Source organism: Rhizobium sp. R634 (genome assembly GCF_002211305.1).
Lineage (GTDB): Bacteria > Pseudomonadota > Alphaproteobacteria > Rhizobiales > Rhizobiaceae > Rhizobium.
Genome location: NZ_LOKW01000025.1, coordinates 113574 through 171244 on the forward strand (window position 1 = coordinate 113574; position 57671 = coordinate 171244).

The following is a 57671-nucleotide window of genomic DNA, read 5'->3' on the forward strand; positions in this document are numbered from 1 at the left end:
GGAGCAATAAGACTTCATTCCGGGATTGAGCGCCTAACGCTCGGCGGCTTCCTCGGCGCTTGCCTCGATCCGCTCCATATCCTCGTCGCTCAGCCCGAAATGGTGGCCGATCTCGTGGATCAGGACATGAGTGATGATATCGCCGAGCGTTTCGTCGTTTTCCGCCCAATAATCGAGGATGGGACGCCGGTAGAGGCGGATGCGGTTCGGCATCTCGCCGGTTTCCACCGTGAAGCGTTCGGAAATGCCTCTGCCCTCGAAAAGACCGAGCAGGTCGAAAGGGGTTTCCAGCGCCATGTCCTCGAAAACGTCGTCATCGGGGAAGTCCTCGATCTCGATCGTGAGGTTGGTGGTCAGCTGGCGGAATTCGTTCGGCAAGTGGCTATAGGCCTCCATGGCCAGCGACTCGAAAGTGCTGATCGTCGGCGCATGGCGGTCCCGCCAATCATCGCTCAGGTCTATGCGGGCCATGAATCTTCCTTCCTTTGCGGGCCCATATAGAACCTTTATCGCGGTTTTTCGAGTGTGGAATCAAAGGCAGGAATAAATTCATAGAAAATGGTTGTTGACTCTTCTCCGGCTCTCTGGAATCCATAAGAACATAACAGGAACAAGACGGACGGAGTGAACGCCATGGCGCAGAACGCCCTGGCGCGCGAGCGGCTTTTTGCGCTCCGCGAAACCATCGCTAAGCTGGAAGGAAAGCCTGCGCCGGCGCTTGCGGCGGCGGAGCGGGAAGCCTTGGCAGAGGGATGCAAGACGCGCCAGGAGCGCATTCTGCCATCCCTGCCGTTCGGAGTGGAGCTTCTCGATCGGGCGCTGGAGGGCGGCCTATCCCTCGATGCGATTATCGAATTCCGTTCCGTGCTGTCTCGCGATGCCGGCGCGGCAAGCGGACTGGCGATGGCTGTTGCCGCGCGGCTGCAGAAACAGGAATCAGATGCCGGCAGGCTTATGCCGTTGCTCTGGATCGGCGATGCAGTCGGTACGCTGGAGGCCGGCCGTCCCTATGCTCCCGGGCTTCGAGATTTCGGGTTGAGCCCTGAGCGATTTCTCCATGCTGCGCCACGCAAGCTGGACGAAGCGCTCTGGCTGGCGGAGGCGGCGGTGGAAAGCGCTGCATTCTCGGCCGTCATCCTCGAAGTGCGGGGCAATCCTGCGCATTTCGGGCTGACCGAAAGCCGCAGGCTCAGCCTCAGGGCGCATGCTGCCCGCCGTCCGCTCTTTCTCGTGCGGCAGGCAGGGGCGGAGGAGGCCAGCAGTGCCGCCTTCCGCCTGCATGTCGAACCGGGACCGTCTGGTCTGCGGCCATTGCCCGACGGATCGAAGCTTGCCGGCAGCATCGGCAATCCGATTTTCCGTCTCACGCTGGAGAAGAGCCGCAATCCGGCCCCGCTCTCCTTTCTCCTGGAGTGGAACCCCTATGAACGCGAATTTTTCCCTGTCACCGAACCAAACCTCATTCGCCCTCCAGGCGAACAGTCAGCGCATTCTGGCGCTCAGCTTCCCGCATCTGGCAACAGACCGCATCGCCCGCAGGCGATGGGGACTCTCGTGGCGTTCGAAAGGGCGTCCTGAAGCGGCACCGATCGTCTGTTCCGGCAAGCTCAACAATGCGATGCGGCTGATGGCGCTGGACGAATTGGCCGAGCGGCTGGGGCTGAAGAAGGATCAGGGCGTTGCCGAGGCGCGCGCCATGTATCCGACGCTCGAGGTGGTGGAAGAAGATCCGGCCGCCGACCGACGGCTGCTGGAGGCAATTGCCGACTGGTGCGACCGTTATACGCCTTTGGTGGCATTCGACGGCAAGGACGGTCTGTTTCTCGACATTACCGGCTGCACGCATCTTTTCGGCGGAGAGAAGGCGCTTCTCAAGGACGTTATGTCGCGGCTCTTTCATATGGGGATCGATGCGCGCGGCGCGATCTCATCGTCGCCGGGCCTTTCCTGGGCCGTGTCGCGTTTCGGGCAAAGCGGTGTGATCGGGGAGGAGGAGAGGAAGCATGTGCTGATGTCTTTACCGATCGCAGCCTTGCGGCTGCAAGGGCAAACCGTCGATGGGCTGAAGAAGCTCGGTCTGAAATATATCGGCGACGTCATCAATGCGCCGCGGGCGCCGCTGACCCGCCGGTTCGGGCCGGAATTGCTTCTGCGTCTCGACCAGGCGCTAGGGCATGAAGAAGAACCGGTTTCGCCCCGTCGCCCCGTCGCCAGTCTTTCGGCAGAAAGCCGCCTGATCGAGCCCATCGGAACGGAGGAACAGATCCTTGCCGTCACCAGGCAGGTCGCCGTGTCGCTGCAGCCGTCGTTGGAGGCACGAGGCGCCGGCGGGCGGGTGTTCGAATTGGTTCTATTCCGCGTCGACGGCAGGGTCTTCCGTATTTCCGTCGGCGCTTCGCAACCGCTTCGCGAACCGAAATTTATCGCCGGGCTTTTTTCCGAACGACTGCAGGCGGTCTATGACGATCTCGATGCCGGCTATGGTTTCGAGATCGTCCGGCTAAATGTGTTGCGGCACGATCCCTTCAACGAAGCGCAGGCCGATTTCGAGGGCGATCGTCAGGCAGAAATCTCCCTTTCGGCTTTCGTCGACCGTGTCTCCGCCCGGCTGGGTGCGGATTGTCTGCAAAGCTTCCAACTCCGTGAGAGCCATGTGCCGGAACGCGCCGTCATCGCAGTTCCGACGATGGATAAGCTTTCAAGACGAGGGAAGGCGGAACAGAGCGGTTCTCTCCCTTTCCGCGAAGAGCGTCCGTTACGGCTTTTTGCAACGCCGGAGCCTGTCGAGACCGTACTCGCCGAAGTGCCGGATGGCCCGCCGCAGATCTTCCGCTGGCGGCGCATGCAGCACCAAGTGGCAAAAAGCGAAGGTCCGGAGCGGATTGCCATGGAATGGTGGATCGACGGAAGCGACGCGGAGGCGCGCGATTATTTCCGTATCGAGGATGAGGCCGGGCACCGCTTCTGGATTTATCGCCGAGGGTTCTATGGCCAGGAGCTCGATCCTCGCTGGTTCATGCATGGGGTATTCGCATGAAACCCGAGCCTGCATTCTTCGAAATCGGCACCAAAACGAACTTCTCGTTCCTCGAAGGCGCCTCAGGCCCCGAGGGGATGGTCGTACAGGCCGCCCATCTCAAACTTGGTGGCCTCGGAATTGCGGACCGGAATTCGGTTGCCGGCGTGGTCAGGGCACATGCGCAGGCGTTGCAGCTTGAGGAGAGATACAAGAACAGGGATATGATTATGGCCCAAGCGGAGAAGGACGGGAAGAAAGAAGTAATTCTCGATCCTATCCGGGTTCAGCCGGGCGCTCGTCTCGTTTTTTCCGATCATACGCCTGATATCCTTGCCTACCCACGCAATCGGCGAGGCTGGGCAAATCTCTGTCGTCTCCTGAGCGCCGGCAATCTGAAGGAGGAAGCAGTCAAGGGAACCTGCATCTTAACGGAAGCGGAATTCATGGAATGGGGCGACGAGATGATGCTTGCACTCGTTCCCGATCGCACTCTTGTCGAGACCCAAGCCGGCCAGTCGGCGCTGGAGGATTATCTGGAACGGTTTCGCAGACGGTTCCGCAACGCTTTTTATATGTCATTGGCGCCAACCTATGACGGTCGCGACAGGCAGGTCTTTGCGGCGCTTGCCATGCTTGCCGCCCGAAATCGCGTGCCGTTGATCGCGACCAACCAGCCGCTTTACCACCATCCTGAACGCCGGCCCCTTTCGGATGTCGTGATCGCGATCCGGGAGCATGTGCAGATATCGCAAGCCGGATTCCTGCTGGCGCCGAATGCCGAGCGCTATCTCAAGGATTCACGTGAAATGGTCCGGATCTTCCGAGACTATCCTGGTGCGATCGAAAATACGCAGACCTTTTTCGGGAAGTTGACCTTTTCGCTGAAGGAACTGGAGCATAATTATCCGCCTGAAAACGATCCTGGCGAAACGCCGCAGGAGACCCTCGAGAGACTGACAAGGGCGGGGGCGGCAAAGCGCTATCCCGAGGGGATTCCGGCCAAAGTTGCGCCGCAGATCGAGTATGAACTCGATCTCATCGGAAAGAAGAACTATGCCTCCTATTTCCTGACGGTTCACAGGATCATCCAGCACGCCCGTTATAAGCTCAAGGTCTTGTGCCAGGGACGCGGATCGGCGGCGAATTCGGTCATCTGCTATTGTCTCGAAATAACGGAGGTTAATCCTGAAAAGAGCACGCTGCTCTTCGACCGCTTCATTTCGATGGACCGGGACGAACCGCCGGATATCGACGTCGACTTCGAGCATGACCGGCGTGAAGAGGTCATCCAGTTCATCTACAAAAACTACAAAAGAGAACATGCCGGGCTGACCGCAGGGGTTACCACCTACCGCACCCGTTCGGCCGGCCGCGAGGTCGCCAAGGCCTTCGGCCTGTCGGAGGATGTTCAGTCGGCGATCAGCAGTCTCGTCTGGGGCTGGTCGGAGGACAATCTCTCCGATCGGGATGCGAAGGCGGCCGGTCTCGACGTCAAGGATCCGGTGACCCAGAACGTGCTGAAATATGCCTCCGAGCTTCTCGGCTTTCCGCGCCACCTCACCCAGCATGTCGGCGGCTTCGTCATCACGCGGGACAGGCTCGACGAGGTCGTGCCGATCATGAAGACGGCGATGCCGGATCGATACATGATCGAATGGGACAAGGACGACCTCGACAACGTCAAGATCCTCAAGGTGGATGTATTGGCGCTCGGGATGCTGACCTGTCTGCGCAAGGCCTTTTCGCTGCTTGAACTGCATTATGATGTCAAGAAGACGCTGGCAGATCTCGGCAATAAGGAACATGGGGAAGAGGGCAGGCCGGTCTATGAGATGATGGGCCGGGCCGACACGCTTGGGGTCTTCCAGATCGAGAGCCGGGCACAGATGAGCATGCTGCCGCGTCTGAAGCCGAAGGAATTCTACGACCTTGTTATCGAGGTGGCGATCGTCCGGCCGGGACCGATCCAGGGCGATATGGTCCATCCCTATCTGAAACGCCGGGAGCAGCGCGCCAGGAACATCCCGATCGAATATCCGAGCAAGGAGCTGGAAGCGGTCCTCGAAAGAACCCTCGGCGTGCCCCTGTTTCAGGAGCAGGCGATGCAGATCGCCATCACCGCTGCAGGCTTCAAACCAGCAGAGGCCGACAAGCTTCGTAGGGCGATGGCGACATTCAAGCGAACCGGAACGATTGGCGATTTCGAAAAGCGGTTCATCGAGGGAATGGTTTCAAAGAATTATGATCCAGAATTCGCCAAGCAATGCTTCAATCAGATCAAGGGATTCGGTGAGTATGGCTTTCCGGAAAGCCACGCCGCTTCCTTCGCGCTGCTCGTATATGCCTCGTCCTGGGTCAAGGCCTATTATCCCGATGTCTTCTGTGCGGCGATGCTGAACTCTCAGCCGATGGGGTTTTATGCTCCGGCCCAGTTGGTGCGAGATGCGCGCGAACATGGGGTAAAGATCTTGCCGGTCGACATCAATGAATCGGACTGGGACTGTACTTTGGAAGAGGCTGCCTTCGACCGGAAAGCAGTCGATTTCCGGCACGACAAGATGCGCGAGGTCATCAAGAGCCGGCATGCGGTGCGGCTGGGCTTCCGGCAGATCAAGGGTCTCTCATTGGACGAGATGGAACGGCTTGTCGCTAATCGAGGTCAGAAATATGCGTCAGTTCGCGATCTCTGGCTGCGGTCCGGTCTGCAAAAATCCGTCATCGAGCGACTGGCGGATGCGGACGCATTCCGCTCCATCAATCTGTCACGCCGCGAAGCGCTTTGGGCTGTAAGGGCATTGGATGTGAAGAGCGCGGCCGAAGAACTACCCCTTTTTGAACAAGTCCGTCATGTCGATCTCCAGCCTGAACCCAAGGCCCACCTCCCGGACATGCAGCCGGGCGAGCAGGTGATCGAGGATTATCGTTATCTCTCACTGTCGCTGAAGGCGCATCCGGTTTCCTTCCTGCGCGAGGAGTTTCAGAAGATCGGCATCACGCGCAATGTCGATCTTCTGAGGGTGCCGAACGGAAAGAGGGTGACGATCGCCGGCCTCGTGCTGGTGCGTCAGCGGCCGGGTTCGGCCAAGGGCGTGATCTTCATGACGCTGGAGGATGAGACCGGGGTCGCCAATGCGATCGTCTGGAATACGATATTCGACAAATATCGGGCGGTGATCATGGGCGCCCGGCTCGTGAAGATCCGTGGCAGGCTGCAAAGCCATAGCGGCGTGATCCATACCGTCGTCGAGCATATCGAGGACATGACGCCGGCGCTCGGCATCCTGCAGCGCGAGGCCCGGCGTTTCGGCGCCTGCGAACGTTCGGACGAGGTGCTGAGGCCGGGAATCGACCAGCGCCAGGCCGCGGATGCGCGCAAGAGGCCGGGTCAGGAAAGAGGGACGGCTGCCGCAAGCCGCCATGCAGGCGTGGCGGAAACCGCCGAAGTCATGCCGCGCGGGCGGAACTTCCATTGAAGCGCGCCGCCTCGGCCGGGATCATGCGGCGGGCTTTTGCGGGTTGAATTCATCGTCGCGGACGTGCGGCATCATATTAGACAATCTGCAACAGTCCCCGCCTGACGTTGCTCCCCAAGCGATCGGATTCGAATTTTTTCTTGACAGCCACCATCTTCTTTAGCAGAAAACACGATAGTCAGTGTCATGTTTGGAAATGAAGACGTGCTTGTCTGCAGCTGCAATTACATAACCGACAAGGAAATCCGAGAGGTTATCACCAACCTTCTCGACGAAGACTGTTGGCAGCTTATCGTGCCGGCGAAGGTCTATCACGCCATGGAAAAACGCGGCCGCTGCTGCGGCTGTTTCCCCAACGTGGTCGACATCATTATCCAGACGACCGAGGAATATCACGCCCGTCGCCACTCGACGGAAGCCGAAATATTTGATTTCATGTCGCGCTTGAAGCAATTCCATGAGGAAAACAGGAGAGCGGACATTGAAAGGCGACAAAAAGGTCATCGAGCGGCTTAACGAGGCATTGTTCCTCGAACTCGGTGCGGTCAACCAATATTGGGTTCACTATCGTCTTCTTGAAGATTGGGGCTACACCAAGCTCGCCAAGAAGGAGCGCGCCGAATCCATCGAAGAGATGCACCATGCCGACCGGCTCGTTGCACGCATCATCTTCCTCGAAGGTCATCCCAATCTGCAGACCCTCGCGCCTCTGCGAATCGGCCAGAACGTCAAGGAAGTCCTGGAAGCCGATCTTGCCGGCGAATACGACGCCCGCACGGCCTACAAGAAGTCGCGCGATATCTGTCACGAGGCCGGCGACTACGTTTCGATGAAGCTCTTCGAAGAGCTGCTGATGGATGAGGAAGGCCATATCGACTTCCTCGAAACCCAGCTCGATCTGCTCGAGAAAATCGGCGAAAGCAAATACGGCCAGCTCAACGCCGATTCCGCCAACGAAGCCGAATAATTACGAGCGATATCGGCCGTCCCCGACGGCCGGTATTCCGATTCGGCATTCGCCGAATGCATAGGCCGCCCTTCTACCGCTTTCCGAATGCGAAGGAGCAGGCCGGTCCGCCCTTATCAATCTTCGGATTGAAGCGTTGCCAGGTGCTGGAATTCGGCGACTACCTGGTCATAGACGGCGCGCTTGAAGGGGACGATCAGGCCCGGCAATTCCTGCATCGGCCTCCACTCCCAGGCATCGAATTCCGGCTCGTGGCCGCCGGGCGGCGGGTTGATGGCGATCTCGCTTTCGTCACCGTCGAAGCGGAAGGCGAACCAGCGCTGCGTCTGGCCGCGGAACTTCCCCTTCAGTCCGATGCCGATCAGCTGCGGCGGCAGATCGTAATTGATCCAATTCCGTGCCTCGGCAAGCAGCGTCACGGTCCGGATGCCGGTTTCCTCGTAAAGCTCGCGGTAAGCGGCATCCAAAGGGTCCTCGCCCTTGTCGATGCCGCCCTGGGGCATCTGCCAGACCTGCGGCGAGCCGTCGAATTCGGAATTTCCGTCAGCGATCCGCCGCCCGGCCCAGACCAGGCCGTCGCGATTGAGGATCATCACGCCTACGCAGGGGCGGTAAGGCAGATCCTCTGCTTTCACAGTCGCCTGGCTCATTTTCTTCTCCGTTCACGGATTCCTGGGATCATTGGCGAGGGTGGCGATGCCGACGATTTCGATGCCGCGCATCGCCGCCTCCTGGCTCCATTTGGCAATGGCGTCGACGCTTTCATCGAAAGCCGAGGCGACGCCGATGGCCTGGCCGTTCTTGCGGGCGATGCGCTCGAGTTCGTCGAGCTTCTGCAGGATGGCGTTGATATCGAGTTGGCCGTCGAGCTGGAGATCGGCGAAGGCATAGGGCAGCTCCGTTCCCTTGGCGACGGTCGCCGTCTTCGACTGCGCGGAGCTGCCATCGTCAAGGAACAGCAGGCCGCGTTTGCCGATATCGCGCATGACAGGTTCCATTGCGGTGGGATCGGACAGGAAACGGCCGCCGAGATAGTTCATGACACCGGTATAGTTGGTGATCTCGCCCATCGCCTTGTGCAGGTTTTCGATGTTGCGGGCCACCGGCTTCGACGTCAGCAGCGTTTCCGGACCGGGATCATTGGCCGGATAATCAAAGGGTTCAAGCGGCACCTGCAGAAGAATTTCGTGGCCGCCGCGGCGCGCCTCCTGCATCCAGCGCTGCAGGCTGTTGCCGCTCGTTGCGAAGGCAAGCGTGATTTCCTCGGGCAGTTCGGCGATGGCGCGCTGCGTTCCCGTCTGGCTCAGCCCGAGGCCACTGACGACGATGGCGACCCGGACGCCGCGCCCGCCGGACGAGGGCCGCGCATATTGATCCATCGGCCGCCGGCCATCGGGGCCGACGATCGGCAACCTGCCATAGGGAGATTCTTCCAGCAGCGTTTCGTTGGGTTGGGCCGCCATGCGCGGATCCTGGCCGATCTGCATCGCATCTACCAGGACAGGCCCGCTGCCGTCGCGGGGGCGGGGGCTGTATTTGGTGACGACGGAGCCATCGCCGGTGACCATCTGCTCGACATTGGCGCCCGAACGGGGCTCGGCGCGGGGCATGCCGTTCGCCGGCTGGCCAGCCTGCGTCGGCACCTGTTGAGATGCGCCGGAGGGTGCGGTCGCCTGCTCGGTCGAGACGGTTTTTTTGCGTTCGAGCCCATCGCCGCGAAACGCCGTATAGAGGGAGAAGCCGCCTATGGCGAAAAGGCAAAGGCTGGCGACGATGCGGCCGAGGCGCAGGACGCCCGGGCGCCGGCTGCCGGCTTTGCGATTGCGGCCTAAAGGCGCATGCAGATCCGTTCCCAATTTTCTCGCCCGCTCCAAAACCGGGAAACAGCAGAAAGGCTCAAGGCCGGGCGAGGTGCCCGGCCTTGAGATGATCGATTACTTGGCGACGACGGCCTTGTCGGGGTTCGGCGGGAAGGCCGGATCGGTCTTCTTGCCGCGCAGGAGATCGAGCGCGTAGTTCAGCTGAACGTCATCCTTCGGATCCGGCGGCACATAAGCTACGGAGCCCGAACCTTCGTCGGTCTCGCTCTGGCCCTTGATGTGGCCGCGCAGGCTGGATTCGCCTTCGGTCACCATCTTGCCCTGTAGTTCTTCCGGCAGCGGCTCTTCGACCTTGATGTCGGGCGTGATGCCGGTGCCCTGGATCGAACGGCCCGATGGCGTGTAATAGAGCGCCGTGGTCAGGCGCAGCGCGCCGTTTTCGCCGAGCGGGATAATCGTCTGAACGGAACCCTTGCCGAAGGAACGGGTGCCGAGAACGGTGGCGCGGCGCAGATCCTGAAGCGCGCCGGCGACAATTTCCGATGCGGAAGCCGAACCGCCGTTGATCAACACGATGACCGGCTTGCCATCCGTGAGGTCGCCCGGGCCGGCGTTGAAGCGGCGGGTTTCGTCGGGATTGCGGCCGCGGGTCGAAACGACCTCGCCGCGCTGCAACAGGGCATCGGAGACGTTGATCGCCTGGTCGAGCAGACCGCCCGGATTGAGGCGCAAGTCGAGGACGTACCCCTTCAGCTTATCGGCTGGAACGGTGTCCTTGATCTTCTTGATCGCCTTTTCCATGTCGGGATAGGTCTTCTCGGTGAAGGAGATGATACGGAGGTAACCGACATCGTCCTCGACGCGTGATTTGACCGCCTGGACGGCGACGACGTCACGGACGATCGTCAGCTCGATCGGCTTGTCGGCGCCCTTGCGGATCAGCGTCAGCTTGATCGGCGTGTTGACGGCGCCGCGCATCTTCTCGACGGCGTCTTCCAGCTTCAGGCCGCGCACGGACTGGCCGTCGATCTCGGAGATGTAATCGCCGGCGAGAACACCGGCCTTGGCGGCGGGCGTGTCATCGATCGGGGTGATGACCTTGACGAGTTCGTCTTCCATCGTGACTTCGATGCCGAGGCCGCCGAACTCACCCTTGGTCTGGGTGCGCATGTCCTCGGCGTCCTTCGCATTCATATAGCTCGAATGCGGGTCGAGCGAGGAGAGCATGCCGTTGATGGCGTTCTCGATCAGCTTGTCCTCGGCCGGCGGCGTCACGTATTGGGCACGCACACGCTCGAAGACGTCGCCGAAAATCGAGAGTTCCTTGTAGGTGGAGGATCCGGCCGCTTCTGCCGGCACACCCGCCGAGTAAATGACGCTCATTGCGGTCGCACCCATCAATGCGCCGACCAGAACAAGAGAAGCCCTACGAATCATTGCGTGCCTTTCCAGTGTCCTTGGCGGTCCACCACGGTCGGGAATCGACCGGTTTACCGTCTTTTCGAAATTCAATGTAAAGCGTTGGCCGGTCCGTTTCCAGCGCCAATGCGGTTGCGCTCGCCACTCTTTTCGCTCCCATCACGGCGAGCGGCTCGCCGGAGAAAACGAATTTTCCCTGACGGGTATTGATCGTATCCATTCCCGAGAGAACCAGGTGGTATCCGTCGCCCGTGTCGAGGATGATCATCTGGCCGTAACTGCGGAAAGCGCCGGCGAAAACCACCAAGCCGTCTGCAGGGGCGGTTACCACCGTCTCCGGGTTGGTGGCGACCGTCATGCCCATGGCCTCATGCCCGGTGCCGTCGGCATCGCCGAACTGACGCAGGATATCGCCCGCCACGGGCAGTTCCAATTTCGCCTTCAATTCTCCGAAGGGATATGCGGGCGCAATGCGGTTTTTATCGGGCACACCGCTTTCGGCCAAAGCCTTCGCCTGGGCGCGCTGCTCGTCGGTCAGCAGCCTGCGGTTCTCCTCCGCCTGACGGGCGGCGGCGGCGGCTTCGCGCACCGAGGCGATCTCGGATTCCATCGACGCGACGAGGCTTTCGAGGCTGGTCGCCTTGCCCGCCAGTTCCTCCGAACGCTTCTTTTCGGCCTCGAGTTCGGCGGCATTGCTGCGGCTGAGCTTGTCGTTTTCGGCAAGCAGCAGATCCATGCGCCGCTCTTCCTCGATATTGTCGGTCATCGTCGCCGTCAGGCGGGCCTTTTCGGCAGCGCTTGCGGTCTGCAAGGCGGCCAGACTCGCAAGGTCTGCGGCAAGCTTGTCGGTTTCCTTGCGGATCCCTGGAACAACGGCGCCGAGCAGGATGGCGCTGCGCACGGATGCGAGCGCGTCATCGGGAGTGACGAGCAGGGCGGGCGGCGGGTTGCGGCCCATGCGCTGGAGGGCCGCCAGCACCTCGGCCAGCAGGCCGCGGCGTTCGTGCAGGGAGCGGCGGATGCCATCTTCCTTGACACCGAGATCGGCAAGCTTCTTTTCGCTTTCGAGGATCTGTTTTTCGAGCCCCTTGCGGCGGGCGGCGGAATCGATCAGCGCCTGGCGGATGCTTTGCGTGCTCTTCTCCAGGCTGGCGATGCTCCGCTGGAGGTCGTTCACCTTGTCCGAGGAAAGGCTGATCGATTTCGACAGGGTGTCGAGCTCGGCACGGGTCTGGTCGCGTTTGGCGGAGAGTTCGGCGGCCGGATCGGGCGGCGGCGCCTCGGCTGCCGGCGAGGCCGGAGATTGCACCGCCTCAGGAGCAGCATCCTGCGCCTGGACCGAAAAGGGGTTTGCCGGAATAACGACCAGCGCCGCAGCAAAACCGGCCGCAATAGCCGGCAGGATCATGCGGTGTCGCCTGGTTGCTGTTCTCGTCATGCGTGTTGGGGCACTCTTTCAAATCGCGCGGAGACTAAGCTGATTTGGCGCGCTTTGCCAGAAAGTTTGGTGCAAAACGAATGGCCAGGCAAAACAAGCCTGCGTGACAATCCGACGCATACGCGCCGCGGGTCTTTTCAGACGCGGTGATACGGGTGGCCGGACAGGATGGTGACGGCGCGATAGAGCTGTTCGGCGATCAGCGTGCGGACGATCTGGTGCGGCCAGGTCATTTTTCCCAGGCACAGCGTGGCATCGGCACGGTCGTAAAGGGCGGGATCGAGGCCGTCGGCGCCACCGATCGCAATCGTCAGTTCGCGCTTGCCCTGGTCGCGATAGCCGCCCAGCAGGTTGGCGAAGGCTTCGCTGTCGAGCGCCTTGCCGCGCTCGTCGAGCAGAATGAGGATGCTGCCCTCGGCAAGCGATTTCAAAAGCATGGCTGCCTCTTCACGCTTGCGGGTTTCCGCATTGGAGGCGCGGCTTTCGGCAACTTCGGCGACACGGGTGAATTCAAGGCCGACCGCGGAGCCGGCCTTGGCGAAACGGTCCAAGTAACGGGCCACAAGATCCTTTTCGGGGCCGGACTTCAGCCGTCCCACAGCAAAAAGACCAATTCGCATTCACCCGCTCCCGTTCATGGCGGCACTTCAGGCGCGCGATACGCCACAGGCCGGCTTGCTTGTTTCCCGGCCAGTCAATGCCACGTCTCAGGCGCCGAGCGAAGTGCCGGCCCGCCTGTCAGTGCCGTGTTTCTTCATCCATATCCGGAGCCGCCCACATCTTTTCGATGTTGTAGAACTCGCGGGTTTCGGGACGGAACACATGCACGATGATGTCACCGGTGTCGATCAGGATCCAATCGCCGCCCTCCTGACCTTCGACGCGGGCTGATCCAAAGCCCTCATCCTTGAGATCGGTGAGCAGATGATCCGAGATCGCCATGACATGCCTGTTCGAGCGGCCGGAGACGACGATCATGTAGTCTCCAAGCGCCGATTTCCCGGCAATGTCGATGGTGACGATATCTTCAGCTTTTGAGTCCTCGAGGCTGGCGAGGACGGCTTCTAAGGTACGGGCGGCGGCATCGGCGCCACGTTCCGCACTCTTCGGGACAACGGCAAGCGTTTTTCCCTTGGCGTGTACTGTTGTCAGTGCTTTCCCTTTCCTGGAATGACAAACCATGCACAACACGAAATCCGAAAACGACCGGATCATGGTTAAGATAGGCATCAAACCATTAATGTTTCAAGACGCGCTAACGTACCGAGCGGCGGAAAAGCCGATCTTACGTTAGAATTACAGAATATTGCTGCTGGAGCTGCTTCTTGCGGGCGGTGTACAGTTTCCATACCGCAGCGTAAAGTGCGGCAAATTTCACGATTTCTGGCTTCGATGACCGACACGGCTGCAAAATTAATCGTTCCCGTCCTGCGAATCAGCTTTCCGGATGAGGATCGTCTCGGTCACGGCAAGATGGAACTTCTGGAACATATCCGCGAGACCGGTTCGATTTCGGCGGCGGGACGGGCGATGGACATGTCCTACCGGCGGGCATGGCTGCTCGTCAGCGAGATGAACCGGATGTTCTCAGAACAGGTGGTGGAATCGCAGCGCGGCGGCCAGAAGGGCGGTGGTGCGGCGCTGACGCCGTTCGGCGAGGAGTTGCTCGGTCGCTTCCGCCGGATGGAAAAGACGATGCGGGAGAGCCTCGCTGAGGACCTCGCCTGGCTGGAAGGCAAGCGTAGCCGGCCGCAGGGCGGCTGATCAGGTTTCAAGGGCGACGGTCTTGACGATAGCGAAAATGGCCTTTCCGGGCCTGAGATCGAGGCGTTCGCAGGACAAGGCGGTGATGCGCGAGAGAATGGCATCGCCGCCGCAATCGATCCGGATTTCGACCGTTCCGTCGTTCTGAGGCGACATTTCCTCGATCCTGCCTTCGAGAATGTTCAGCGCACTCAGCCCCTCGGGCCTTGCCGTCGCCAGCATCACATCGCGTGCGGGAATGCGGATGCGGACCGGCCTGCCGGGCGCAAGGGCGGCACCGGGAATATGCAGCCGGCAGGATTTCAGGGCGACGATCGACAGGTGGTGACCGGCATCGAAGCTTTCGACGATGCCCTGCAGGAGAGCGCCCGCCTCCTTCCGGTCGGAAGCCGCGGAGGGACGGCTCAATATGTCGAGGGCCGGGCCTGTCGCTTCCACTCTGCCGTCGCGCATGAGGACGACCCGGTTTGCCAGACGCGCCACCTCGGCGATCGCATGGCTGACATAGACGATCGGGATTTCCGTCTCATCGCGCAACCGCTCCAGATAGGGCAGGATCTCGGCCTTGCGCGCTTCGTCGAGGGCGGCGAGCGGCTCGTCCATCAACAGCAGGCGGGGGGAAGAGAGAAGGGCGCGGCCGATCGCAACGCGCTGTTTCTCGCCGCCGGATAGCTTTGCGGGGCTGCGCTCGAGCAGCGCCTCGATGCCGAGCAGGTCGACGATGCGGTCGAAGCTCTCGCGGCCTGCCGCCTGCGGCGCGAACCAGCGGCCATAGGAAAGATTGGCGCGGACGCTCAAATGCGGAAACAGCCGCGCCTCCTGGAAGACGTAGCCGAAACGGCGGCGGTGTTTCGGGACGAAGATGCCGCCGGCGGTCTCCGTCAGCGCCTCGCCGTCGAGCACGACGCGGCCTTCATCGGGGCGGGCAAGCCCGGCGATGATGCGGATCAGCGACGTCTTGCCGGAGCCGGAGCGGCCGAACAGCGCGGTGACTCCGCGCTCGGAGGTGAAGGCCGCGTCGAGCGAAAAAGCGCCGAGCCTCTGTTTTGCCTCTACGATCAGCGTCATTCCGGATCGATCCTCCGGCCGGCGAGGCGGGCGAGGAATTCCGAGGCGAGCAGGGCGGCCATTGATATGACGATGGCGACCAGCGTCAGCCGCAGCGCGCCGGCATCGCCGCCCGGCACCTGGGTGAACGTGTAGATCGCAGCCGGCAGCGTCTGGGTTTCGCCCGGAATATTGGAGACGAAAGTGATCGTGGCGCCAAACTCGCCCATCGCCTTGGCGAAGGAAAGCACCATGCCGGCAATGATGCCCGGGAGTATCAGCGGCAGGGTGATCGTCAGGAACACCCAGGCGGGACCGGCGCCAAGCGTGCCGGCCGCCTCTTCCAGCTTGCGGTCGACCGCTTCGATCGACAGGCGAATGCTGCGCACCATCAGCGGAAAGGCCATGACGGCGCAGGCGAGCGCCGCGCCCGTCCAGCGGAAGGAGAAGACGATCCCGAAATACTGATCGAGCAGGCTGCCGATCGGGCCGCGCCGGCCGAAGAGGATCAGGAGGAGGAAACCGGTGACGACGGGAGGCAGGATCAGCGGCAGGTGAACCAAGCCATTCAACACCGACTTGCCCCAGAAGCGGCCGCGGGCAAGCAGCAGCGCAACGAGAATGCCGAAGGGAAGGCTCGCCAGCATGGCGACGAACGAGACGCGCAGGCTGAGCAGGATCGCCGTCCATTCTTCATTGCTCAGGCCCAGTATATCCAAATGCAGTAGTCTCCAACATCGAGGCCCGCCGAGGCGAACCTTCGTTCGATGACAAATCTCTCTCCTTCTCCGACGTCATCCTCGGCCTTGTGCCGAGGATCTGCTGACTTATCGAACGGAGGCAGATGCTCGGGACAAGCCCGAGCATGACGGAAGAGAGATTAGCGACTTTGTCAGCAGCCTGAGGCTCAGTGAGATCTCAGGCTAAGCTGTCGCCATTGATTCCGCAATCATGCCAACGGTTCCCTCATTTCAGGACGGTAAACCCCTGCGCTGTAAAGAAGGCGGCCGCTTTGTCTGATTTCAGGAAGTCGAGATAGGCCGCCGCATCCGGGTTCTTGCTCTCGGTCAGAATTGCAACCGGATAGATGATCGGTGGATGGGAATCGGCCGGGAAGGTGCCGACGATGGCGACGCCCTTATCGGCTGCCGCGTCCGTCTGGTAGACGATGCCATAGGGCGCTTCGCCGCGGGAGACGAGGGCGAGGGCAGCGCGGACGCTTTCGGCGCCGGCGACTTTGGTTTCGACCGATGTCCAGACGCCGAGTTTTTCGAGCGCTGCCATGCCGTATTTGCCGGCGGGGACCGATTTCGGTTCACCCATGGCGAGCTTGCTATCGCCGAGCAAACCGGCAAGATCGAAGCCCTTCTTGATCTCGACGGGTTTTGCCTTGTCCTTTTCGGCAACGAGCACGATCCGGTTTCCCAGCAGGTTCGTGCGGGTGTCGGCCTTGGTCAGGTTCTTCTTGGCGATATAATCCATCCAGTCGAGATCGGCCGAGATGAAGATATCGGCGGGTGCTGCGTTTTCGATCTGCTTGGCCAGCGCCCCGCTCGCCGCATAGGAGGCGACGGCTTCCTTGCCGCTTTCGCTCGTCCAGGCGGCATTGGCGGCGTCGAGAGCGTTCTTGAGGCTTGCCGCTGCAAAGACGGTCAGTTTCTCGGCGGCTGCGGCCGGGGCCGGCAGTGCCGCGGCTCCTGATAAGCACGCCGTGATCACGGCGGTTGCCAGTTTCATCCATTGGCGGCGGTTCTGCATGCTGTCACTCCCCAGAGTTCGAAATATTTCGACGAATATAACGATGCCGGCGCTTTGGCTAGGGATATATCCGTGGAAATATAACCATAATGGCGGCCGCTTTACGTCTTCATGAAGCGCATGGATTTGTGAGCCCGAGTATCTGTGAGCGCGCGAGAAGCTTGCGATGCCGGCCGCCAAACCATGTGAACTGCTGTGGGAAAGGGCTGTTCCACGGAGCCTTGCCGATAATATCGGCAGTAGCCTAGGCCTCCCGCCCTCAGTCTTGCATCGCCCGCATTGCTGCATTGCACAAATCGATATTCACCTTCCCAGGGAATATGGTACAACACACTCATCGAAACGGCTTTCTCCTCCTCCCATAGCCGTTCGACAGGATCGACAACACTCCTCCTCCCAGTTGTCGATCGAGCTTATAAGCCCGACGGATCTCCTCCCCCGTCGGGCTTTCTCGTTTCAGCAATATCCTTGAAAATCGATCTATTCGGCCGTGCCCGGCAGCGAGCCGTTGCGGATGGCCGTCGAACTCAGGCCCGAGCGCGGCCCGTGAATGAAGGTCCAGGCCGGGGCCGGCTTCTTCCAGAGAACGCGTGCGTCGTCCTCGTCGATCCGGGCGAAATCGAAGGTTCTCGTCATTTTCGAGGAGAGGTAGGAGAGTGTGGCGCCCGGCCGGTCGATCACGGCGATCGGGAAGGTGCGGGCGATCTCCTGCCATTTCTGCCATTTGTCGAAGGTCTGCAGGCTGTCGGCTCCCATGATCCAGATGAAATGCACATGCGGATTGCGGGCTTTGACGCGGGCGAGCGTATTGGCGGTGTAGCTGACGCCGAGCGCCTGTTCGAAAGCGGTGACCTTGATGCGCGGATCGGTGGCGATCCGCTCGCTCTCCGCGATGCGCGCGGCAAGCGGCGCGAGAAGATTGCGGCTTTTCAGCGGGTTGCCCGGCGTTACCATCCACCAGAGCTGGTCGAGGCCGAGCCGCCTGATGGCGATCTCGGCGACCAATGCATGGCCTTGATGCGGCGGATTGAACGAACCGCCGAACAGGCCGATGATCATGCCGCGCTCGCTATGCGGCATGCGGAGATAACGCCGGTCCAGGTTTTCCGTCGTCACGTCAGGGTCGGGTCTGTCCGGCACCGCGCACCCGGTATTTGAAGGAGGTGAGCTGTTCGACGCCGACGGGTCCGCGGGCATGCATCTTGCCGGTGGCAATGCCGATTTCCGCGCCCATGCCGAACTCGCCGCCATCGGCAAACTGCGTCGAGGCATTGTGCAGCAGGATCGCCGAATCGACTTCGGTGAAGAAGCGCTCGACAACGGCGGGGTCCTCGGCGATCACGGCCTCGGTGTGGTTCGAGGAATATTTCTGGATATGGGCGATCGCGCCCGATATGCCGTCGACGACGGCGACAGAAATGATCGCGTCGAGATATTCGGTCGACCAGTCCTCTTCGGTCGCGGGCCTCATGCCGGGAGCGACCTTCAGCACCGTCGCCGAGGCGCGGATCTCGCAGCCGGCGTCAGTTAGAACCTGAAGCAGCGGCGTCAGATGCGTGCCGATCGCTGCGCCATCGACGAGCAGCGTTTCGGCTGCGCCGCAGATGCCGGTGCGGCGCATCTTGGCGTTGACGACGATCTTCTTGGCCATCTCGATATCGGCCGATGCGTCGACATAAATGTGGCAAAGGCCTTCCAGATGGGCAAAGACCGGCACGCGGGCCTCGTTCTGCACGCGCGCGACCAGGCTCTTGCCGCCGCGCGGCACGATGACGTCGATCGATCCGTCCAGGCCGCGCAGCATGGCGCCGACGGCGGCGCGGTCCGACACCGGAACGAGCTGGATAGCATGCTCTGGAAGTCCTGCCGCCTTCAGGCCGTCGACCATGCAGGCATGAATAGCCTGCGATGAACGGCGCGAATCCGAGCCGCAGCGCAGGATGACGGCATTGCCCGCCTTGAGGCAAAGCGCGCCGGCATCGGCCGTGACGTTCGGCCGGCTTTCGAAGATCACGCCGATGACGCCGAGCGGCGTGCGGACGCGCTCGATCTTCAGGCCGTTCGGGCGGTCCCAGGCGGCGATGACTTCACCGACCGGATCGGCAAGAGCGGCAATGGCGCGGATACCCTCGGCCATCTCGGCGATGCGCTTGTCGTTCAGCGTCAGCCGGTCGACGAAGGAGGCAAGCATCTCGCTGCCTTCGGTATCCTTCAGATCCTTGGCGTTTTCGACCAGGATCTGCGCCTTGTTGGCGAGGATCGCATCGGCCATGGCATTCAGGGCGCGGTTCTTCGCCTCGGTGGAGGCAAAGCCCAACGGTCGCGCGGCAGCCTTGGCCTTGCGGCCGATGTCGTTCATCAGCGCGTCAATGTCAGGGCTCGGCGCAACGGTATCAAGCATAGCTCGCGTCCTTCTTCTGCCTTTCCGATTTCTGTCTGAGCTGCGCGGTCATCACCATGTCGTCGCGATGGACCATGGCGGCGCGGCCGGCATAACCGAGGATCGCCTCGATCTCCGCCGATTTACGGCCGGCGATCCGGCGGGCATCCTCGGCATCGTAGCTGGCGAGGCCACGGGCGATCTCGCGGCCTTCAGGGCCGATGATCGCAACGGTATCGCCGCGGCTGAAAAGTCCGGTAACGCTGCGCACGCCGGCCGGAAGCAGGCTCTTGCCGGCGCCCAGCGCCGTGACGGCGCCCTCATCGACATGCAGTTCGCCGGCCGGCTGCAACTGCCCTGCGATCCAGGTCTTGCGGGCAGTGACGGGTGTGCCCGAAGGGGCGAACCAGGAGGAGCGCGCGCCGTTTTCGATCGCCGACAGCGGGCTTTCGGTCTTGCCCGAAGCGATGATCATGGCGCAGCCCGATGTCGTCGCGATCTTGCCGGCATCGATCTTCGTGCGCATGCCGCCGCGCGAAAGCTCGGAGGCCGCACCGCCGGCCATCGCCTCGATCTCGGGCGTAATTTCGCCGATCGTCTCGAGAAAGGCCGCATTCGGATCGAGATGCGGCGGCGCGGTGTAGAGGCCGTCGATATCGGAGAGAAGAATGAGCAGGTCGGCGCCGGTCATCGTCGCGACGCGGGCGGCGAGGCGGTCATTGTCGCCATAGCGGATTTCGCTGGTCGCGACCGTATCGTTCTCGTTGATAATAGGCACGGCGCCGATTTTCAAAAGCTGGTTGATCGTGGCGCGCGCATTGAGATAGCGGCGGCGCTCTTCGGTATCGCCGAGCGTCAGCAGGATCTGGCCGGCGACGATCTCGTCGCGCGACAGGCTTTCCGACCAGGCGCGCGCCAGCGCGATCTGGCCGACGGCGGCAGCCGCCTGGCTTTCCTCGAGCTTCAGCGCCCCCGAGGGCAGGTCGAGCACCGAGCGGCCGAGCGCGATCGCACCCGAGGAGACGACGAGCACATCGATGCCCTTGGCCTTCAGGCCTGATATATCGGCGCACATGGCGTCGAGCCAGGCTTTCTTCAGTCCGGCCTTGCGGTCGACCAGGAGAGCCGAGCCGATCTTGATGACGATACGGCGGTAGCGGCCAAGTGGCTTACGGCTGGTCATCGACCCCATCCTCACCCTCTTCGGTGACAATCATGTCGCGATGCCTGAGCTTCGGCACCTTGGCCGGTTTTTCCTCTGTATTCGCCTCGACGATGATGTCGCGCAGCGCGCGCAGGACCTCGGTCATACCCTTACCGGTGGCCGCCGAAATCTGGAACGGCGTCTTGCCGCAGGCCTTGGCCAGCTCTTTCGTCTTCTTCTTCAGTTCGGCCTCGTCGAGCACGTCGATCTGCGACAGTGCCACGATCTCGGGCTTGTCGGTCAGCTCGTTGCCATAGGCTTCGAGCTCATGCTTGACCGTTTTATAGGCCTTGCCGACCTTTTCTTCCTGGGCGGAGACGAGATGCAGCAGCACGCGGGTGCGCTCGACATGGCCAAGGAAACGGTCGCCAATGCCGACGCCCTCATGGGCGCCTTCGATCAGGCCCGGAATGTCGGCAAGGATGAATTCCCGCTCGTCGACCGTGGCAACGCCGAGATTGGGATGCAGCGTCGTGAAGGGATAGTTGGCGATCTTCGGCCGGGCGCGGGTGACCGATGCGAGAAATGTCGACTTGCCGGCATTCGGCAGGCCGACGAGGCCAGCATCGGCAATCAGCTTCAGCCGCAGCCAGATGGTTTTTTCCTCACCGGGCAGGCCGGGATTGGCCCAATCCGGCGCCTGATTGACCGAGGTTTTGAAATGGGCGTTGCCGAAGCCGCCATTGCCGCCATGGGCGAGGCAGAAGCGCTGGCCTTCCTCGGTCAGGTCACAGATCAGCGTTTCCCTGTCTTCCTCGAAGATCTGGGTGCCGACAGGAACCTTCAGCGTCACATCGCTGCCGTTGGCGCCGGTGCGGTTGCGGCCCATGCCATGGGTGCCGATCGTCGCCTTGAAATGCTGCTGATAGCGGAAATCGATCAGCGTGTTGAGCCCATTGACGGCCTCGACCCAGACGTCGCCGCCGCGTCCGCCGTCGCCGCCGTCGGGGCCGCCGAACTCGATGAATTTCTCGCGCCGGAAGGAAACGCTGCCCCCGCCGCCGTCGCCTGAGCGGATATAGACCTTTGCTTCGTCGAGAAATTTCATTTTACTTCCAGTATCCGGTGGCAGTTGGACGGCCCGTCTTGACCCATTCGATATAGGCGGTTCCGACGGAGGTCAAAGATTATCGTGATTTTTGCGAGCTATAACATACAGTACGGCTTCGGTCTCGACGGCAGATACGATCTCGAACGTATTGCCCGGAGCCTCGAAGGCGCCGATGTCATCTCTCTACAGGAGGTGACCCGAGGCTTCTCCCGCAACGGTTTCGCCGATATGCCGGGCGATATCGCAGCCTTCTTTCCCGACCATTTCTGGGTGTATGGGCCGGCCTGCGATCTGCATATCGAGGCTGATGAAAGCGGGCTGCGGCCGGGGCGCGGCACCCGCTTCCAGTTCGGCAACATGGTGCTGTCGCGCTGGCCGATCCTTTCGACGCGGACGCTGCTTCTGCCGCGCAGCCGCACGATCGGCAAGATCAATCCGCAGCGCGGCGCCACCGAGGCGGTGATCGCCGCTCCTGGCGGCGCGATCCGCGTCTATTCCGTCCATCTCGACCACGTGTCGCCCGACGAGCGCATCCGCCAGCTGCAATTCCTGAACACGCATATCAACGCCTTCGTCCAGGTCGGTGGATCGCTGACGGGGGCGGCCGAATTCGATCTGCCGGAGCCGCCGCTGCCGGAGAATTATATCATCATGGGCGATTTCAACATGGAGCCGGAATCGCCGGAATATTGCGCGCTTGCGGGGGCTGCCGGTGGATATTACGGCCGGGTTGCGAGGATCGGCACGCCGATCGATGCCTTCGCCGCGCTCGATGCCTATCGCCCGGAAAGCTACAGCTGGATGAATCCTGAGGATGGCGGCGAACGCATGCATCTCGACTATTGTTTCGTCAGTTGCGGCCTGAAGGGCCGGTTGAAATCCGCACGGATCGATACGCAATCCGTTGGGTCCGATCATTTCCCCCTATGGGTCGAGATCGATGACTGAAGAAGACGCCGCCGGTGGGCGGCGTCTCCGTTTTGGTATGAGCATGATGTTATTCCGAAAACCGCTCATACTTTTCGGGATCATGCTCTGTCAGGCGACCTTCCGCGGCTGCAGCATGCCAGGCTGCAGCACGGTTTCGATGTGCGACACCATCGTGTTGCGGGCGAAACAATAGATTTCGACGCAACCCGTCATGCGGAATCCGAGCTTTTCCTGCAGCCGTAGCGAAGCCGGGTTGTCGGCGAAGACGCCGGAATGGATCGGCGTCTCCGGCATGCGGCGCGAGAAGCGCTCGATGATCGCCGCCACCGCCTCGCTCATATAGCCGCGCCGCCAATAGTAGCGGTTCAGCCAGTAGCCGAGGTGCCAGCGGCCGTGGCGCAACTCGAGCGAAACGTTGCCGATATGGACATCGTCCTTACCCGTTATCGCCAGCGGCCAGTCCGGCAGCGTGCCTGACGTGACCGGGATCAGCCAGTCCAGCGCATCCTGCCTGTCGAAGGGCGCGGGTACGCGGGAAAGCATGCGCGTCACCGCGAAATCGGAAAGCGATTCCGCGATGGCGGGCGCATCGCTCAGCCTGTGGGGGCGGAGCGTCAGCCGGGCTGTCGAGATGACCGGCGCGGGGCCGGGCATCATCGACTTCAACTCCGGCCTTTGCAGTGCCGTCGTGCTCATGCGATGTTCCCCCAGCTTCTGAGGGACATCCAGGTCTTGCGGTCGAGCCTGTACCATTCGACCGGCACGTTGCTGCCGAGCGCCAGCGACGCGGCAAGCCCCGATCCCTGGAACTGGAAGCCGCACTTCTGGATGACACGCCGCGAGGCGACGTTCATGACCCGGCATCGGGCGTCGATCTGGTCGACCTGCTGCCTCGTCCTGAACACCATGTCGACGAGGGCATGGCAAGCCTCGGTCGTGTAACCCTGGTTCCAGAAGGGCTCACCCAGCCAGTAACCGATCTCGACCGTCTTGCCGTCGGTATGCGGTTCGACGCCGCAGCACCCCATGAAGGCGCCGTTTTCGGCTTTGGTGATGGCATAGACGCACTTGCCAATCTCGCCATTTCGCGTCCGCCAAACAAAGTCGGCGGCATCATTGGCGGTATATGGGTGCGGCATACGCGATACCATGGTGGCGACTTTGGCGTTGTTGGCGAGATGGGCAAGGGCGTCAATGTCTTCCTCGTGGGGCGCGCGCATGACGAGCCTTTCCGATAACAAGACAGGGCAATCGGTCCTTAACCGCTCCGGCCTCAGCCGTTCCTTGGGAGACCGCTGGTCTTCCCTGGGCGACCGTGATTGGTCGACCCTTATCAATTCGCCTTGCATGTTCAGTCCTCCTGTTTGGACAAAGAAAAAGGGGAGATGGCGCCCCATCTCCCCTGTTTTCTGGACTGAACCTGATACGGCCAGCCGGGTCGATGAGACGCCGGCTGTTTTTGAGCGCTACCGGCTTATTCCGCTGCTTCCGCTTTCGGCATGACAGACACGTAGACGCGACCGTTGGCCTTCGTTCGGTAGTTCACATTGCCGGCGGTAAGCGCAAAAATCGTGTGATCCTTGCCGAGGCCGACGTTGGAACCCGGATGCCACTGCGTCCCGCGCTGACGCACGAGGATGTTGCCTGCGATGACGGCTTCGCCGCCGAACTTCTTCACGCCAAGGCGCTTGGATTCGGAATCGCGACCGTTGCGCGAGGAACCGCCAGCTTTTTTGTGTGCCATTGGAGTTCTCCTTTAAACCTTGTCCCGTTGATCTTACTTGGCAGCCACGATGTCCGTGATACGGACGACCGTGTGATGCTGACGATGGCCGCGCGAACGCTTCGAATTCTGACGGCGGCGCTTCTTGAAGGCGATGACCTTCTTGCCGCGGGTCTGGTCGACGACTTCCGCCTTGACGGAGGCGCCGGCTACGAAGGGCGCACCGATCGCCGCGTCGGCGCCTTCGCCGATCACGAGAACTTCGGTGAATTCAATGGAGTCGCCAGCGGTGGCTTCCAGCTTTTCGATGGTCAGCACGTCGTTGGCTGCCACACGGTACTGTTTACCGCCGGTCTTGATGACTGCGAACATTTTTTATCCTTTCATGTTCGTTCCAGCTCTCCCCGCTGATCAGCAGGGTGGCCGTCTTTTTATCAGTCGAAGTTAAGCAGGGATTTCAGAGGGCTGGCCTCGAGCTCTTCCTGCCGGTGAAACGCCCCGCGCGAGCGCGAGACTGGCAAGGCACGGATTACTCCAAACCTATTGCGCAGCCGAGATACGCGAGTGACAAAAAAGTGTCAAGGCAAAAGGATGGAATGCTTCGACTTTTCGGCTTGCCAACCTGTCATAGGCCCGTTATGAGAACGCCCGCGCCGAACAAGCGCCGACCTGACCGCGGAGAGGTGGCAGAGTGGTCGAATGCACCGCACTCGAAATGCGGCATACCTGCAAGGGTATCGTGGGTTCAAATCCCACCCTCTCCGCCATAATTTTTCCTGGTGCCAGCTTGTGATTTCCGGACGCCGGCATAGCTGGCGTCAGTTGCCCAGCACCTTCTTCACCCAGACCGCAACCTCATCGCCACTGCTCATATCCGCCTGCACCAGACCGTCGATCATGAAGGTCGGGGAGACATGAACGCCGTTTTGCCGGGCGTATTTGCAGTGCCATTTGATCTCCCGGTCGAGATCGGGAATCGCGAAGGCTTCCTTGAGCTTCACACCGCTATAGGCTTCGAGGCGCTCAATGATCTGGTTCGGCGTTGCATCCATATTCGCGCCGCCAGCGTGACGCTCGAATTCGAATTCGTCGCCATGAGCGGCAACGGCGGCCATGACCTTCTTTGCCGTCTCTTTGCCGCCCTCCAGCGTCGAGGCCGCGATGATGCAGCGGACGATCACGCCGGAATACATATGCCAGGACTGCGACTGCAGGCGGATTTTGATCGTGATCTTGTCTTTGCCGGCTTGATCGAGGAGGGCATCGAGCTTGTTGAACGCTCTGACGGAGTAAGGGCAGGTGGGCTCTAGGAATACTTCGAAAATGCACGGGCCATTGCCCCAAGCGAGCGGATCTGTGTGCCACGAAATTCCAGTCATGTGGTGTCCTTTTTGTTCGTGAAATCGGCTGTTCGGCTTAATGCATCAGGCTCCAGAAGCCATGCTTCTTCCCATGTTGACGCTTCAGCTCGGTGACATAGGCGTCGTGAGGCTGGACGCTGCCGAAATCGTCGATATGAGGCGCTAGCGAGGCGCATTCCGCCAGATGGCGCGCGGCATGCCGGTAACGACTGGATCGGCCGTTGTCGAGGGCGAAGCCGATCATCGAGCGTAACAGCACGGTTGCCGCGAGCGGATGTTTCTCCTGCAGCATTTCGGCGGCCGAAGTCATCAGCTCGTAAAGGTCGCCGTCCAGTTCCGCCTGGCGCTTGAAGATGAGTTTCGCAGCTTCGGGCGGTAAGGGCCAGGCAAGGAAAAAGGCAAGGGCTCGATGAATATCCGGAAAATCTTGGGCGAAGGCGAATGCCTTCTCCTCGGCCTCGATGTCGTCGAAGTCGGCGAGCTTTCGCAGGAAAGCGCGAAGGTGCTCCCCGTTCAATGACTGCTCGAAGCATTGCCATCGATAGGCCTGCGCTTCCTCCCCCCGTCCGAGCGCTTCGAGCGTTTCGACGCGGGCTTCCTGCCATTCAAAAGGCATTTCGAACCGTCCCCGGTGATCGACGCCGTCCAAAATCCTCAATGCTTCCTCGGCGCGTCCAGCCAGGAGCAAGCGGTCGGAAATCGCGGTCGCGACCATCGGCGCCCTTAAGGTCTCTTCCGGCTGCTGGGCGATGAAGGCATCGACATCATCCTGGGCATCGGCGATTTCCTGCAGAGCGATGCGCGCCGCCAATTGCCGATGCTTTGCATAGATCTCGTTCTGGTAGATCGGTCCGCTGCCGCTCCAGCCGAGAATTTCCCGGTCGTCGTCGAGAGGCTCCTCCTCCGGTTCGTTCAACCATTCCAGCAGAAGGCTCTTCAAACGCTCCAGGCCGTCCTTGCCCAGCGCCGGAACCATCTCGGCGATCAGCGGATCATATTGGCCGTAGTCGTTATCCTGCAGCGCAGCGAAGATCCTGTCGGCAAGGACATCGATACCGATCCCCGCAGCCCTGGCGATGACGCCCGCGTCGGCGCATGCCTGATGGAATGTTTCGATGAACGCGCGGTCGCTGCTGTTGGATCGGTAGAATATCGAATCGGCAACGGCAAGGAATTGCCAGATGAGGTCGAATGCTTCCTTCGGATCGTCGGCGGCCACGACGGTGACGATCGCAGATCGCTGTGTTTCAAGGTCCGCGTTGACGGTTTTTACTTTATGCCATTCGATGACGCTCTGCGCTCGCGCGATGCTGCCGAGGCGCTTGCGGATCTCGCGCGCGACCTCGGTACTGCCCTGATTGCCGGCCAGTTCCATGCGAAGCCGCCGTTTATGGGCGGCGCTGCCGGTGCTGATTTCGATCAGCAGTTCGGCGAGACGTTGCGCTCCGAGAGCTTCCAGGTTCTTCGCGTTGAGAGTTGTCTTTGCTGCCATGGACCCCCGCTGTCGTTTCGCGCCGAGCCTAACTCGGTATTCACATCAGTCCAAGCTGCCGAGGGAGGAGTTGCCGGTATATCGTATCGTGAATTCGTATGATTTTATCGGCGCTTAGTCTCGCTGAATCATGGCCGTTAGCCAAAAAATAACGCTGCCTCGTAACGACTCCTAAAGCCGGGTTTGTCACCTTGCTGGCTATCGATATTTGCTTCCAAATTTTTCGGCTGGGGTTTGTTTATGAGTCACAATAGGGACGCCTGGGTCAGCCAGCGCGCTTATTCGCTGTGGGAATCGGAAGGCCGGCCGGAGGGGCGTGGGGAAAGCCATTGGCTGCAGGCGCTCAAGGAATTCGAGCAGCTGGAGCTGACGAAGGCCTCGCCCGATGGAAATGATCTCATCGCCAAGCTGAAGGCAGCCGGGCGGCTGATGCGGATCTATGACGAGCCGGTCCCCGAAGTCGAAAACGAGCGGCAGCGAAAAGCAGCTCTTTAAGGCGATCTCAGCAAAGGTGCCGAGCGGTTTCCTGCCCGGATTGGCACAGAAGAGACCTGCCCGACGTTACTGGCGGGCGGCCCAGTTCAGGCCGCGGCGCAGGATCAGCGGCATATAGGGATGGTCGAATTCGGCGGCGACGTGGCCGAGAGCCGAATAGAAGATGCGGCCGGCGCCGAAATGGCGCTTGAAGACGACGGGCATCACGACATTGCGCGCCGCCGGGTCATAAGCGCCGGTAAAGGTCGTCGTCGCGAGGATTTCGACGCTCGGGTCGTAATGCAGATAATATTGCTCCGAGTGATAGTCGAAGTCGGGAATGCCCTCCATGACGGGGTCTTCCTGGCGGGTGACGCCGACGTGGAAATCGATGATATTGCCGGGATGGGCAACCCAAGTGACGCCGGAGACGTAACGGAAGGCGGCGCTTTCCTTGAAGGAGGTGGCGAGCGCGCCGTGATGGCCGGCGAGTCCCAGCCCGCCGCGCACCGCCTCGACAAGGGCGCTGGCATGGGGCTTTTCCAGCGTCTCGCCGGTAATGATGGGGACGAGAAGATCGGCCTTGGCGAGCTGAGGCGATGCGAAGATGCCGAGATCGCCGGTCACTTCGACGGCGAAACCGTCCTCGCGCAGGAGCTCGGCGACGATGCCGGCGCATTGTTCCGGCTCATGGCCCTGCCAGCCGCCCCAGACGATGATCGCCTTCTTCATGTCGTGCCCTCCGCGCAAATCATTCTTCGCCCACTAGATCAGACGATTATGCAAATCACGCGAATTATGCGCCAAGGCTCGCAGCAGCGGCGTTGGTCGGGAGCTCTTCGGTATTCGACGTATTGTCCGTTCAAGCGGATTGAAGTTCCTTCTTTTTATTGACGTGTATCTCGTCTAGGTTCCGCCTATCTCTCATTGAATTTGCAAGGATGGTGCATGGCAGGTGAAACGGTTCTTGTGGTCGGCGGCGCCGGCTATATCGGCTCGCATACGTGTCTCGACCTGGCGAACAAGGGCTATAAGCCTGTCGTCTTCGACAATTTTTCGAACGGCCATCGCGAGTTCGTCAAATGGGGGCCGGCCGAAGAAGGCGATATTCGCGACCGCGCCCGGCTGGACGAGGTGCTCGCCGAGCACAAGCCGGCGGCGATCCTGCATTTCGCGGCGCTGATCGAGGTTGGCGAATCGGTCAAGGATCCGGTTTCCTTCTACGAGAACAATGTGATCGGCACTCTGACGCTGCTTTCGGCGGCGCAGGCGGCCGGGATCAACGCCTTCGTCTTCTCCTCCACCTGCGCGACCTACGGCCTGCCGCAGAGCGTGCCGCTCGACGAGACGCATCGGCAAGTGCCGATCAATCCCTACGGCCGGACGAAATATATCGTCGAGCAGGCGCTCGCCGATTACGACCAGTATAAGAGCCTGCGCTCGGTGGTGCTGCGCTACTTCAATGCGGCCGGCGCCGATTTCGAGGGCCGGATCGGCGAGTGGCATCAGCCGGAAACCCATGCGATCCCGCTGGCGATCGATGCGGCGCTCGGCCGCCGCCAGGGCTTCAAGGTGTTCGGCAGCGATTACGAGACGCGCGACGGCACCTGCGTGCGCGACTATATTCATGTGCTCGACCTTGCCGATGCGCATGTGCGTGCCGTCGAATATCTGCTCAACGGCGGAGAGTCCGTCGCGCTCAACCTCGGCACCGGCACCGGCACGACGGTCAAGGAATTGCTCGGCGCGATCGAGGACGTGTCGAACAGGCCTTTCCCGGTCGAATATATCGGCCGTCGCGAGGGCGATTCGCACACGCTGGTTGCCAATAACGACAAGGCGCGTGATGTGCTCGGCTGGGTGCCGCAGTATGATCTCTCTCAGATCATCCGCTCCGCCTGGGACTGGCATGCAAAATCCAACCAGCATTGAGCCAACCGGAATTGAAACGGGCCGCGGGCCGAACGTTCTGCTGATCACGGCGGATCAGTGGCGCGGCGACTGCCTGTCTTCCCTAGACCATGCTTGCGTGAAAACGCCTGCCGTCGATGCGTTGGCGCGGGAAGGCACGCTATTCCGGCGGCACTATGCCGGGGCGGCACCCTGCTCGCCGGCGCGGGCGACACTTTATACCGGCCTCTACCAGATGAACCATCGCGTCTGCCGCAATGGTTCGCCGCTCGATGCCCGCTTCGACAATCTGGCCCTGGCGGCGCGGCGGGCCGGATACGACCCGACGCTGTTCGGCTATACCGACACCGCTCCCGATCCGCGCGGCATGGATGCCAATGATCCGCACCTGACGACCTATGAAGGTCTACTGCCGGGCTTCACCGCCCGCCAGCTTCTGCCGGAGCATGAGAGGCAGTGGCTCTCCTGGCTCAGGTCCCGCGGCCATGCCGATGCCGTCAGCCGCGACATCCATATTCCGGTCGGCGCAGAGCCGGGAGAAATCTCCGATGCGGCGCCGGCCTATTCGCGTGACGAGACGCAGACGGCTTTCCTGGCCGGCGAATTCATCCGCTGGATGGGCGAACAGGACAGGCCGTGGTTCGCGCATGTCTCTTTCCTGCGTCCGCATCCGCCATTTTCCGTGCCGGAACCGTTCAACCGGATGTTCAGGCCGGGTGACGGACCGGCTTTTGCCCGCGCAGCAGACGCCCAGGCGGAAGAGGACAGTCACCTTTATTTCGCCTATGCCATGCCGCGCTCCGACAAAGGCAGCTTCGTCTATGGCGCAACGGGGCCGCTCAGCGGCTGGAATGCCGAGGATTTCGCGGCGATCCGGGCGATTTATTACGGCATGATAGCGGAGGTCGACGACCAGCTCGGCCGCATCTGGCAGGCCCTGAAGGACGCGGGCGCCTGGGAGAATACGCTCGTCGTCTTTACCTCCGACCACGCCGAGATGGCGGGCGATCACTGGACGCTGGGGAAGGGCGGCTTCTTCGACGGCAGCTATCATATTCCGCTGGTCATTCGCGATCCCGCAAGCGGTGCCGCAGGCGGGGTTGTCGACGATTTCACCAGCGCCGCCGATATTTTTCCGACCCTTTGCCAAAGGCTCGGCATCGATGCAAAGAACGGCCTCGATGGCCGGTCGCTCATGCCGTTCGTCCAGGGCGGGCGCGCCGAGGCCTGGCGGGACGCGGCATTCTGGGAATTCGATTTCCGCGACATCGCCGGCAGCGATGCGGAGCGCCATTTCGGCATCGGCTCCAACGAATGCAATCTCGCAGTGATCCGCGATTCCAGGTTCAAATATGTGCATTTCACCGCGCTGCCGCCGCTGCTCTTCGATCTCCGCGAGGATCCCATGGAGCTGAACAATATTGCGGCGGATCCGGCCTATGCGGCGGTGCGGCTTGCCTATGCCGAAAAGCTGCTCTCGCTGAAGGCGCGGCATCTCGACCAAACGCTCGCCTATACCGAGCTGACGGAAAGAGGGCCGGTGATCCGCCGGCCCTGATATTACCGTGTCAGATCAGCCGAGATAATCGCGCTTGCCGACCGGTGCGCCCTGGTTGCGCAGGATCGCATGGGCCGTCGCGACGTGGAAATAGAAATTCGGCAGGGCGAAGGTGGCGATATATTCGTCGCCCGGCAGCACGATGCCGCTCTTGCCCGGCAGGGTGATCTCACGGCTTTCCGCGCCATCAAGAGCTTCGGCGGAGAAGCCGGCGAGATAGGCTTCGGTCTTTGCAAGCCGCTCGCGCAGTTCCTCGATCGTCTTCTCATTATCCTCGAATTTTGGCGCTTCCGTCGCTGTCAGCCGGGAGAGCGCAAATTTGGCGGTGTCGCTGGCGCGCTGATATTGGCCGGAAAATGGCAGCATGTCGGGCGCAAGGCGGGCGGAAACCAAAATGGCAGGATCGATATTCTTTTCCCGCGCATAGGCTTCGGCCTTGTCGAGATAGGTTTTCAGGCTGGCAAGCCCGCGCTGAAACATGGGAACGGTGAGGCGATAGATCGAAATGGACATCAGTCCTGTCTCCAAAATTCTCAAATGATCGGACCGCAGCGAGAGGCCGAAGGCCTGAGCTGGCCGCGATCCCGCATAGATGGAGGCGGCCCTTGTGTTTCACAATGGAGGGAATGTCATCGATGGTCGCGAGGCTGGGTTACCACGCAGCCGTCCGTGTCTCATCGCCGCTAAAGAGACTTGACGCCGTTCCCAGAAAATGGAATGAATATTCCGCAGAACAAATTTTACGGTTTGTTTGTTCCGTTTTGCGGAGTGCCACGGGAGAGGTGGTGCATGCAGGGGATGCAGCTCTCAGGGCAAATAACCTGGAGCTCCGGCGTGAGGAGGGTGCAGCCGGGCACCATTTGTGGAGGAAGTGAAATGAAAAAGTTTATCCTGGGCACTGCGATGGCGCTCGTCATGTCGACGGCGGCCCACGCGGAGACGGTTGGCGTGTCGATGGCGAAGTTCGACGACAACTTCCTGACCGTTCTGCGCAATGGCATGACCGATTATGCAAAGACGCTGAACGGCGTCACGCTGCAGGTGGAAGACGCGCAGAACGACGTTTCCAAGCAGCAGAGCCAGATCCAGAACTTCATCGCCTCCAAGGTCGATGCGATCATCGTCAACCCTGTCGATACCGATGCGACGACGGCAATGTCGAAGCTCGCGGCCGATGCCGGCATTCCGCTGGTTTACGTCAACCGCCAGCCGGTCAACGTCGACACGCTGCCGGAAAAGCAGGCTTTCGTCGCTTCCAACGAGCAGGAATCCGGCACGCTGGAAACCAAGGAAATTTGCCGCATTCTCGGCGGCAAGGGCAAGGCTGTCGTCATCATGGGCGAGCTTTCCAACCAGGCTGCGCGCATGCGGACCCAGGACATTCATGACGTCGTCAAGACCGACGAGTGCAAGGGCATCGAGATCGTCGAAGAGCAGACGGCCAACTGGGATCGCACCCAGGGCGCCGACCTGATGACCAACTGGCTCTCCAGCGGCATCGAATTCGACGCTGTGATCTCTAACAATGACGAAATGGCGATCGGCGCCATCCAGGCGCTGAAGGCTGCCGGCAAGGACATGACCAAGGTCGTCGTCGGCGGCGTCGACGCCACGCAGGACGCGCTTGCCGCCATGCAGGCAGGCGACCTTGACGTCACCGTCTTCCAGGACGCTGCCGGCCAGGGCAAGGGCGCGCTCGATACGGCGCTCAAGATTGCCAAGGGCGAAAAGGTCGAGAAGAAGGTCTACATCCCCTTCCAGCTCGTCACGCCTGAAAACGTCAAGGACTTCGTCGCCAAGAACTGAGGCGAACGCCAAGCAGGATGCGGGCTCGGCCCGCATCCTTTCAGCCTGTCCGTATCCGGAGGAGATGATATGGCCGTCAGCCCGACAACCATGGCAGCCGTGCGCGCAAGCGGCGCGGTTCCGAATGCGGAATATCTCTTGAGCGCCGAGGGCGTTCGCAAGGAATTTCCAGGCGTCGTCGCACTCGACGACGTGCAGTTCCGGCTGAAGCGCGCCTCTGTGCATGCGCTGATGGGTGAAAACGGCGCCGGCAAATCGACGCTGATGAAGATCCTCGCCGGCATCTATACGCCCGACAAGGGCGATATCCGCCTCAAGGGCGTCGACATCCGGCTGAAATCCCCGCTCGACGCGCTGGAGAACGGCATTGCCATGATCCATCAGGAACTGAATCTGATGCCGTTCATGACGGTCGCGGAAAATATCTGGATCCGCCGCGAGCCGAAGAACCGTTTCGGCTTCGTCGATCATGGCGCGATGCGCCGCATGACCGAGGAGCTGTTTGCCCGGCTCAACATCGCGCTCGATCCGGAAATCGAAGTCCGCCACCTGTCGGTCGCAAACCGGCAGATGGTCGAGATCGCCAAGGCGGTTTCCTATAATTCCGACGTCCTCATCATGGACGAGCCGACATCGGCGTTGACCGAGCGCGAGGTCGAGCATCTTTTCCGCATCATCCGCGATCTCAGGTCCCAGGGCATCGGCATCGTCTACATCACCCACAAGATGAACGAGCTCTTCGAAATCGCCGACGAGTTCTCCGTCTTTCGCGACGGCCGCTATATCGGCACGCATGCCTCGACCGAGGTCACCCGCGACGACATCATCCGAATGATGGTCGGGCGCGAGATCACCCAGATGTTTCCGAAGGAAGAAGTGCCGATCGGCGAGGTCGTGCTCTCCGTCAAGGATCTCTGTCTCAACGGCGTCTTCCGCGACGTTTCCTTCGAAGTGAGGGCCGGCGAGATCCTCGGCGTGGCCGGCCTCGTCGGCTCCGGGCGGTCGAACGTGGCCGAAACGCTTTTCGGCGTGACGCCGGCAAGCTCCGGTTCGGTCGAACTCTTCGGCAAGCCGGTGAACATTGCCTCGCCGACCGACGCCATCCGCCACCAGATGGCGTTCCTGACGGAAGACCGGAAGGATACCGGCTGCTTGCTGATCCTCGATATTCTCGAAAACATGCAGATCGCCGTTCTGCAGGACAGATATGTCAAGGGCGGCTTCGTGCAGCAGGGCGCGCTCGAGGCGACCTGCGAAGACATGGCGAAGAGGCTGCGCGTCAAGACGCCCAACCTCTACGAACGCGTGGAGAATCTTTCGGGCGGCAATCAGCAGAAAGTGCTGATCGGGCGTTGGCTGCTCACCCATCCGAAGATCCTGATCCTCGACGAGCCGACGCGCGGCATCGACGTCGGGGCCAAGGCCGAAATCCACCGCCTGGTCACCGAAATGGCGCGCAACGGCGTGGCGATCATCATGATCTCGTCCGAAATGCCCGAAGTGCTCGGGATGAGCGACCGCATCATGGTCATGCATGAAGGCCGAGTGACCGGTTTCCTCAATCGCGATGAAGCAACGCAGATCAAGGTGATGGAGCTGGCTGCGCGGTGACGCGCCGCCTGTGATCGCCCAAGGGAGGTTGACATGAATAGCAAGGCAGCAGAGGGCGCCGCCCCGCTCGCAACCCGGCCGAGACGGCGGCGTATGCCGCCGGAACTCAGCATCTTCCTCGTGCTCGTCGGCATTGCGCTGGTCTATGAAGTGCTCGGCTGGCTGTTCATCGGCCAGAGCTTCCTGATGAACTCGCAGCGCCTGACGATCATGATCCTGCAGGTCTCCGTCATCGGCATCATCGCCGTCGGCGTCACCCAGGTCATCATTACCGGTGGCATCGACCTTTCGTCGGGATCGGTCGTCGGCATGACGGCGATGATCGCGACGAGCTTTGCCCAATCCTCCACCTGGGGACGGGCCGTCTTCCCCTCGCTGACCGATCTGCCCGCCGTCGTGCCGATCATGATCGGCCTGCTGATCGGGGCGGCCGCCGGTCTCATAAACGGCGCGCTCATCGCCTATACGAAGATCCCGCCGTTCATCGCAACGCTCGGCATGTTCGTTTCGGCCCGAGGCGTCGCCAAGTGGTATACAAAGGGACAGCCGGTTTCCGGCATCACCGAGCAGTTCCACTTCATCGGGACCAAGGCATGGCCGGTCGTCGTCTTCCTGGTCGTGGCGCTGATCTTCCACATTGCGCTGCGCTACACCCGCTACGGCAAGTTCACCTATGCTATCGGCGCGAACCCCCAGGCGGCACGCGTTTCGGGCATCAATATCGAGGCGCATCTCGTCAAGGTCTACGTGATTGCCGGACTGCTCGCCGGGCTTGCCGGTATCGTCACGGCGGCGCGCGCTGAAACCGCACAGGCGAGCATGGGCGTCGGATACGAACTCGATGCGATCGCCGCGACCGTCATTGGCGGCACTTCGCTCACCGGCGGCGTCGGGCGCATCACTGGCACCGTCATCGGCACCATCATCCTCGGCGTCATGACGTCAGGCTTCACGTTCCTTAGGATCGACGCCTACTACCAGGAAATCGTCAAGGGCGTCATCATCGTCGCAGCCGTCGTCGTCGACGTCTACAGGCAGAAGAAAAGGCGCAAGCACTGATCTCGATCAGCGAGAACAATCATCATGCGGGGGCTTCGGCCCCCGTTTCCGTTTGCGGCGAAGCTCTTGAAGAGGACGCAGATTTTTAAAAAAAGGGATGGCGAATCCCGCCAGCTTTTCTATTCTGCCACGTCATAGGCCCCGCCTCGGGCAGTGCAGGAAGACAAATGCAATTCGTATTCGACGGTCATAACGACGTTCTTCTTCGGCTCTGGACACACGCAAAAGACGGCAGCGATCCGATCGCGGAATTCAAAGACGGCACGACGGCCGGCCATATCGATGCGCATCGAGCCAGGGAAGGCGGCCTCTCCGGCGGCCTCTGCGCCATCTATATTCCCTCCGGTGATCTCGTCTTTGCCGATCCGGATGCCGAAGGCCGTTATGTCACGCCGATGGCGGCGCCTCTCGATCCCTTGCCCTCCCTTGTCGTTGCCAATGAGATGGCGGCGATCGCGCTGCGGCTCGACCGGGCGGGCGCCTGGCGGCTCTGCCGGACGGTCAAGGATATCCGCGGCGCCGTGGCGGACGGCATTTTCGCCGCGGTCCTGCATATGGAAGGCTGCGAGGCGATCGGCGCCGATCTCTCGGTGCTCGAGGTGTTTCATGCGGTGGGACTGCGGTCGCTCGGCCCGGTCTGGAGCAGGCATAACGTCTTCGGCTATGGCGTGCCCTTCGCCTTCCCGATGTCGCCGGATACCGCGCCCGGCCTCACCGATGCCGGCTTTGCGCTGGTCAAGGAGTGCAATCGCCTCGGCATCCTCATCGACCTTGCCCATATCACCGAGAAGGGTTTCTGGGACGTGGCGAAAACGACGGACCAGCCGCTGGTCGCCAGCCATTCCAATGCTCACGCGCTGACGCCGGTCGCGCGCAACCTCACGGACAGGCAGCTTGATGCGATCCGCGAAAGCCGCGGCCTCGTCGGCGTCAATTATGCGACGGCCATGCTGCGTGCCGACGGCCGCTCGGACAGCGATACGCCGCTCGCCGATATGATCCGCCATATCGACTATCTCGTGAACCGCATCGGCATCGATTGCGTCGCGCTCGGATCGGACTTCGACGGTGCCACCATTCCTGAGGAAATCGGCGATGCGGCCGGCAATCAGAAGCTGATTGCCGCTCTCCGGGAGGTTGGATATGGTGAGGAGGATCTCACGAAACTTGCCCGTGAAAATTGGCTTCGTATTCTGGCGCAAGCTTGGCGGGAGGACCGCGCCTAAAGCACCGCGCGCCTCTGGACGCGCTCGGAATGGACAATAGTTTAATGGGGAATGACCGACCTAACGCTTCGTAATCAATCAAGAACAGGGGAACAGACCATGATGATCACCAAGCTCAGCCGCAATATCCGCATGCTTTCCGCCGGAGCCGCCCTTTCGCTCCTGATGATGACGGCACCGTCCGCCTTCGCCGAAACGCCCAAGGACACGCTTGTCGAAGGTTTTGCCATCGACGACATCATCACGATGGATCCGGGCGAGGCTTTCGAGCTTTCGACGGCGGAGATCACCAGCAACAGCTACAGCCTGCTTGTCCGTCTCGATCTCGCCGATACGTCAAAGGTGAAGGGCGATCTCGCCGAAAGCTGGAGCGTTTCGGATGACGGCCTCACCTATACGTTCAAGCTGAAACCCGGCCTGAAATTCGCCTCCGGCAATCCGATCACCGCCGAAGATGTCGCCTGGTCGTTCGAGCGCGCTGTCAAGCTCGACAAGAGCCCCGCCTTCATTCTCACGCAGTTCGGCCTGACCGGCGACAACGTCACGGAAAAGGCCAAGGCGGCCGACGCCAACACCTTCGTCCTCACGGTCGATAAGGCCTATGCGCCGAGCTTCGTGCTCAATTGCCTGACCGCGACCGTTGCTTCCGTCGTCGACAAGAAGCTGGTGCTGGAGCATGTGAAGGCCGTGACGCCGGATGCCGAGCACAAATACGATAATGATTTCGGCAATGAATGGTTGAAGACTGGCTATGCCGGCTCCGGCGCCTTCAAGCTGCGCGAATGGCGGGCCAACGAAGTCGTCGTGCTGGAGCGCAACGACAATTATTACGGCGACAAGCCGAAGCTAAACCGCGTCATCTATCGCTACATGAAGGAAAGCTCGGCCCAGCGGCTGGCGCTCGAAGCCGGTGACATCGATATCGCCCGCAATCTCGAGCCGGGCGATATCGACGCCGTTTCCAAGAATACCGATCTGGCGACGACAAGTGCGCCGAAGGGCACGATCTACTACGTCAGCCTGAACAACAAGAACGAAAACCTGAAGAAGCCCGAAGTTCAGGAGGCGTTCAAATATCTGGTCGATTACGACGCGATCGGCGCGACGCTGATCAAGGGCATCGGCGAGATCCACCAGACCTTCCTGCCGGAGGGCCAGCTCGGCGCGCTCGACGAAAATCCCTACAAGCTCGATGTCGCCAAGGCCAAGGAACTGCTGGCCAAGGCCGGCTTGCCCGACGGCTTCTCGGTGACCATGGACGTGCGCAACACGCAGCCGGTGACCGGCATTGCCGAATCCATGCAGCAGTCGCTGGCGCAGGCCGGCGTGAAGCTGGAGATCATCCCCGGCGACGGCAAGCAGACGCTGACCAAATATCGCGCCCGCACCCACGATATGTATATCGGCAATTGGGGCTCCGATTACTTCGACCCGAATTCCAATGCCGACACCTTCACGAGCAATCCCGACAATTCCGACGCCGGCACGGTGAAGACCCTCGCATGGCGCAACACCTGGGAAGCGCCGGAACTCGACAAGCAGACGAAGGCTGCATTGCTCGAGCGGGACGGCGCCAAGCGCGCAGCGATCTACGAGGATGTCCAGAAGAAGTTTCTCGCCAACAGCCCCTTCGTCATCATCTTCCAGCAGACCGAAGTGGCCGGCTATAGGAAGAGCCTGAAGGATTTCAAGCTGGGTCCGAGCTTCGACACCAACTTCGTCGGCCCGATCGCCAAGGAATGATCCGGCGGGGTTGAGTGGCTTGAGCACCGTCGAAACCAGGCAGGAGGCGCGGCCCCGCAAGGGCCGTGCCGGCGTCTTCGTGAAGGCGGCGGGACGTTTCCTGTTCGCCGCCGTCACCACCTATCTCGGCCTGCTGGCCGTCACCTTCTTCATCGGCCGCGTCGTGCCGATCGATCCCGTGCTCGCCATCCTCGGCGACCGCGCGCCCACCCACGTAGTCGAGCGGGTGCGGCAGGAAATGGGCTTCAACCTGCCGCTCTATCAGCAGTTTTTCATCTATATCAAAGGCATCCTTTCCGGCGATTTCGGCAATTCGGTGCTGACGACCAATCCTGTCATGGTCGACATCCGCCGCGTCATGCCGGCGACGATCGAGCTCGCAACGCTCGGAACACTGATCGGCGCCTGCGTTGGCGTGCCGCTCGGCGTTCTTGCCGCCGTGCGCCGCGGCAGCATCGCCGATCAGGTGGTGCGCGTGATCGGGCTGATCGGCTATTCCGTGCCGATCTTCTGGCTGGCACTGATCTCGCTCGTCATCTTCTATGCGCAGCTGCGCTGGGTGGCCTTTCCCGGCCGCATCGATATCGTCTTCGAATATACGTTCACGCCGATTACCGGCTTCTATCTGCTCGACAGCGCCTGGCAGGGGCAATGGGACGTCTTCTACGACGTCTTCCGCCACATCATCCTGCCCGCCTCGCTGCTCGGTTATTTCTCGCTGGCCTATATCAGCCGCATGACGCGCAGCTTCATGCTCAACGAGCTTTCGCAGGAATATATCGTCGCCGCGCGCGCCAAGGGGCTGTCGGAAACACGGGTGATCTGGGGCCACGCGTTGCGCAATGCCGCCGTGCCGCTCGTCACCGTCATCGCCCTTTCCTATGCCGGCCTGCTCGAAGGTTCGGTTCTGACCGAAACCGTCTTCTCCTGGCCGGGCATCGGACTTTACATCACCAATTCGCTGCAGAATGCCGATATGAATGCCGTGCTCGGCGGCACGATCGTCATCGGCACCGTTTTCATCGGCATCAACCTTCTGTCCGATCTTCTCTACCGGACGCTCGACCCGAGGACGCGAAACCGATGACGGCGCCCGCCACCCCATCTCCCGTGATGAGCCGCCGCGAATGGCTGCTTTCCGACCGGCCGCAATCGCGGATGCAGGCGCGCCTCGGCCGCGCTTACGTGACGTGGCGGCAGTTTAGCGCAAACAGGCTTGCCGTCGTCGGTCTCATGATCATCGTCGCGCTGCTGCTGGTCGCCGCTTTTGCCGATCTCATCGCCACGCACAATCCTGTTGTCGGCGATCTGCGCAATGCCCGTTTACTCCCGCCGGGAACGAGCGGGTTCCTGCTCGGCACGGATGACCAGGGCCGCGATATCTTTTCGCGGCTGGTCTACGGATCGCGATTGACGCTGCTCGTCGTCGTGCTCGTTGCCATCATCTCCGCGCCGGTCGGGCTGATGGTCGGCACGGTATCGGGTTATGCCGGCGGCTGGGTGGATGCGACGCTGATGCGCATCACCGATATTTTCCTCGCCTTTCCGAAGCTGGTGCTGGCGCTCGCCTTCGTCGCGGCACTCGGTCCCGGCATCCAGAACGCGATCATCGCCATCGCCATCACCTCCTGGCCGCCCTATGCCCGCATCGCGCGCGCCGAGACGCTGACGGTCCGGCGTTCCGACTATATTTCGGCGGTGAAGCTGATGGGCGCATCGCCGCTGCGCATCATCGTGCGCCATGTCATGCCGCTCTGCATTTCCTCGCTGATCGTGCGCGTGACGCTCGATATGGCCGGGATCATCCTGACGGCGGCCGGTCTCGGCTTCCTGGGATTGGGCGCGCAGCCGCCGCTGCCGGAATGGGGCGCGATGATCGCATCGGGCCGTCGCTTCATCCTGGATCAATGGTGGGTCGCGGCCATGCCGGGCATCGCCATCCTCATCGTCAGCCTCGGCTTCAACCTGCTCGGCGACGGCCTGCGCGACGCGCTCGATCCGAAGGAGAGCGGCCAATGACGACACTTCTGACGGTCGACAAGCTCAAGGTCAGCTATCCCACCCGCACCGGCGTGATCGAGGCCGTTCGCGGCGTCTCCTTCAGGCTCGGTAGGGAAAGGCTCGGCATCGTCGGCGAATCCGGTTCCGGCAAGTCGCAAACCGGCCGGGCGATCATGGGGCTGACGCCGAAACACGGCATCGTCACCGCCGACAGGCTCGATTTCAACGGCATCGACCTCCTCAAGGCTTCCGCCGGCGAAAGGCGCCGGCTGCGCGGCAAGCGCATCGCCATGATCCTGCAGGATCCGAAATATTCGCTCGACCCCGTCATGACGATCGGCAGGCAGATCTGCGAAACGCTGCGCACGCATGAGAAGGTTGGCAAGTCGGAGGCGCGAGAGCGGGCGCTCACCATGCTGGAGGCGGTGCAGATCCGCGACCCCAAACGCGTCTTCGACCTGCATCCCCACGAGGTTTCGGGCGGGATGGGGCAGCGCGCGATGATCGCCATGATGCTGATTGCCGGGCCTGAACTGCTGATCGCCGACGAACCGACCTCGGCGCTCGACGTGACGGTGCAGCTCGACGTGCTGCGTATCATGGACAGGCTGGTGTCCGAGCGCGGTATGGGACTGATCTTCGTGTCCCACGATCTGAGGCTGGTTTCCTCCTTCTGCGATCGGGTCATCGTCATGTATGCCGGCAAGATCGTCGAAGAGCTCGCGGCCGCCGATCTCAAACATGCGCAGCATCCCTATACCCGGGGACTGCTGAACTGCATGCCCGAGATCGGTTCGAACCGCCATCCGCTGCCGGTGCTCGACCGCAAGCCGGAGTGGGCGGCATGAGCGCAACGCTCCAGATCGACAATCTCGGCGTCGTTTATGACGAATTTCATGCGCTGAAGGATGTCAGCGTCGCGGTCGAAGGCGGCGAGTCCTTCGGTCTCGTCGGCGAGTCCGGTTCGGGAAAATCGACCTTGCTGCGCGCCGTTGCCGGGCTTGCGCCGGTCAGCGGCGGGACGATCCTGATCGAGGGGGAAGCTCTCAGAGGCGCAAAACGCAGCAAGACTTTTTATCGGCGCGTGCAGATGGTCTTTCAGGACCCCTACGGTTCGCTGCATCCGCGCCAGACGATCGACCGGCTTCTGCTCGAACCGCTTGCGATCCATGGCATCGGCGACAGCGACCGGCGCATTGCGCGGGCGCTCGACGAAGTCGGCCTCGGCAACGGCTTCCGTTTCCGCTATCCGCACCAGCTCTCCGGTGGCCAGCGGCAGCGCGTGGCGATCGCCCGGGCGCTGATCGTCGAACCGTCGATCCTGCTGCTCGACGAACCGACCTCAGCCTTGGATGCCTCGGTGCAGGCCGAGGTTCTAAACCTGCTCGAACAGATCCGGCGCGACCGCAGGCTGACTTTCGTGATGGTGAGCCATGATCTCGGCGTCATCACCCATATGTGCGAAAGGCTCGCCGTGATGCGCAACGGTGCCGTCGTCGAACGACTGAGATCGGAAGAGCTGGCGAGAGGCGCAGTTCGGGAGGACTACACGAGAAATTTGATGATCGCCAGCAAGGGGTTCGTCAAAGCCTGAAGGGGTAGTCTTTTCAAGCCTTTGAAAAAAAAAGACCCGCGAGGCCGTTAAGGCTAATGCTTCCCTAAAAGACGACCAACCAACTAGACTATTGACAGCTGCCCCGCTTCTGTCATGATCCTGTTAACGATTGTTAGCTTTCGTGATCGATGGAGGTTGAGGCATGTTCTTTCTCGGTGGCATGACTATGGGTTACCTCGATCCTCCCGTCAAAGCCGACCGCAGGGAACAGATTTCGGTATCCATTCCCGCCGAGAAGGACCGCAGGCTGATCGACACTTCTTCCAACCCGCCGCAGGACGAGAGCGCCGTCGAGCGCTCGTGGATCTGGGCCTGGCGCACGCTCTGCTGATAGAGCTGGTTGAATTTTCTCTTCCGCTCGCTCTGGACGGAAATTTATCTCTACCTACCTGATAGAGAAAATATTTATAAACCGAGCCGCACAACCGGCCGCAGGAAAACAACGGAGGCAACATATGGCAGATCTGGGTATTTCGCATACTCACGTGAACCACTATGGTTCCGTCGCGGACAAGAAGCCGCTGACCGCGCGTCACAGGCTTCAGACCATGCTCCACGGAGCGATCTTCACGGCAGCATTCCTGTTCGTCGTCGCCATGGTTTGCGGCCTCGTCGGCTAATCGGCGCATCCTAAGCTCGGCAGGTGCCGCGGCGGTTTCCGCCCTTTGCTGACGCTCGCAGGCCCCAGCACTCTCCCGGCATCAGCCTGTCCCGGGAGAGTGGTCATAGAGCCGAGCGCTATCCCAATCCCCATTCTTCTCTGTGTCAGTCACGCCAGGGCGCCGCAACGAGGTTTGTTCATCGGCGCGCTTCAGCCTTTCCTGTCTTTATGCGCTGCCGCCAGGCCGGATGCCGGCATTTTCGCCTCCCGCCGCGGAGACGAGCCTGGCAGGGCGCATTCCCCGCCTCTTGACTTGAATTGTCCCGTGTCCAAGTTTCGCCATGGCTTTCGCGGAGAGGATATCGATGATTTCCATCATCCGTCTGCCGCCCTGAACCGGGGCTCATTGCGTTTGCGTCGCGTCGCCCAAGTGTCGTTCATCCCGGCTTCATCGATCTTCGAAGAATCGGGCTCCGTTCATGTCGCAGTCATGATAAGCAGTGCAAAAGGCTGAGCAAAACAGCCATAACTTTGTTTGGATCCAGAACCGAACCCATGTCTATTGCCAATCTTTCTCCGAGCCTTCCGCGCGACCCCGATACGAAGCAGATCGATCACAATGATTCGATCCGCTCGACCTATCTTTCCATCGAGGACATCAAGGCGATGGGCGAGGCGGTCGCCCGCAACGGCGTCAGCAAGTTGCCGGCTTTCGCCCCCTTCGATTTCTTCGCGCGCCATAAGGAAAACGAGAAGGAAATCCTGCGCGTTTACCGCACCACGGCAACGGACGTCGAGGCTGGAGAGACGATCACCCCGGCGGCGGAATGGCTGCTGGACAACCACTATATCGTCGAAGAAGCGATCCAGGAGGTGCGGCGCGACTTTCCCCGGCGTTTCTACCGCGAATTGCCGACTATTTCTGTCGGGGGTGTCGAGATACCGCGAACCCTGGTCCTTGCCTGGCTCTATGTCGCCCATACCCACAGCACGATCTCGCAGGAAAGCCTGACGGCGCTGGTCGACGGCTTCCAGACCAGCGAGACGCTCCGGATCGGTGAACTCTGGGCCCTGCCCTCGCTCGTGCGCTATGTGCTGGTGGAAAACCTTCGCCGTATTTCGAGCCGTGTGGAAGCCAGCCGCCGGCTGCGCCGGCGCGCCAACGAGGCGGCCGACGAATTGGTCCGCCTGACCGATCCGGCAAAGGCTGCCGCCTATCTGAAGACGCTGGAGCCGCTTGCCGAGGACAATACCTTCTCGACGCAGTTCCTCTACCGCCTGCGCGACGGCTCGCAGACATCGAGCCTGGCGATCACTTGGCTCGACGAGCGGCTGGAAGAGCTCGGCCGCAATACCGAAGAGGCGACGACCGCCGAACACAGCCGCCTGTCTTCCGGCAACGTGACGATGGGCAACATCATCCGCAGCCTTCGCGAGATCGACGATACGGAATGGTCGGTCTGGGTCGAACAGGTCAGCCACGTCGATAAGCTGCTGTGGGAGCATTCTGACTACGGCATCCTCGATTCCGGCTCGCGCAACAAATACCGCAAGCAGATCGAGAAGCTGGCCAAGCGCTCGCCGCTGACGGAAATGGAAATCGCCCAGTTGGCGCTCGACATGACGGAAGAGGCCAAGGCCTCCGGCGAGCCGCAGCCGCACGAACCGAATGTCGGCGGCTTCCTGTCCGGCGCGCAGCGGCCGAAGCTCGAGGCGCGGGCGAATTACCGCCCGACGATCACCCAGCATTTCGTCCGCGCCGTGCGCCAGTTCAACTGGCTGGCGATCGCCGTTCCCGTCATGCTGCTGACCGTCATCGCCATGGCTGTCGTCGGCAAGTTCATGGCGAATGCCGGCATGGGTCCGCTCGAGATCGCCGTGCTGCTGATCATGTTCTCGCTGCCGGCCTCGGAAGGCGCGACAGGCCTCTTCAACACTCTGCTGTCCTTCTTCGTGACGCCGGCGCGGCTCGTCGGCTACGAATTCAAGGAAGGCATTCCGGAGGATGCGCGCACGCTGCTCGTCGTGCCCTGCCTGATCTCCAACCGCGACAGCGTCGACGATCAGGTGCGCAATCTCGAGGTTCATTATCTCGCCAATCCGCGCGGCGAGATCTATTTTGCGCTGCTGAGCGATTGGCCCGACAGCGACGCCGAGGAGACGGCCGCCGATCTCGAGGTTCTCGACTATGCAAGGCGTGAGATCGCCAATCTTTCCGCCCGCTATGCCTATGACGGCAAGACGCGCTTCTACCTCCTGCATCGCCGCCGCCTCTACAATCCCGCCGAAGGCGTGTGGATGGGCTGGGAGCGCAAGCGCGGCAAGCTGCACGAGCTGAACATGCTGCTGCGCGGCGACCGCGACACGACCTATCTGCCGGGCGCCAATGCGGTGCCGGCCAACGTGCAATATGTCATGACGCTCGATGCCGACACGCGCCTGATGCGCGATACCGTCACCAAACTCGTCGGCAAGCTCTACCACCCGATCAACCGCCCGGTCATCAATCCGAAAACCGGGCGCGTCGAGAGCGGCTACGGCGTGCTGCAGCCGCGCGTCACGCCGTCGCTGACGACGGGCAAGGACGCATCGGTGTTCCAGCGCGTCTTTTCGATCAACCGCGGCCTCGACCCTTACGTCTTCACCGTTTCCGACGTCTATCAGGATCTCGCCGGCGAAGGCACCTTCACCGGCAAGGGCCTCTATCACGTCGATGCCTTCGAAGCGTCGCTGAAGGGCCGGATCGAGGAGAACTCGGTTCTCAGCCACGATCTTCTCGAAGGCTCGATGGCGCGCTGCGCGCTCGTCACCGATCTCGAACTGGTCGAGGATTTCCCGATCCGCTACGAGGTGGAAACATCGCGCCAGCATCGCTGGGCGCGCGGCGACTGGCAGCTTCTGCCTTACATGTTCAATCCGAAATACGGCGTCACGGCACTCGGCCGCTGGAAGATGTTCGACAATCTGCGCCGCTCGCTGACGCCGATCGCCTGGTTCTTCGCTTCGGTGCTCGGCTGGTACTTTATGGGTCCGCTCGGCGCGCTCGTCTGGCAGATTCTCCTGATCTTCTGCCTCTTCGTCGCGCCGACCCTATCGCTCATCAACGGCATCATCCCGCGCACCAGCGATATCGTCGCGCGTGCCCATCTCTATACGGTCTGGTCGGATATCACGGCCGCCAATGCGCAGGTCGCGCTGCGCATCGTTTTCATCGCCGATTCCGCGGCGATGATGGCGGATGCGATCGGCCGTTCGCTCTACCGCCTGCTCGTCAGCCGCAAGCTGATGCTGCAGTGGCGCACCGCTGCCAGCGTTCAGGCCGGCCGCCAGGGCACCCTCGCCTCTTATTATAAGGCGATGTGGCATGCGCCGGCGCTGGCGCTGCTGGCGCTCGCCTTCGCGGCGCTTCCCGGCGACAACGCCTTCCTCGTCGGCATTCCCTTCGCGCTGCTGTGGATCCTCTCGCCTGTCGTCGCCTGGTATGTCAGCCAGTCGGCCGAGACGGAAGACCGGCTCGAAGTCGCCGACTCGGTGTCCAGCGAACTGCGCAAGATCGCGCGCCGCACCTGGCGCTATTTCGAGACCTTCACGACTCCTGAGCAGAACTACCTGCCGCCGGACAATATCCAGGAAACGCCGCATGTGATCGTCGCGGCGCGCACCTCGCCGACGAATATCGGCGTCTACCTGCTCTCCGTCGTTTCCGGCCGGCATTTCGGCTGGTTCTCCTTCGAGGAGACGATCGAGCGGCTGGAACAGACGATCGCGACGATCGACAAGATGGAGAAATTCCGCGGCCATCTGTTCAACTGGTATCACACCGATACGCTGCAGACGCTCGGACCGCGTTACGTCTCGGCGGTCGACAGCGGCAATCTCGCCGGCCATCTGATCGCCATTTCGTCGGCTTGCCGCAACTGGGCGGAGGCGCCCTCGGCCCATATGCAGGGCAATCTCGACGGCGTCGGCGACACGGCCGGCATTCTCGGCGAGGTGCTGGCGGACCTGCCCGACGACCGCAAGACCGTGCGCCCGCTGCGCCGGCGCCTGGAAGAGCGCATCGTCGGCTTCCAGAACGCGCTTGCCGCCGTCAAGCGCGAGCACGAATTCGCCTCGATCCGCATCATCAACCTCGCCGTTCTCGCGCGCGACATCGAAAAGCTCGCCGCCAATCTCGACCATGAGGTCAAGTCGAAGCAGAGCGAAGAGGTCACCCTATGGGCGGCGTCGCTGGTGAAGGTCTGCGAGGCGCATATATCGGATAGCACCTTCGACCTTTCCAAGGTCGACGACCTCAGGCCGCGCCTGGTGGCGCTGCGCGACAAGGCGCGCGATCTCGCCTTCTCGATGGATTTCGGCTTCCTGTTCCGGCCGGAGCGCCGCTTGCTGTCGATCGGCTACCGTGTCGAAAGTGGCGAGCTCGACCAGGCCTGCTACGATCTTCTCGCCTCGGAATGCCGCCTGACCAGCCTCTTCGGCATCGCCAAGGGTGACCTGCCGACCGAGCACTGGTACCGCCTCGGCCGCCAGGTCGTGCCTGTGGGATCACGCGGCGCGCTGGTCTCCTGGTCCGGTTCGATGTTCGAATATTTGATGCCGCCGCTCGTCATGCAGGAGCGCGGCGGAGGCATTCTCAACCAGACCAACAATCTGGTCGTCGTCGAACAGATGAACTATACCCGCAAGCTCGGCATTCCGTGGGGCATTTCGGAAGCGGCCTTCAATGCCCGCGACCATAACCTCAACTATCAGTACACGAATTTCGGCGTGCCGACGCTCGGTCTGAAACGCGGCCTCGGCCACAATGCCGTCATTGCGCCCTATGCCTCGCTGCTGGCCAGCCAGTACGATCCGCCGGGTGCGCTGGAAAACCTGCAGAAGCTGCGCAAGCTCGGCGCGCTCGGCAAGTTCGGCTTCCATGACGCCGTCGACTTCACGCCGACGCGCGTGCCGGAAGGCAAGAAATGCGCGGTGGTCTACAATTATTATGCCCACCATCACGGCATGTCGATCGCGGCCGTCGCCAACGTCGCCTTCAACGGCCATCTGCGCGAGCTCTTCCACTCCGACCCGGTGATCGAGGCGGCCGAACTGCTGCTGCAGGAAAAGGCGCCGCGCGACATTCCGGTGATGAGCGGCAAGCATGAATCCGATACGCCGGCCAGCATCCAGGACGATTTGCTGCGGCCGGAGATCAGGAAGATCAGCGACCCGGCCTCGCGCGACCGTGAACTCGTCTTCCTGTCCAACGGCCACTACTCCATGATGCTGACGGCGACGGGCGCCGGCTATTCCCGCTGGAACGGTCTTACCGTTTCCCGCTGGAAGGCCGATCCGACGGAAGACCGTTGGGGCACCTTCATCTTCCTGCGCGATACCGCTACCAACGAATGGTGGTCGGCGACAGCAGAGCCGAAGGGTGTCGAGGGCGAAAAGATCAAGGTCGAATTCGCCGACGAGAAGGCGCAGTTCACGAAGACAGTCGGCGACCTGACGAGCGAGGTGGAATGCATCATTGCGACCGAGCATGATGCCGAGGCCCGCCGCGTCACCCTCCTCAACATGGGCACTGAAGACCGCTTCATCGAAGTCACCTCCTACCTCGAACCGGTTATTACCTCCGACGATACCGACAATGCGCATCCGGCCTTCGCCCGGATGTTCATCAGGACCGAGATCGGCAAGCGTGGCGACGTCATTCGCGCGGAGCGCAACAAGCGCGATCCGAACGAGCCGAATATCAGCATCGCCCATCTGATCGTCGACAATGCCGGCGACACCCGTCACACCGAGTTCGAGACCGACCGGCGCAAGTTCATCGGCCGCGGCCGCAGCCTTGCCGATGCGGCGGCCTTCGATCCCGGCGCGACGCTTTCCGGCAGCGACGGCTTCATGCTCGACGCCGTCATGTCGCTGCGCCGCACCGTGCGCGTGCCGGCCGGCAAGAAGGTCAGCGTGTTCTTCTGGACGATCGCGGCACCGAGCCGCGACGAGGTCGACAAGGCGGTCAACCGCTACCGTCACCCCGACGCCTTCAACCACGAACTCGTCCAGGCCTGGACGCGCACACAGGTGCAGATGCGCCATGTCGGCGTCACCTCGCAGCAGGCGGCGGCCTTCCAGCATCTCGGACGCTACCTCGTCTATCCCGACATGCAGCTGCGCAAGGATGAGGCGACCGTCGAGGCCGGCCTGCAGTCGCAATCGGCCCTCTGGCCGCTGGCGATCTCCGGCGACTTCCCGATCTTCACCCTGCGCGTCAACGACGACATGGATCTCGACATCGCCCGCGAGGCGCTGCTGGCGCAGGAATATCTGCGTTCGCGCGGCGTCACCGCCGATCTCGTCATCATGAACGAACGCGCTTCTTCCTATGCGCAGGACATGCAGCACGCGCTCGACGCCATGTGCGAGAACGTGCGCCGCATGGGCCAGGCCGATGGGCTGCGCCAGCACATCTTCGCCGTCCGCAAGGATCTGATGGAGGAAAGCACCTATCACGCGCTGATCGCGGCTTCCCGCGTCACCCTGCATGCCAAGAACGGCAAGGTGGTCGATCAGATCAGCCGCGCCGTCGCGCTGTTTGCACCCTCCAAGGAGGAACAGCAGGAGATGGAGCGGGCCGAGCGAAACAAAGTTCCGGTCAAGCGCGTCACCCCGGTGCCGCCGCCTGTTGTGCCCGCCGTGGTCATCGAAGAGGAAGGCGATCTCGACTTCTGGAACGGCATCGGCGGCTTTGCCCGCGACGGCCGCGAATATGTCGTTCGTCTTCCCGGCGGCCATGCGACGCCGCAGCCCTGGATCAACGTGATCTCCAACGACAAGTTCGGCTTCCACGTCTCGGCGGAAGGGGCGGGCTTCACCTGGAGCGTCAATTCACGCGACTACCAGCTGACCTCCTGGTCGAACGATGCGGTGGTCAACCGTTCGGGCGAGGCCTTCTATCTCGCCGATCTCGACAGCGGTGCTGTTATGACGCCCTTCGCGGCACTCTCGCGCCGGCCGGACATTCGTTTCGAAGCCCGCCACGGGCTCGGCTATTCGGTCTTCTCGAGCATCCAGCATGATATCGCGCTGGAGCTGACGCAGACGATCGCCCGCGACAAGCCGGTAAAGCTGCAGCGCCTGCGTCTGCGCAACACCGGTTCGACCGGCCGCAAGCTGCGTCTCTATGGTTATGTCGAATGGATCCTCGGCAATAATCCGGGCCGCACGGCGCCCTTCATCCTGTCGCGGCATGATGGGGAGACGGGCGCGCTGTTCGCCACCAATCCTTACAGCATCGACCACTCCAACCGCATTGCCTTCTTCGCGGCGAGCGAGACGCTTTCGAGCTTCTCGGCAAGCCGGCGGGAATTCATCGGCAAGGCGGGAACGATCCAGACCCCGCAGGCCGTCACCTCGGCCGCCGTGCTTTCCGGTGCGACGGAACTCGACGGCGATCCGGCCGCGGCTCTCGCGATCGACATCGAGCTTGGCGCCGGCGAGGAGCGTGACTTCACCTTCTTCCTCGGCGATACCAAGACCGAAGACGAGGCGCGTGAGGTTATCGCCGGCACCCGCGAGGCTTCGTTCGACGATGCCGTCGAGGCGAACCGCGCCTTCTGGCGTGAGTTCACCGGCCGGCTGCAGATCTCGACCCCGGATCGCGGGATGAACAATCTCGTCAATAGCTGGCTGCCCTATCAGAGCCTCGGCTGCCGCATCATGGCCCGCACTGCCTTCTACCAGGCGAGCGGTGCCTTCGGCTTCCGCGATCAGTTGCAGGACACGCTGGCCTTCCTGCTGCATGAACCTTCGATCGCCCGAGGGCAGATCCTGAATGCCGCCTCGCGTCAATTCCGCGAGGGGGACGTGCAGCATTGGTGGCTGCCGGGAACGGGTGCGGGCGTTCGCACCCTGATCTCGGACGATGTCGTCTGGCTGAGCTATGCGATCCATCACTATTGCAGTGTTACCGGCGACAAGAGCGTGCTCGATGAGGAGCTTGCCTTCCTCGAAGGCCCCGCTCTTCTGGAGGGGCAGCACGATTCCTTCTACAAGCCGGAGATTTCCGAGGATAAGGCGAGCGTCTACGAACACGCGGCGCTGGCGCTCGATCTCGCCATCGCCCGCAAGGGCGCAAACGGCCTGCCGCTGTTCCTCGGCGGCGACTGGAACGATGGCATGAACCGCGTCGGCATTGGCGGGCGCGGCACCAGCGTCTGGCTCGGCTGGTTCCTGGCGGGGGCATTGCGCTCCTTCATTCCCTATGCCGAAGAGCGCGGCGACACGGCCCGCGTGGAGCGCTGGTCGGCGCATCTCACCGAGTTGAAGAAGGCGCTCGAAACCGCGGCATGGGACGGAGGCTACTATCGCCGCGGCACGTTCGACGACGGCGCGCTGCTCGGTTCCAAGGAAAGCCCGGAATGCCGGATCGACTCGATCGCGCAGTCCTGGAGCGTTCTGTCCGGCGAGGGCGACCCGGCCCGCGCCGTCAAGGCGATGGATGCCGTGCTCGATCAGCTGGTCGACGAGGAAGCCCGCATCATCCGGCTGTTCACGCCGCCTTTCGTCAATTCCGCGCGGGATCCCGGCTATATCAAGGCCTATCCGCCGGGAGTGCGTGAAAACGGCGGGCAATATACCCATGCCGCGACCTGGGTGGTGATGGCGCTGGCAGAGCTGAAGCGCGGCGACGATGCGTTGCGCTGCTTCCAGATCCTCAATCCGATCACCCACGCGCTCGACAAGGCTTCGGCGGAACAGTATCGCGTCGAACCCTACGTCGTGGCAGCCGACGTCTACGGTCATGAGCCCTATACGTCGCGCGGCGGCTGGACCTGGTACACGGGCTCCGCAGGCTGGCTCTACCGCGCTGCCGTCGAAGGCATTCTCGGTATCCGCCTGAAGGACGGCCGGCTTTACGTGCGCCCGTCGCTTCCGTCGGAATGGGACGGATTTGCGGCAGAGGTGGAGCAGGCAGGCGGCAAATACCGCATTTCGGTCTCAAAAGCGTCCAATGCCAGCGGCTACACTCTGTCGATCAACGGCAGCGAAGTCACCGATCCCGAAGAGGGATATCCGCTCGGATAGCAGCGTTCTCCACGCTGAGGAACACGGCGATTCGCGACGGCCAAAGGGAACCCTTTTGGCCGTCGTCGCGTTTGCAAAATCGGATAACAGGAGAAACCTCTATGGCAAGCACGCTGACCGAAGCCATCGGCGCCGAGCGCAGTTGCTTATCCGCGGCTGCGCCGGGACGCGATACACGGCTTGATGTGCTGCGTGGCCTGGCCCTGATCATGATTTTCATCAATCATGTTCCCGGGCAGATTTTCGAATATGTGACGACCAAGAATTTCGGCTTCTCCGATGCGGCGGAGGCTTTCGTCCTGATCTCCGGCATTGCCGTCGGCCTCGCCTACGGGTCCCGCTTCAAGCCGGGTGCGCGCATCAAGACGGCGATCAAGGCGGCGCGGCGCGCCTTCACGCTGTACCTTGCCCATATGATCACCACCTTCATGACCCTGGCATTGTTCATCTGCGGCGCCTGGCTGTTCCACCGGCCGGGATTGCTGGTCGAAATCAATATCCTGGCGGTTCTCATGAACCTGAAGGAAGGCATTCCGGCGCTGCTGCTGCTCGGCCACCAGATCGGCTACAACAACATCCTGCCGATGTATGGCGCGCTGTTGCTGATGGTGCCGGTCATTCTGCTGCTCAATGCGCGCAGCCCGCTGCTGGCGCTCGCCGTCTCCGGCACGGTCTGGCTGCTTGCCGGCATCTATGAGGTGGCGCCGCACAACCTGCTGATCGAGGGCTACTGGTTCCTCAATCCGCTCTCCTGGCAGTTCCTGTTTACGATCGGCATCGTCTCGATCCTGCATATCAAGCGCGGCGGCACAATCCCGCGCCATCCGCTGCTGTTTGCGGCTGCTGCCGGCTACGTGCTGCTGTCTTTCGTCTGGGTCATGGGCCATCTCTGGGCCTTCGGCAACTCGCTGGCGGCACTTGGCTTGCCGACCGTCATCACAGGCTTCGACAAGACCTTCCTGTCGCTGCCGCGACTGCTGCATGTGCTGGCGCTGACTTATCTGGTCATCAGCATTCCCGCAGTTTCGCGTATCCTGCGCCGTCCCGCCGACCATCCGCTGACGATCCTCGGCCGTCATTCGCTGAACATCTTCGTCGCCGGCACGATCCTCGCCATGGTGGGACAGGTGGTGCTCTACATCACCAACAAGGATCCGCTGGTCGGGCCGCTCTTCGTCATAGCGGGGATCGCGACGCAATTTGCCTACGCCTACTATCTCGAGCACAAGCGCCAGCAGGACAAGGTCAGGGGCAAACTGGTCACCGAGCCCGCCACCATACCCGTCCCCGTTCGTGTCCGCGGGGCAGCCAACGCCTATCACAGGGCCGATCGGAAATAACACTCGGTCTTCGATCGACATGAGGAGCCGGTGGCTGATGGCCGCCGGCTCAATTTTTATGGGCGAGGATGTTCACCAGTCTGCCGAAGGGGTCGCGCACGTAAAAGCGCCTGACACCCCAAGGTTCGTCGGCCGGGCCGTATTCGATCGGAAGCCCGGCGGTCTTCATCGCCTCGAAAGCGGCATCGAGCTCGTCCACCTCGATCGAGAGATCGGGCACCGGCGTTCCGGAACCGCCTTGGGTGGCGACGCTCACCTGAACGTTCATCGGCCTGGCGGCGCCAAAGGTCGTAATCCAGCCGTAATCCATCACCACGTCGAGACCGAGGATATCCTGGTAGAAGCGCCTGGCCGGCGTGATGTCGGGCGCCTCGATATTGGCGACGATGCGCAGGACCTTCATGGGGTTTCCTTCCAATGCTTGGGGACAAGGCGGAAGGTAGGAAGATCGGTAGGAGCGTCAATTGGTTTGGGCTTGCAACGCGGACGTTGCAGAGTGTGACACTCTCTCTGCTGTGCCGGGCATCTCCCCCACAAGAAGGGAGATTGGCCAGTGGTTGGCCCCCAGTCCCTTTCCGCCGCCGTGCGGAACAGGTTCGTTGTTGGCTGGGGAAACTATCGCGCCCAGCCAATCTCCTCACTTGTGGGGAAGATTCCCTGCAGGGGAGGAGGTGGCCCTATGGTACACCGTTGCTGTGTGTCGTCAGCACCGGTTTTGGAAACGAAGTCCTGAAGTGTGTCGCAGGAATTGGACTGGCTTAACGCAACCAAACAAAAAGGCCGGAGGGAACAATCCCCCGGCCTTGATCTTTGAGAGCCGAACCCGATCAGGCGGCTTCGGTCGTATGGGCCTTGCGGACCTCTTCGTCCGTCAGGATGCCGCTGGCGCGCAGCAGGGCGGCGAAGCGGCCGTTGCTGTGGCTGAGCTCGTCGAAGCTGCCCTGCTCGGCGACGCGGCCGTTGTCCAGGAAGAGCACCATATCGGCTTCGCGGACCGTCGACAGGCGGTGGGCGATAATGAAGGTGGTGCGGTTCTCACGCAGATTGTCGATCGCGGCCTTGACGCGGGCTTCGGTCTCGACGTCGAGCGCCGAGGTCGCCTCGTCGAGCACTAGGATCGGCGCGTCCTTGAGGATGGCGCGGGCGATCGCAATGCGCTGGCGCTCGCCGCCGGAGAGCTTGTTGCCGCGTTCGCCGACATGCGTATCGTAACGGTCCTCGCGGGTTTCGATGAAGTCGGCAGCGGCGGCGGCTTCGGCCGCACGGCGCATTTCCTCTTCGCTGGCCCCCTCGCGGCCGAGGCGGATATTGTCGCTGATCGAGCGGTTCAGCAGGCCGGCATCCTGGAAGACGGTGGCGATGTGGCGACGCAGCGACTTGCGGGTCACCTTGGTGATATCGGTGCCGTCGACGAGGATCTGGCCGCCCTGGGCGTCGTAGACGCGCTGCAGCAGGTTGACCAGCGTCGTCTTGCCGGCGCCGGTCGGGCCGACGATCGCAACCGTCTGGCCTGCCTTCACCGAGAAGGAGACATTGTGCAGGCCCTGCGAGCTGTTGCCGAAGCCGAAGGAGACGTCACGGAATTCGATCGCACCCTTGACGTCCTTGATCTCACCGTTGCCGGCCGGCTCTTCACGTTCCTGCACCGAGTCTTCGAGCGCATAGAATTCTTCGAGCTTGGAGCGGGCCTCGAAAATCTGCGTCGCGAACTGGCGCATCAGGTCGAGACGGCCGATCAGCAGGTTGGCGAAGCCGATGAAGGCGATGACGTCGCCGACGCGCAGCTGGCCGGCCTGGACGAGAATGGTGCCAATGATCAGGACAACCATCATCGCTATGGTCGACGCCATGCGGTTCAGCGCGCTGGCGATCGCCCACCAGTCGAGCACCGGATACTGAGCTTCGAGCAGGCGGTCGGCAAAGGATTTCAGCGCCTTTGTTTCAGCCTCGATGCGGTTGTAGCTGTGCAGGACAGACACGTTGCTGATCGAGTCGCTGACATGTGAAAAGACGGTGTGATAATGATTTTCGACCGAAGCCTGGCCGTCTTTGGTGCGGCTCATGACGACGCGGCCGATCAGCCAGTAGGCGACGGCAAGCACCACGAGCACGGCGGAAAGGCGCAGGTCCATCGCCATTGCGGTCGGGATTAGAAGGGCAAGCGCAATGACCGTCGACAGGTGGTTGCGCATGAATTCCAGCCAGAGGCCGAACAGCGTCTCGCAGGCGCGCAGCAATGTATGCAGGGCGTTGGAGGTGCCGCGCTGATGGTGCCAGCCGAGCGGCATGGAAATGATCCGGCCGAAGGCTTCCGTCAGCAGCGTCGCCCGCCGGCCATGGGCGAGCCTGTCGGCCTCGCGGGCCACCAGGACGAAGGCGACGGTGTTGAAGACGGCAAAGCCTGCCCACATGAAGAGGATGGGCTTGACCTCACCCTTGCCCGAGATCGCATCGATGATGCGACCGAACAGGATCGGCTCTGCAATCGTGATGGTCGCCAAAACGATGTTTGCGAGAACGACCAGGGATACGCGGAGCTTATAGGCGCCAAGATAGCGCAGAGCTCTTGCATAGACCTTGAAAAGCGACACGTCTAACCTCTTGTGCATCTGCGAAAACGGGGATGATGCGATGCTACAAAAGGCTACCTGAACCGGCGATTAACGGCGCATTCAGGGTTTGCCGGCCTGGGTGATTAACACGAATGTACTATCGCAGGATGCGACGAAAATGGTTGTGGCGGGAAAATTATCGCCGGGGTATATGCGCGAACAATTTGCGCTTGCATTTTAATAAATATTTAGCGCAGCATTAAATTAGAGACTGCATTTTTTGAAGAAGACCGTTTCGCGACCAATCCGAAAGCCGCCGACGGCCTCGCAAGGGGCATTTTGTGAATATTAATTCGTTAATTCAATTGCTTGTCGTCCTGGAGGAATACTCGAAGCCCGAGGCGTTGGTCGGCGAACTCGAACAGGTCATCCGGGACTCAGGCTTCGACTATTATGGCCTCGTGCGCCATTCCCAGCAGAAGCCGGAACCCTGGGCGGCGGCGCTTGCCGACCGCTGGCCGGAACAATGGCCGCAGATCTATGCCGCGAAAAAATATGTCCTGATCGACCCGATGGTGCGCTATCTCAACCACGCCCAGCGGCCCTTTCGCTGGCGGGAGAGCATGAAGGCGTTCCGCAAGGATGCGCATGAGCGGCGCATGGAGCAGATGATGGTCGACGCTTTCGGCCATGGGCTGGAGGACGGCTACGTTTTTCCGCTCCATGGGCGCAACGGCATTCTGGGCAGCCTGAATATCAGTGGCAAACCGGTCGAACTGTCGCCGGTGGAACTCGCGCTGTTCGAAGCGGTGGCGCGCAAGGCTTTCTGGCGGCTGCTCGATCTGAAAGGCGAGGCGCAGGCGCTGGAAACCGTGCTTCCGGCTGAGACACCGCTGACTCGGCGCGAGATGGAAATCCTGCGTTACCTTGCCGAAGGCATGACCTCGATGGAGATCAGCAAACTGCTGAAGATCTCCAACCACACCGTCGACTGGTACATGAACGGTCTGCAGGACAAGCTGAAGGCAAAGAACAGACAGCAGGCGGTGGCGCTTGCGTTCCGTCATGGCCTGATAAGCTAAAGCGCCCTCTCTGCATATGTCGTATAAACGACGCTGCCTATTTTCGCGGCGGCGCGCATCGGCATGGCGAGAAAGTGCATTTCGCAGTCGCAAGAGAAATTGAACTTCCTGTGACAAGAAGTTAAGAATTTTCTTCGCGGGTGCAGCATGCCCGCGTCTGAACGTGGAGGAAACCGTTTTGCCCATTTCCAAGATACTCGTTGCCAACCGCTCTGAAATAGCCATTCGCGTGTTCCGCGCGGCCAACGAGCTTGGAATAAAAACGGTGGCAATGTGGGCGGAGGAAGACAAGCTGGCGCTGCACCGCTTCAAGGCGGACGAGAGCTATCAGGTCGGCCGCGGCCCGCATCTGGCCCGCGATCTCGGCCCGATCGAAAGCTACCTGTCGATCGACGAGGTGATCCGCGTCGCCAAGCTTTCCGGCGCCGACGCCATTCATCCCGGCTACGGCCTCTTGTCGGAAAGCCCCGAATTCGTCGATGCCTGCAACAAGGCCGGCATCATTTTCATCGGCCCGAAGGGCGATACGATGCGCCAGCTCGGCAACAAGGTCGCCGCGCGCAACCTGGCGATCTCGGTCGGCGTGCCGGTCGTGCCGGCGACCGAGCCGCTGCCGGACGATATGGCCGAAGTGGCGAAGATGGCCGAAGAGATCGGCTATCCCGTCATGCTCAAGGCTTCGTGGGGCGGCGGCGGCCGTGGCATGCGCGCCATCCGCGATCCGAAGGATCTCGCCCGCGAGGTGACCGAAGCCAAGCGCGAGGCGATGGCCGCCTTCGGCAAGGACGAGGTCTATCTGGAAAAGCTGGTCGAGCGTGCCCGCCATGTCGAAAGCCAGATCCTCGGCGACACGCACGGCAATGTCGTGCATCTCTTCGAGCGTGACTGCTCGATCCAGCGCCGCAACCAGAAGGTCGTCGAGCGCGCGCCGGCACCCTATCTCTCGGAAGCGCAGCGCCAGGAGCTTGCCGCCTATTCGCTGAAGATCGCGGCGGCGACCAATTATATCGGCGCCGGCACCGTCGAATATCTGATGGATGCCGATACCGGCAAATTCTACTTCATCGAGGTCAATCCGCGCATCCAGGTCGAGCATACGGTGACTGAAGTCGTCACCGGCATCGATATCGTCAAGGCGCAGATCCATATCCTCGATGGCGCCGCGATCGGC

At 61.6% G+C, this 57671-nt stretch carries 49 protein-coding genes, 1 tRNA gene and 1 pseudogene (2 of these 51 cut by a window edge); 27 read left to right on the forward strand and 24 right to left on the reverse strand.

Going from position 1 to position 57671, the window contains the following annotated elements; translation table 11 throughout:
- A protein-coding gene (locus ATY77_RS23530; RefSeq protein WP_088677404.1) for a DUF1737 domain-containing protein crosses the window boundary here: on the forward strand, positions 1-10 show its final stretch. Its footprint begins 197 nt before the window's first position; only the last 10 of its 207 coding nucleotides appear in the window; the start codon falls outside the window, past its left edge; the stop codon is at positions 8-10.
- 23 nt (positions 11-33) lie between these two features.
- On the opposite strand, the gene ATY77_RS23535 is transcribed toward ATY77_RS23530, so the two are convergent.
- The gene (locus ATY77_RS23535) at positions 34-471 is read right to left on the reverse strand and encodes a metallopeptidase family protein (protein WP_088677405.1); all 438 of its coding nucleotides are present in this window, start codon (positions 469-471) and stop codon (positions 34-36) included.
- Between the two features lie 162 nt (positions 472-633).
- Between ATY77_RS23535 and ATY77_RS33305 the strand changes: the two genes are divergently transcribed.
- The 5 genes and pseudogenes from ATY77_RS33305 to bfr all read left to right on the forward strand — a co-directional run bounded on the left by ATY77_RS33305 (position 634) and on the right by bfr (position 7459).
- The gene (locus ATY77_RS33305) at positions 634-1578 is read left to right on the forward strand and encodes a hypothetical protein (RefSeq protein ID WP_245314391.1); all 945 of its coding nucleotides are present in this window, start codon (positions 634-636) and stop codon (positions 1576-1578) included.
- 10 nt (positions 1579-1588) lie between these two features.
- Entirely contained in the window at positions 1589-3037 is a 1449-nt protein-coding gene (locus tag ATY77_RS23540; protein ID WP_280950767.1) for a DNA polymerase Y family protein, read from the forward strand.
- Positions 3034-6492, forward strand: a complete 3459-nt coding sequence (locus ATY77_RS23545) for an error-prone DNA polymerase (protein WP_088689069.1) — start codon at positions 3034-3036, stop codon at positions 6490-6492. Before ATY77_RS23540 ends, ATY77_RS23545 begins: the two co-directional genes overlap by 4 nt.
- A gap of 107 nt (positions 6493-6599) precedes the next feature.
- Positions 6600-7008 (forward strand): annotated as a pseudogene (locus tag ATY77_RS23550) ((2Fe-2S)-binding protein).
- Positions 6974-7459: a bacterioferritin gene (gene bfr, locus ATY77_RS23555; protein WP_064696427.1), complete on the forward strand. Its 486-nt coding sequence runs from the start codon at positions 6974-6976 to the stop codon at positions 7457-7459. The pseudogene ATY77_RS23550 and the gene bfr overlap by 35 nt, the downstream one beginning before the upstream one ends.
- 116 nt (positions 7460-7575) lie before the next feature.
- On the opposite strand, the gene ATY77_RS23560 is transcribed toward bfr, so the two are convergent.
- From ATY77_RS23560 to rsfS, 6 genes are all read right to left on the reverse strand, one after another.
- On the reverse strand, positions 7576-8109 hold the full coding sequence (locus ATY77_RS23560; protein ID WP_088689070.1) for an RNA pyrophosphohydrolase: 534 nt from the start codon (positions 8107-8109) through the stop codon (positions 7576-7578).
- A 12-nt stretch (positions 8110-8121) separates the two neighbouring features.
- Positions 8122-9315, reverse strand: a complete 1194-nt coding sequence (locus tag ATY77_RS23565) for a divergent polysaccharide deacetylase family protein (protein WP_088689071.1) — start codon at positions 9313-9315, stop codon at positions 8122-8124.
- Between the two features lie 78 nt (positions 9316-9393).
- Positions 9394-10716 (reverse strand): S41 family peptidase, encoded by a 1323-nt coding sequence (locus ATY77_RS23570; protein WP_088677411.1) that lies wholly within the window; start codon positions 10714-10716, stop codon positions 9394-9396.
- A complete protein-coding gene (locus ATY77_RS23575) occupies positions 10706-12106 on the reverse strand; it encodes a murein hydrolase activator EnvC (RefSeq protein ID WP_088689072.1) in 1401 nt (466 codons plus the stop codon). Before ATY77_RS23575 ends, ATY77_RS23570 begins: the two co-directional genes overlap by 11 nt.
- Positions 12107-12273: 167 nt before the next feature.
- On the reverse strand, positions 12274-12756 hold the full coding sequence (gene rlmH, locus ATY77_RS23580) for a 23S rRNA (pseudouridine(1915)-N(3))-methyltransferase RlmH (protein ID WP_088689073.1): 483 nt from the start codon (positions 12754-12756) through the stop codon (positions 12274-12276).
- A 118-nt stretch (positions 12757-12874) separates the two neighbouring features.
- Positions 12875-13318, reverse strand: coding sequence for a ribosome silencing factor (gene rsfS, locus ATY77_RS23585; protein WP_088677414.1), 444 nt, complete (start codon positions 13316-13318; stop codon positions 12875-12877).
- A gap of 210 nt (positions 13319-13528) precedes the next feature.
- On the opposite strand from rsfS, the gene ATY77_RS23590 reads away from it, so the two are divergent.
- Positions 13529-13900, forward strand: coding sequence for a winged helix-turn-helix domain-containing protein (locus ATY77_RS23590; protein WP_088689074.1), 372 nt, complete (start codon positions 13529-13531; stop codon positions 13898-13900).
- Here ATY77_RS23590 and modC read toward each other — a convergent pair whose 3' ends face one another.
- The 7 genes from modC to obgE form a co-directional block, all read right to left on the reverse strand.
- On the reverse strand, positions 13901-14968 hold the full coding sequence (gene modC / locus ATY77_RS23595) for a molybdenum ABC transporter ATP-binding protein (protein WP_088689075.1): 1068 nt from the start codon (positions 14966-14968) through the stop codon (positions 13901-13903).
- Positions 14965-15666 (reverse strand): molybdate ABC transporter permease subunit, encoded by a 702-nt coding sequence (gene modB / locus ATY77_RS23600; protein ID WP_088689076.1) that lies wholly within the window; start codon positions 15664-15666, stop codon positions 14965-14967. The genes modC and modB overlap by 4 nt, the downstream gene beginning before the upstream one ends.
- Before the next feature lie 247 nt (positions 15667-15913).
- On the reverse strand, positions 15914-16705 hold the full coding sequence (gene modA, locus ATY77_RS23605; protein ID WP_088689077.1) for a molybdate ABC transporter substrate-binding protein: 792 nt from the start codon (positions 16703-16705) through the stop codon (positions 15914-15916).
- Between the two features lie 480 nt (positions 16706-17185).
- Positions 17186-17785, reverse strand: coding sequence for a nicotinate-nucleotide adenylyltransferase (locus ATY77_RS23610; protein WP_245314394.1), 600 nt, complete (start codon positions 17783-17785; stop codon positions 17186-17188).
- A 37-nt stretch (positions 17786-17822) separates the two neighbouring features.
- Positions 17823-19106 carry a glutamate-5-semialdehyde dehydrogenase gene (locus tag ATY77_RS23615; protein WP_088689079.1) on the reverse strand — a complete coding sequence of 428 codons (1284 nt, stop codon included), beginning with the start codon at positions 19104-19106 and terminating at the stop codon, positions 17823-17825.
- Positions 19099-20268 carry a glutamate 5-kinase gene (gene proB / locus ATY77_RS23620; protein ID WP_088689080.1) on the reverse strand — a complete coding sequence of 390 codons (1170 nt, stop codon included), beginning with the start codon at positions 20266-20268 and terminating at the stop codon, positions 19099-19101. The genes ATY77_RS23615 and proB overlap by 8 nt, the downstream gene beginning before the upstream one ends.
- The gene (gene obgE, locus ATY77_RS23625) at positions 20255-21337 is read right to left on the reverse strand and encodes a GTPase ObgE (RefSeq protein WP_088689081.1); all 1083 of its coding nucleotides are present in this window, start codon (positions 21335-21337) and stop codon (positions 20255-20257) included. Before obgE ends, proB begins: the two co-directional genes overlap by 14 nt.
- Positions 21338-21421: 84 nt before the next feature.
- Between obgE and ATY77_RS23630 the strand changes: the two genes are divergently transcribed.
- On the forward strand, positions 21422-22288 hold the full coding sequence (locus ATY77_RS23630; RefSeq protein ID WP_088689082.1) for an endonuclease/exonuclease/phosphatase family protein: 867 nt from the start codon (positions 21422-21424) through the stop codon (positions 22286-22288).
- Between the two features lie 90 nt (positions 22289-22378).
- Here ATY77_RS23630 and ATY77_RS23635 read toward each other — a convergent pair whose 3' ends face one another.
- The 4 genes from ATY77_RS23635 to rplU all read right to left on the reverse strand — a co-directional run bounded on the left by ATY77_RS23635 (position 22379) and on the right by rplU (position 24365).
- Positions 22379-22966 carry a GNAT family N-acetyltransferase gene (locus ATY77_RS23635; RefSeq protein ID WP_088689083.1) on the reverse strand — a complete coding sequence of 196 codons (588 nt, stop codon included), beginning with the start codon at positions 22964-22966 and terminating at the stop codon, positions 22379-22381.
- Positions 22963-23619: a GNAT family protein gene (locus ATY77_RS23640; RefSeq protein WP_088677424.1), complete on the reverse strand. Its 657-nt coding sequence runs from the start codon at positions 23617-23619 to the stop codon at positions 22963-22965. Before ATY77_RS23640 ends, ATY77_RS23635 begins: the two co-directional genes overlap by 4 nt.
- 125 nt (positions 23620-23744) lie before the next feature.
- Positions 23745-24014 (reverse strand): 50S ribosomal protein L27, encoded by a 270-nt coding sequence (gene rpmA / locus ATY77_RS23645; protein ID WP_003567620.1) that lies wholly within the window; start codon positions 24012-24014, stop codon positions 23745-23747.
- Positions 24015-24047: 33 nt separating this feature from the next.
- Positions 24048-24365: a 50S ribosomal protein L21 gene (rplU, locus tag ATY77_RS23650; RefSeq protein ID WP_088677425.1), complete on the reverse strand. Its 318-nt coding sequence runs from the start codon at positions 24363-24365 to the stop codon at positions 24048-24050.
- Between the two features lie 305 nt (positions 24366-24670).
- Between rplU and ATY77_RS23655 the strand changes: the two genes are divergently transcribed.
- Positions 24671-24760, forward strand: a tRNA-Ser gene (locus tag ATY77_RS23655).
- 51 nt (positions 24761-24811) lie between these two features.
- Here the strand turns inward: ATY77_RS23655 and ATY77_RS23660 are convergent.
- Both ATY77_RS23660 and ATY77_RS23665 read right to left on the reverse strand, forming a co-directional pair.
- On the reverse strand, positions 24812-25372 hold the full coding sequence (locus tag ATY77_RS23660) for a thioredoxin domain-containing protein (protein ID WP_088689084.1): 561 nt from the start codon (positions 25370-25372) through the stop codon (positions 24812-24814).
- Between the two features lie 37 nt (positions 25373-25409).
- A complete protein-coding gene (locus ATY77_RS23665) occupies positions 25410-26846 on the reverse strand; it encodes a DUF6880 family protein (protein ID WP_088689085.1) in 1437 nt (478 codons plus the stop codon).
- A gap of 240 nt (positions 26847-27086) precedes the next feature.
- On the opposite strand from ATY77_RS23665, the gene ATY77_RS23670 reads away from it, so the two are divergent.
- A complete protein-coding gene (locus ATY77_RS23670; protein ID WP_088689086.1) occupies positions 27087-27341 on the forward strand; it encodes a DUF2934 domain-containing protein in 255 nt (84 codons plus the stop codon).
- A gap of 66 nt (positions 27342-27407) precedes the next feature.
- Here ATY77_RS23670 and ATY77_RS23675 read toward each other — a convergent pair whose 3' ends face one another.
- Positions 27408-28052 carry a ThuA domain-containing protein gene (locus tag ATY77_RS23675; protein ID WP_088689087.1) on the reverse strand — a complete coding sequence of 215 codons (645 nt, stop codon included), beginning with the start codon at positions 28050-28052 and terminating at the stop codon, positions 27408-27410.
- 216 nt (positions 28053-28268) lie between these two features.
- Here ATY77_RS23675 and galE point away from each other — a divergent pair, with 216 nt between their 5' ends.
- On the forward strand, positions 28269-29252 hold the full coding sequence (galE, locus tag ATY77_RS23680) for a UDP-glucose 4-epimerase GalE (RefSeq protein ID WP_088677428.1): 984 nt from the start codon (positions 28269-28271) through the stop codon (positions 29250-29252).
- A complete protein-coding gene (locus tag ATY77_RS23685; RefSeq protein WP_088689088.1) occupies positions 29230-30789 on the forward strand; it encodes an alkaline phosphatase family protein in 1560 nt (519 codons plus the stop codon). Before galE ends, ATY77_RS23685 begins: the two co-directional genes overlap by 23 nt.
- A gap of 15 nt (positions 30790-30804) precedes the next feature.
- Here ATY77_RS23685 and ATY77_RS23690 read toward each other — a convergent pair whose 3' ends face one another.
- Positions 30805-31302: a DUF1993 domain-containing protein gene (locus ATY77_RS23690; RefSeq protein ID WP_088689089.1), complete on the reverse strand. Its 498-nt coding sequence runs from the start codon at positions 31300-31302 to the stop codon at positions 30805-30807.
- 363 nt (positions 31303-31665) lie between these two features.
- Between ATY77_RS23690 and ATY77_RS23695 the strand changes: the two genes are divergently transcribed.
- The 13 genes from ATY77_RS23695 to opgC all read left to right on the forward strand — a co-directional run bounded on the left by ATY77_RS23695 (position 31666) and on the right by opgC (position 52866).
- Positions 31666-32595 (forward strand): sugar ABC transporter substrate-binding protein, encoded by a 930-nt coding sequence (locus tag ATY77_RS23695; protein WP_088677430.1) that lies wholly within the window; start codon positions 31666-31668, stop codon positions 32593-32595.
- A 69-nt stretch (positions 32596-32664) separates the two neighbouring features.
- Positions 32665-34206: a sugar ABC transporter ATP-binding protein gene (locus ATY77_RS23700; protein ID WP_088689090.1), complete on the forward strand. Its 1542-nt coding sequence runs from the start codon at positions 32665-32667 to the stop codon at positions 34204-34206.
- 33 nt (positions 34207-34239) lie between these two features.
- On the forward strand, positions 34240-35265 hold the full coding sequence (locus ATY77_RS23705; protein ID WP_088689091.1) for an ABC transporter permease: 1026 nt from the start codon (positions 34240-34242) through the stop codon (positions 35263-35265).
- A gap of 167 nt (positions 35266-35432) precedes the next feature.
- Positions 35433-36491 carry a dipeptidase gene (locus ATY77_RS23710; RefSeq protein WP_088689092.1) on the forward strand — a complete coding sequence of 353 codons (1059 nt, stop codon included), beginning with the start codon at positions 35433-35435 and terminating at the stop codon, positions 36489-36491.
- Positions 36492-36590: 99 nt separating this feature from the next.
- The gene (locus ATY77_RS23715) at positions 36591-38234 is read left to right on the forward strand and encodes an ABC transporter substrate-binding protein (protein ID WP_088689093.1); all 1644 of its coding nucleotides are present in this window, start codon (positions 36591-36593) and stop codon (positions 38232-38234) included.
- 19 nt (positions 38235-38253) lie between these two features.
- Entirely contained in the window at positions 38254-39321 is a 1068-nt protein-coding gene (locus tag ATY77_RS23720; protein WP_088677435.1) for an ABC transporter permease, read from the forward strand.
- Positions 39318-40253, forward strand: a complete 936-nt coding sequence (locus tag ATY77_RS23725; protein WP_088689094.1) for an ABC transporter permease — start codon at positions 39318-39320, stop codon at positions 40251-40253. The genes ATY77_RS23720 and ATY77_RS23725 overlap by 4 nt, the downstream gene beginning before the upstream one ends.
- Entirely contained in the window at positions 40250-41083 is an 834-nt protein-coding gene (locus ATY77_RS23730; protein WP_088689095.1) for an ABC transporter ATP-binding protein, read from the forward strand. Before ATY77_RS23725 ends, ATY77_RS23730 begins: the two co-directional genes overlap by 4 nt.
- Positions 41080-41829: an ABC transporter ATP-binding protein gene (locus ATY77_RS23735; RefSeq protein WP_088689096.1), complete on the forward strand. Its 750-nt coding sequence runs from the start codon at positions 41080-41082 to the stop codon at positions 41827-41829. The genes ATY77_RS23730 and ATY77_RS23735 overlap by 4 nt, the downstream gene beginning before the upstream one ends.
- A 163-nt stretch (positions 41830-41992) precedes the next feature.
- Positions 41993-42181, forward strand: coding sequence for a hypothetical protein (locus tag ATY77_RS23740; RefSeq protein WP_088689097.1), 189 nt, complete (start codon positions 41993-41995; stop codon positions 42179-42181).
- Positions 42182-42305: 124 nt separating this feature from the next.
- Positions 42306-42470: a hypothetical protein gene (locus ATY77_RS32965; RefSeq protein ID WP_190237689.1), complete on the forward strand. Its 165-nt coding sequence runs from the start codon at positions 42306-42308 to the stop codon at positions 42468-42470.
- Positions 42471-43006: 536 nt separating this feature from the next.
- Positions 43007-51526, forward strand: a complete 8520-nt coding sequence (locus ATY77_RS23745) for a glucoamylase family protein (protein ID WP_088689098.1) — start codon at positions 43007-43009, stop codon at positions 51524-51526.
- Positions 51527-51627: 101 nt separating this feature from the next.
- A complete protein-coding gene (gene opgC, locus ATY77_RS23750) occupies positions 51628-52866 on the forward strand; it encodes an OpgC domain-containing protein (RefSeq protein WP_088689099.1) in 1239 nt (412 codons plus the stop codon).
- Between the two features lie 49 nt (positions 52867-52915).
- On the opposite strand, the gene ATY77_RS23755 is transcribed toward opgC, so the two are convergent.
- Together ATY77_RS23755 and ATY77_RS23765 are read right to left on the reverse strand one after the other, a co-directional pair.
- Positions 52916-53269: a VOC family protein gene (locus ATY77_RS23755; RefSeq protein ID WP_088689100.1), complete on the reverse strand. Its 354-nt coding sequence runs from the start codon at positions 53267-53269 to the stop codon at positions 52916-52918.
- Positions 53270-53693: 424 nt separating this feature from the next.
- The gene (locus tag ATY77_RS23765; RefSeq protein ID WP_088689101.1) at positions 53694-55457 is read right to left on the reverse strand and encodes a glucan ABC transporter ATP-binding protein/ permease; all 1764 of its coding nucleotides are present in this window, start codon (positions 55455-55457) and stop codon (positions 53694-53696) included.
- A gap of 302 nt (positions 55458-55759) precedes the next feature.
- Here ATY77_RS23765 and ATY77_RS23770 point away from each other — a divergent pair, with 302 nt between their 5' ends.
- Positions 55760-56500 (forward strand): LuxR family transcriptional regulator, encoded by a 741-nt coding sequence (locus ATY77_RS23770; protein ID WP_088689102.1) that lies wholly within the window; start codon positions 55760-55762, stop codon positions 56498-56500.
- 178 nt (positions 56501-56678) lie between these two features.
- Positions 56679-57671, forward strand: partial view of a pyruvate carboxylase gene (pyc, locus tag ATY77_RS23775; protein ID WP_088689103.1) — the 5' end (the start) only. 2472 nt of this gene lie beyond the right edge of the window; 993 of the gene's 3465 nt are visible here — the first part of the coding sequence; it begins with the start codon at positions 56679-56681; its stop codon lies beyond the right edge, outside the window.

Excerpts from the sequence above, each read along its gene's own strand:
- galE (WP_088677428.1), top strand. The coding sequence starts at position 28,269 with ATGGCAGGTGAAACGGTTCTTGTGGTCGGCGGCGCCGGCTATATCGGC.
- ATY77_RS23735 (WP_088689096.1), top strand. The coding sequence starts at position 41,080 with ATGAGCGCAACGCTCCAGATCGACAATCTCGGCGTCGTTTATGACGAA.
- ATY77_RS23640 (WP_088677424.1), bottom strand. The coding sequence starts at position 23,619 with ATGCAAGGCGAATTGATAAGGGTCGACCAATCACGGTCGCCCAGGGAA.
- obgE (WP_088689081.1), bottom strand. The coding sequence starts at position 21,337 with ATGAAATTTCTCGACGAAGCAAAGGTCTATATCCGCTCAGGCGACGGC.
- modC (WP_088689075.1), bottom strand. The coding sequence starts at position 14,968 with ATGACGCTGATCGTAGAGGCAAAACAGAGGCTCGGCGCTTTTTCGCTC.
- ATY77_RS23685 (WP_088689088.1), top strand. The coding sequence starts at position 29,230 with ATGCAAAATCCAACCAGCATTGAGCCAACCGGAATTGAAACGGGCCGC.
- opgC (WP_088689099.1), top strand. The coding sequence starts at position 51,628 with ATGGCAAGCACGCTGACCGAAGCCATCGGCGCCGAGCGCAGTTGCTTA.
- ATY77_RS23705 (WP_088689091.1), top strand. The coding sequence starts at position 34,240 with ATGAATAGCAAGGCAGCAGAGGGCGCCGCCCCGCTCGCAACCCGGCCG.
- ATY77_RS23695 (WP_088677430.1), top strand. The coding sequence starts at position 31,666 with ATGAAAAAGTTTATCCTGGGCACTGCGATGGCGCTCGTCATGTCGACG.
- ATY77_RS23715 (WP_088689093.1), top strand. The coding sequence starts at position 36,591 with ATGATGATCACCAAGCTCAGCCGCAATATCCGCATGCTTTCCGCCGGA.
- ATY77_RS23725 (WP_088689094.1), top strand. The coding sequence starts at position 39,318 with ATGACGGCGCCCGCCACCCCATCTCCCGTGATGAGCCGCCGCGAATGG.
- ATY77_RS23560 (WP_088689070.1), bottom strand. The coding sequence starts at position 8,109 with ATGAGCCAGGCGACTGTGAAAGCAGAGGATCTGCCTTACCGCCCCTGC.
- ATY77_RS23710 (WP_088689092.1), top strand. The coding sequence starts at position 35,433 with ATGCAATTCGTATTCGACGGTCATAACGACGTTCTTCTTCGGCTCTGG.
- ATY77_RS23665 (WP_088689085.1), bottom strand. The coding sequence starts at position 26,846 with ATGGCAGCAAAGACAACTCTCAACGCGAAGAACCTGGAAGCTCTCGGA.
- ATY77_RS23575 (WP_088689072.1), bottom strand. The coding sequence starts at position 12,106 with ATGATCCTGCCGGCTATTGCGGCCGGTTTTGCTGCGGCGCTGGTCGTT.
- ATY77_RS23535 (WP_088677405.1), bottom strand. The coding sequence starts at position 471 with ATGGCCCGCATAGACCTGAGCGATGATTGGCGGGACCGCCATGCGCCG.
- ATY77_RS23660 (WP_088689084.1), bottom strand. The coding sequence starts at position 25,372 with ATGACTGGAATTTCGTGGCACACAGATCCGCTCGCTTGGGGCAATGGC.
- ATY77_RS23610 (WP_245314394.1), bottom strand. The coding sequence starts at position 17,785 with ATGCCGCATAGCGAGCGCGGCATGATCATCGGCCTGTTCGGCGGTTCG.
- rpmA (WP_003567620.1), bottom strand. The coding sequence starts at position 24,014 with ATGGCACACAAAAAAGCTGGCGGTTCCTCGCGCAACGGTCGCGATTCC.
- proB (WP_088689080.1), bottom strand. The coding sequence starts at position 20,268 with ATGACCAGCCGTAAGCCACTTGGCCGCTACCGCCGTATCGTCATCAAG.
- ATY77_RS33305 (WP_245314391.1), top strand. The coding sequence starts at position 634 with ATGGCGCAGAACGCCCTGGCGCGCGAGCGGCTTTTTGCGCTCCGCGAA.
- rlmH (WP_088689073.1), bottom strand. The coding sequence starts at position 12,756 with ATGCGAATTGGTCTTTTTGCTGTGGGACGGCTGAAGTCCGGCCCCGAA.
- ATY77_RS23740 (WP_088689097.1), top strand. The coding sequence starts at position 41,993 with ATGTTCTTTCTCGGTGGCATGACTATGGGTTACCTCGATCCTCCCGTC.
- ATY77_RS23635 (WP_088689083.1), bottom strand. The coding sequence starts at position 22,966 with ATGAGCACGACGGCACTGCAAAGGCCGGAGTTGAAGTCGATGATGCCC.
- modA (WP_088689077.1), bottom strand. The coding sequence starts at position 16,705 with ATGCAGAACCGCCGCCAATGGATGAAACTGGCAACCGCCGTGATCACG.
- ATY77_RS23730 (WP_088689095.1), top strand. The coding sequence starts at position 40,250 with ATGACGACACTTCTGACGGTCGACAAGCTCAAGGTCAGCTATCCCACC.
- rplU (WP_088677425.1), bottom strand. The coding sequence starts at position 24,365 with ATGTTCGCAGTCATCAAGACCGGCGGTAAACAGTACCGTGTGGCAGCC.
- ATY77_RS23590 (WP_088689074.1), top strand. The coding sequence starts at position 13,529 with ATGACCGACACGGCTGCAAAATTAATCGTTCCCGTCCTGCGAATCAGC.
- ATY77_RS23615 (WP_088689079.1), bottom strand. The coding sequence starts at position 19,106 with ATGCTTGATACCGTTGCGCCGAGCCCTGACATTGACGCGCTGATGAAC.
- rsfS (WP_088677414.1), bottom strand. The coding sequence starts at position 13,318 with ATGGTTTGTCATTCCAGGAAAGGGAAAGCACTGACAACAGTACACGCC.
- ATY77_RS32965 (WP_190237689.1), top strand. The coding sequence starts at position 42,306 with ATGGCAGATCTGGGTATTTCGCATACTCACGTGAACCACTATGGTTCC.
- ATY77_RS23670 (WP_088689086.1), top strand. The coding sequence starts at position 27,087 with ATGAGTCACAATAGGGACGCCTGGGTCAGCCAGCGCGCTTATTCGCTG.
- ATY77_RS23545 (WP_088689069.1), top strand. The coding sequence starts at position 3,034 with ATGAAACCCGAGCCTGCATTCTTCGAAATCGGCACCAAAACGAACTTC.
- ATY77_RS23755 (WP_088689100.1), bottom strand. The coding sequence starts at position 53,269 with ATGAAGGTCCTGCGCATCGTCGCCAATATCGAGGCGCCCGACATCACG.
- ATY77_RS23690 (WP_088689089.1), bottom strand. The coding sequence starts at position 31,302 with ATGTCCATTTCGATCTATCGCCTCACCGTTCCCATGTTTCAGCGCGGG.
- ATY77_RS23570 (WP_088677411.1), bottom strand. The coding sequence starts at position 10,716 with ATGATTCGTAGGGCTTCTCTTGTTCTGGTCGGCGCATTGATGGGTGCG.
- ATY77_RS23745 (WP_088689098.1), top strand. The coding sequence starts at position 43,007 with ATGTCTATTGCCAATCTTTCTCCGAGCCTTCCGCGCGACCCCGATACG.
- ATY77_RS23675 (WP_088689087.1), bottom strand. The coding sequence starts at position 28,052 with ATGAAGAAGGCGATCATCGTCTGGGGCGGCTGGCAGGGCCATGAGCCG.
- ATY77_RS23700 (WP_088689090.1), top strand. The coding sequence starts at position 32,665 with ATGGCCGTCAGCCCGACAACCATGGCAGCCGTGCGCGCAAGCGGCGCG.